The 55,401-nt window shown below is 68.8% G+C and carries 55 protein-coding genes (2 of these 55 running past the window's edge); 13 read left to right on the top strand and 42 right to left on the bottom strand.

The genetic code is table 11. The annotated features are described in order from the left end of the window. The 5 genes from rpmJ to ACSDQ9_RS06595 form a co-directional block, all read right to left on the bottom strand. Positions 1-14, bottom strand: partial view of a 50S ribosomal protein L36 gene (gene rpmJ, locus ACSDQ9_RS06615; RefSeq protein ID WP_002514836.1) — the start only. It extends 100 nt beyond the left edge of the window; only the first 14 of its 114 coding nucleotides appear in the window; its start codon is at positions 12-14; its stop codon lies off the left edge, out of view. 37 nt (positions 15-51) lie between these two features. Continuing rightward, complete coding sequence (gene infA, locus ACSDQ9_RS06610; RefSeq protein WP_435145201.1) at positions 52-273, bottom strand: translation initiation factor IF-1; 222 nt, start codon at positions 271-273, stop codon at positions 52-54. Between the two features lie 120 nt (positions 274-393). Beyond that, positions 394-1,371: an aldo/keto reductase gene (locus ACSDQ9_RS06605; RefSeq protein WP_435145198.1), complete on the bottom strand. Its 978-nt coding sequence runs from the start codon at positions 1,369-1,371 to the stop codon at positions 394-396. Between the two features lie 71 nt (positions 1,372-1,442). Then, on the bottom strand, positions 1,443-2,465 hold the full coding sequence (locus ACSDQ9_RS06600) for a neutral zinc metallopeptidase (protein ID WP_435145196.1): 1,023 nt from the start codon (positions 2,463-2,465) through the stop codon (positions 1,443-1,445). Positions 2,466-2,903: 438 nt separating this feature from the next. Next, positions 2,904-4,292 (bottom strand): neutral zinc metallopeptidase, encoded by a 1,389-nt coding sequence (locus tag ACSDQ9_RS06595; RefSeq protein ID WP_435145194.1) that lies wholly within the window; start codon positions 4,290-4,292, stop codon positions 2,904-2,906. 66 nt (positions 4,293-4,358) lie between these two features. Here ACSDQ9_RS06595 and ACSDQ9_RS06590 point away from each other — a divergent pair, with 66 nt between their 5' ends. Beyond that, the gene (locus ACSDQ9_RS06590) at positions 4,359-4,646 is read left to right on the top strand and encodes a YciI family protein (protein WP_435145191.1); all 288 of its coding nucleotides are present in this window, start codon (positions 4,359-4,361) and stop codon (positions 4,644-4,646) included. 81 nt (positions 4,647-4,727) lie between these two features. On the opposite strand, the gene ACSDQ9_RS06585 is transcribed toward ACSDQ9_RS06590, so the two are convergent. Both ACSDQ9_RS06585 and ACSDQ9_RS06580 read right to left on the bottom strand, forming a co-directional pair. Then, positions 4,728-5,105, bottom strand: coding sequence for a DUF1707 SHOCT-like domain-containing protein (locus tag ACSDQ9_RS06585; protein WP_435145189.1), 378 nt, complete (start codon positions 5,103-5,105; stop codon positions 4,728-4,730). A 75-nt stretch (positions 5,106-5,180) separates the two neighbouring features. Continuing rightward, positions 5,181-7,313 carry a prolyl oligopeptidase family serine peptidase gene (locus tag ACSDQ9_RS06580; RefSeq protein WP_435145187.1) on the bottom strand — a complete coding sequence of 711 codons (2,133 nt, stop codon included), beginning with the start codon at positions 7,311-7,313 and terminating at the stop codon, positions 5,181-5,183. 74 nt (positions 7,314-7,387) lie between these two features. On the opposite strand from ACSDQ9_RS06580, the gene ACSDQ9_RS06575 reads away from it, so the two are divergent. Beyond that, the gene (locus ACSDQ9_RS06575; protein ID WP_435145184.1) at positions 7,388-8,524 is read left to right on the top strand and encodes a GNAT family N-acetyltransferase; all 1,137 of its coding nucleotides are present in this window, start codon (positions 7,388-7,390) and stop codon (positions 8,522-8,524) included. 111 nt (positions 8,525-8,635) lie between these two features. Here ACSDQ9_RS06575 and ACSDQ9_RS06570 read toward each other — a convergent pair whose 3' ends face one another. The 4 genes from ACSDQ9_RS06570 to secY form a co-directional block, all read right to left on the bottom strand. Further along, complete coding sequence (locus ACSDQ9_RS06570) at positions 8,636-9,520, bottom strand: DUF559 domain-containing protein (protein ID WP_435145181.1); 885 nt, start codon at positions 9,518-9,520, stop codon at positions 8,636-8,638. 125 nt (positions 9,521-9,645) lie between these two features. Beyond that, on the bottom strand, positions 9,646-10,491 hold the full coding sequence (map, locus tag ACSDQ9_RS06565) for a type I methionyl aminopeptidase (protein ID WP_435145178.1): 846 nt from the start codon (positions 10,489-10,491) through the stop codon (positions 9,646-9,648). 3 nt (positions 10,492-10,494) lie between these two features. After that, positions 10,495-11,070, bottom strand: coding sequence for an adenylate kinase (locus ACSDQ9_RS06560; RefSeq protein ID WP_435145175.1), 576 nt, complete (start codon positions 11,068-11,070; stop codon positions 10,495-10,497). Next, positions 11,067-12,374, bottom strand: a complete 1,308-nt coding sequence (gene secY, locus ACSDQ9_RS06555) for a preprotein translocase subunit SecY (RefSeq protein WP_435145172.1) — start codon at positions 12,372-12,374, stop codon at positions 11,067-11,069. The genes ACSDQ9_RS06560 and secY overlap by 4 nt, the downstream gene beginning before the upstream one ends. Before the next feature lie 348 nt (positions 12,375-12,722). Here secY and ACSDQ9_RS06550 point away from each other — a divergent pair, with 348 nt between their 5' ends. The 7 genes from ACSDQ9_RS06550 to ACSDQ9_RS06520 all read left to right on the top strand — a co-directional run bounded on the left by ACSDQ9_RS06550 (position 12,723) and on the right by ACSDQ9_RS06520 (position 23,362). After that, positions 12,723-14,594 carry an ABC transporter substrate-binding protein gene (locus tag ACSDQ9_RS06550; protein WP_435145171.1) on the top strand — a complete coding sequence of 624 codons (1,872 nt, stop codon included), beginning with the start codon at positions 12,723-12,725 and terminating at the stop codon, positions 14,592-14,594. 302 nt (positions 14,595-14,896) lie between these two features. Next, entirely contained in the window at positions 14,897-16,417 is a 1,521-nt protein-coding gene (locus tag ACSDQ9_RS06545; protein ID WP_435145169.1) for an ABC transporter permease, read from the top strand. Further along, positions 16,414-17,589, top strand: a complete 1,176-nt coding sequence (locus tag ACSDQ9_RS06540; RefSeq protein ID WP_435145167.1) for an ABC transporter permease — start codon at positions 16,414-16,416, stop codon at positions 17,587-17,589. Before ACSDQ9_RS06545 ends, ACSDQ9_RS06540 begins: the two co-directional genes overlap by 4 nt. Continuing rightward, positions 17,586-19,490, top strand: a complete 1,905-nt coding sequence (locus ACSDQ9_RS06535) for an ABC transporter ATP-binding protein (protein WP_435145164.1) — start codon at positions 17,586-17,588, stop codon at positions 19,488-19,490. The genes ACSDQ9_RS06540 and ACSDQ9_RS06535 overlap by 4 nt, the downstream gene beginning before the upstream one ends. A gap of 139 nt (positions 19,491-19,629) precedes the next feature. Further along, positions 19,630-21,228 (top strand): Re/Si-specific NAD(P)(+) transhydrogenase subunit alpha, encoded by a 1,599-nt coding sequence (locus ACSDQ9_RS06530; protein WP_435145263.1) that lies wholly within the window; start codon positions 19,630-19,632, stop codon positions 21,226-21,228. Next, a complete protein-coding gene (pntB, locus tag ACSDQ9_RS06525) occupies positions 21,225-22,649 on the top strand; it encodes a Re/Si-specific NAD(P)(+) transhydrogenase subunit beta (RefSeq protein ID WP_435145161.1) in 1,425 nt (474 codons plus the stop codon). The genes ACSDQ9_RS06530 and pntB overlap by 4 nt, the downstream gene beginning before the upstream one ends. A gap of 59 nt (positions 22,650-22,708) precedes the next feature. Next, positions 22,709-23,362: an HAD family hydrolase gene (locus ACSDQ9_RS06520; RefSeq protein WP_435145158.1), complete on the top strand. Its 654-nt coding sequence runs from the start codon at positions 22,709-22,711 to the stop codon at positions 23,360-23,362. 95 nt (positions 23,363-23,457) lie between these two features. Here the strand turns inward: ACSDQ9_RS06520 and ACSDQ9_RS06515 are convergent, their stop codons facing one another. The 16 genes from ACSDQ9_RS06515 to ACSDQ9_RS06440 all read right to left on the bottom strand — a co-directional run bounded on the left by ACSDQ9_RS06515 (position 23,458) and on the right by ACSDQ9_RS06440 (position 38,195). Further along, positions 23,458-24,393, bottom strand: coding sequence for a carbohydrate ABC transporter permease (locus ACSDQ9_RS06515; RefSeq protein ID WP_435145156.1), 936 nt, complete (start codon positions 24,391-24,393; stop codon positions 23,458-23,460). Beyond that, positions 24,390-25,436 (bottom strand): carbohydrate ABC transporter permease, encoded by a 1,047-nt coding sequence (locus ACSDQ9_RS06510; protein WP_435145153.1) that lies wholly within the window; start codon positions 25,434-25,436, stop codon positions 24,390-24,392. Before ACSDQ9_RS06510 ends, ACSDQ9_RS06515 begins: the two co-directional genes overlap by 4 nt. A gap of 117 nt (positions 25,437-25,553) precedes the next feature. Beyond that, entirely contained in the window at positions 25,554-26,912 is a 1,359-nt protein-coding gene (locus ACSDQ9_RS06505; protein WP_435145150.1) for a type 2 periplasmic-binding domain-containing protein, read from the bottom strand. 382 nt (positions 26,913-27,294) lie between these two features. Then, positions 27,295-27,735, bottom strand: a complete 441-nt coding sequence (gene rplO, locus ACSDQ9_RS06500) for a 50S ribosomal protein L15 (RefSeq protein WP_435145147.1) — start codon at positions 27,733-27,735, stop codon at positions 27,295-27,297. Position 27,736: 1 nt separating this feature from the next. Next, the gene (rpmD, locus tag ACSDQ9_RS06495; RefSeq protein ID WP_022910659.1) at positions 27,737-27,919 is read right to left on the bottom strand and encodes a 50S ribosomal protein L30; all 183 of its coding nucleotides are present in this window, start codon (positions 27,917-27,919) and stop codon (positions 27,737-27,739) included. After that, on the bottom strand, positions 27,919-28,536 hold the full coding sequence (gene rpsE, locus ACSDQ9_RS06490) for a 30S ribosomal protein S5 (protein ID WP_435145144.1): 618 nt from the start codon (positions 28,534-28,536) through the stop codon (positions 27,919-27,921). Before rpsE ends, rpmD begins: the two co-directional genes overlap by 1 nt. A gap of 18 nt (positions 28,537-28,554) precedes the next feature. Continuing rightward, the gene (rplR, locus tag ACSDQ9_RS06485) at positions 28,555-28,938 is read right to left on the bottom strand and encodes a 50S ribosomal protein L18 (RefSeq protein WP_435145141.1); all 384 of its coding nucleotides are present in this window, start codon (positions 28,936-28,938) and stop codon (positions 28,555-28,557) included. A gap of 2 nt (positions 28,939-28,940) precedes the next feature. Next, positions 28,941-29,483, bottom strand: a complete 543-nt coding sequence (gene rplF / locus ACSDQ9_RS06480) for a 50S ribosomal protein L6 (RefSeq protein ID WP_435145138.1) — start codon at positions 29,481-29,483, stop codon at positions 28,941-28,943. Positions 29,484-29,513: 30 nt separating this feature from the next. After that, entirely contained in the window at positions 29,514-29,921 is a 408-nt protein-coding gene (gene rpsH / locus ACSDQ9_RS06475) for a 30S ribosomal protein S8 (protein WP_435145136.1), read from the bottom strand. A gap of 87 nt (positions 29,922-30,008) precedes the next feature. Further along, a complete protein-coding gene (locus ACSDQ9_RS06470; protein WP_435145134.1) occupies positions 30,009-30,194 on the bottom strand; it encodes a type Z 30S ribosomal protein S14 in 186 nt (61 codons plus the stop codon). Between the two features lie 14 nt (positions 30,195-30,208). Continuing rightward, complete coding sequence (rplE, locus tag ACSDQ9_RS06465) at positions 30,209-30,844, bottom strand: 50S ribosomal protein L5 (protein WP_435145131.1); 636 nt, start codon at positions 30,842-30,844, stop codon at positions 30,209-30,211. Beyond that, complete coding sequence (gene rplX, locus ACSDQ9_RS06460) at positions 30,841-31,254, bottom strand: 50S ribosomal protein L24 (RefSeq protein WP_435145128.1); 414 nt, start codon at positions 31,252-31,254, stop codon at positions 30,841-30,843. Before rplX ends, rplE begins: the two co-directional genes overlap by 4 nt. Further along, the gene (rplN, locus tag ACSDQ9_RS06455) at positions 31,255-31,623 is read right to left on the bottom strand and encodes a 50S ribosomal protein L14 (protein ID WP_435145125.1); all 369 of its coding nucleotides are present in this window, start codon (positions 31,621-31,623) and stop codon (positions 31,255-31,257) included. A gap of 199 nt (positions 31,624-31,822) precedes the next feature. Further along, on the bottom strand, positions 31,823-32,725 hold the full coding sequence (locus ACSDQ9_RS06450) for an aldose epimerase family protein (RefSeq protein WP_435145122.1): 903 nt from the start codon (positions 32,723-32,725) through the stop codon (positions 31,823-31,825). Then, positions 32,722-36,054 carry a DUF5107 domain-containing protein gene (locus tag ACSDQ9_RS06445; protein ID WP_435145120.1) on the bottom strand — a complete coding sequence of 1,111 codons (3,333 nt, stop codon included), beginning with the start codon at positions 36,052-36,054 and terminating at the stop codon, positions 32,722-32,724. Before ACSDQ9_RS06445 ends, ACSDQ9_RS06450 begins: the two co-directional genes overlap by 4 nt. After that, positions 36,051-38,195 (bottom strand): alpha-galactosidase, encoded by a 2,145-nt coding sequence (locus ACSDQ9_RS06440; RefSeq protein ID WP_435145117.1) that lies wholly within the window; start codon positions 38,193-38,195, stop codon positions 36,051-36,053. The genes ACSDQ9_RS06445 and ACSDQ9_RS06440 overlap by 4 nt, the downstream gene beginning before the upstream one ends. 161 nt (positions 38,196-38,356) lie before the next feature. Here ACSDQ9_RS06440 and ACSDQ9_RS06435 point away from each other — a divergent pair, with 161 nt between their 5' ends. Next, positions 38,357-39,253 (top strand): AraC family transcriptional regulator, encoded by an 897-nt coding sequence (locus ACSDQ9_RS06435; RefSeq protein ID WP_435145115.1) that lies wholly within the window; start codon positions 38,357-38,359, stop codon positions 39,251-39,253. Between the two features lie 354 nt (positions 39,254-39,607). Here the strand turns inward: ACSDQ9_RS06435 and ACSDQ9_RS06430 are convergent, their stop codons facing one another. From ACSDQ9_RS06430 to rpsJ, 12 genes are all read right to left on the bottom strand, one after another. Further along, on the bottom strand, positions 39,608-41,638 hold the full coding sequence (locus ACSDQ9_RS06430; RefSeq protein ID WP_435145113.1) for an NPCBM/NEW2 domain-containing protein: 2,031 nt from the start codon (positions 41,636-41,638) through the stop codon (positions 39,608-39,610). Between the two features lie 339 nt (positions 41,639-41,977). After that, positions 41,978-42,262 (bottom strand): 30S ribosomal protein S17, encoded by a 285-nt coding sequence (rpsQ, locus tag ACSDQ9_RS06425; protein WP_435145110.1) that lies wholly within the window; start codon positions 42,260-42,262, stop codon positions 41,978-41,980. Between the two features lie 5 nt (positions 42,263-42,267). Then, a complete protein-coding gene (rpmC, locus tag ACSDQ9_RS06420) occupies positions 42,268-42,504 on the bottom strand; it encodes a 50S ribosomal protein L29 (RefSeq protein ID WP_435145107.1) in 237 nt (78 codons plus the stop codon). Beyond that, complete coding sequence (gene rplP, locus ACSDQ9_RS06415; protein ID WP_435145104.1) at positions 42,504-42,923, bottom strand: 50S ribosomal protein L16; 420 nt, start codon at positions 42,921-42,923, stop codon at positions 42,504-42,506. The genes rpmC and rplP overlap by 1 nt, the downstream gene beginning before the upstream one ends. Positions 42,924-42,926: 3 nt before the next feature. Further along, positions 42,927-43,742 (bottom strand): 30S ribosomal protein S3, encoded by an 816-nt coding sequence (rpsC, locus tag ACSDQ9_RS06410; RefSeq protein ID WP_435145101.1) that lies wholly within the window; start codon positions 43,740-43,742, stop codon positions 42,927-42,929. 2 nt (positions 43,743-43,744) lie between these two features. After that, a complete protein-coding gene (gene rplV, locus ACSDQ9_RS06405) occupies positions 43,745-44,188 on the bottom strand; it encodes a 50S ribosomal protein L22 (RefSeq protein ID WP_435145099.1) in 444 nt (147 codons plus the stop codon). A 29-nt stretch (positions 44,189-44,217) separates the two neighbouring features. Beyond that, the gene (gene rpsS, locus ACSDQ9_RS06400) at positions 44,218-44,499 is read right to left on the bottom strand and encodes a 30S ribosomal protein S19 (RefSeq protein ID WP_435145098.1); all 282 of its coding nucleotides are present in this window, start codon (positions 44,497-44,499) and stop codon (positions 44,218-44,220) included. Positions 44,500-44,514: 15 nt separating this feature from the next. Then, positions 44,515-45,351, bottom strand: a complete 837-nt coding sequence (gene rplB / locus ACSDQ9_RS06395) for a 50S ribosomal protein L2 (protein WP_435145096.1) — start codon at positions 45,349-45,351, stop codon at positions 44,515-44,517. Positions 45,352-45,385: 34 nt separating this feature from the next. Continuing rightward, positions 45,386-45,694: a 50S ribosomal protein L23 gene (gene rplW / locus ACSDQ9_RS06390; protein WP_435145093.1), complete on the bottom strand. Its 309-nt coding sequence runs from the start codon at positions 45,692-45,694 to the stop codon at positions 45,386-45,388. Continuing rightward, entirely contained in the window at positions 45,691-46,620 is a 930-nt protein-coding gene (gene rplD / locus ACSDQ9_RS06385; protein WP_435145091.1) for a 50S ribosomal protein L4, sunset domain variant, read from the bottom strand. The genes rplW and rplD overlap by 4 nt, the downstream gene beginning before the upstream one ends. After that, positions 46,617-47,276: a 50S ribosomal protein L3 gene (rplC, locus tag ACSDQ9_RS06380; RefSeq protein WP_435145089.1), complete on the bottom strand. Its 660-nt coding sequence runs from the start codon at positions 47,274-47,276 to the stop codon at positions 46,617-46,619. Before rplC ends, rplD begins: the two co-directional genes overlap by 4 nt. Before the next feature lie 11 nt (positions 47,277-47,287). Beyond that, positions 47,288-47,599 carry a 30S ribosomal protein S10 gene (gene rpsJ, locus ACSDQ9_RS06375; RefSeq protein WP_020488540.1) on the bottom strand — a complete coding sequence of 104 codons (312 nt, stop codon included), beginning with the start codon at positions 47,597-47,599 and terminating at the stop codon, positions 47,288-47,290. Positions 47,600-47,970: 371 nt separating this feature from the next. On the opposite strand from rpsJ, the gene ACSDQ9_RS06370 reads away from it, so the two are divergent. The 3 genes from ACSDQ9_RS06370 (at position 47,971) to ACSDQ9_RS06360 (ending at position 52,063) form a co-directional block, all read left to right on the top strand. Then, entirely contained in the window at positions 47,971-48,846 is an 876-nt protein-coding gene (locus ACSDQ9_RS06370) for a ThuA domain-containing protein (protein ID WP_435145087.1), read from the top strand. A gap of 116 nt (positions 48,847-48,962) precedes the next feature. After that, on the top strand, positions 48,963-50,279 hold the full coding sequence (locus ACSDQ9_RS06365) for a KUP/HAK/KT family potassium transporter (RefSeq protein WP_435145085.1): 1,317 nt from the start codon (positions 48,963-48,965) through the stop codon (positions 50,277-50,279). Positions 50,280-50,344: 65 nt separating this feature from the next. Next, a complete protein-coding gene (locus ACSDQ9_RS06360) occupies positions 50,345-52,063 on the top strand; it encodes a glutamine--tRNA ligase/YqeY domain fusion protein (protein ID WP_435145082.1) in 1,719 nt (572 codons plus the stop codon). Positions 52,064-52,085: 22 nt separating this feature from the next. On the opposite strand, the gene ACSDQ9_RS06355 is transcribed toward ACSDQ9_RS06360, so the two are convergent. The 3 genes from ACSDQ9_RS06355 to ACSDQ9_RS06345 all read right to left on the bottom strand — a co-directional run. Beyond that, positions 52,086-53,735, bottom strand: a complete 1,650-nt coding sequence (locus ACSDQ9_RS06355; RefSeq protein WP_435145080.1) for a hypothetical protein — start codon at positions 53,733-53,735, stop codon at positions 52,086-52,088. After that, the gene (gene gltX / locus ACSDQ9_RS06350) at positions 53,732-55,195 is read right to left on the bottom strand and encodes a glutamate--tRNA ligase (RefSeq protein WP_435145077.1); all 1,464 of its coding nucleotides are present in this window, start codon (positions 55,193-55,195) and stop codon (positions 53,732-53,734) included. Before gltX ends, ACSDQ9_RS06355 begins: the two co-directional genes overlap by 4 nt. Positions 55,196-55,258: 63 nt before the next feature. Beyond that, positions 55,259-55,401, bottom strand: partial view of a DUF4112 domain-containing protein gene (locus tag ACSDQ9_RS06345; RefSeq protein WP_435145075.1) — the end only. Its footprint extends 340 nt past the window's final position; the window shows 143 of its 483 coding nt (coding positions 341-483); its start codon lies beyond the right edge, outside the window — the gene reads right to left on this strand; the stop codon is at positions 55,259-55,261.

The following is a 55,401-nucleotide window of genomic DNA, read 5'->3' as shown; positions in this document are numbered from 1 at the left end:
GGCTGAACCTTCATCGAGCAACTTTCTGATCGAGCTGATGGGTGGTGTCGTTCACCTGTGGCGGAAGACGATGCGGCCGCGGGTCAGATCGTAAGGAGACAGCTCCACGACGACCCGGTCAGAGGGGAGGATGCGAATGTAGTGCTGCCGCATCTTGCCGCTGATGGTCGCGAGGACCTTGTGACCATTGGCCAACTCAACGCGAAACATCGCGTTGGGCAGGGCTTCGACCACGGTTCCCTCGAGTTCGAGGGCTCCTTCTTTCTTCGCCATTGCGTCCTAATCGGTTGGTGTGCCTCACAGCGAGGGCACGGGGGTACTGCCGGTCACAGGTGACCGACGCACCACTCTACGCCCCCACCGCACACTCCCCAAATCGGGGTCGGCGAGCGGTCAGACGCAGAAGAGGGCGTCGACCTCGGCGAGGAAGGCCGGGTCGAGTTGGCGGCGCCCGGCGGCGGCGTTGGCGCGCACCTGCTCGGGGGTGGTCGCGCCGGCGATCACCGAGGCGACCCCCTGCTGCGCGAGCAGCCAGCCGATGCTGGCCTCGACCATGGGCACGTCGGCCCGTTCGCAGAGGGCGCGGTAGCTCTCCAGTCGGTCCCAGTCGAGGCCTTCGAGAATCTCCGGACGAGCCGCCAGTCGCGACCCTTCCGGGGTGTGGTCGCGGCGGTACTTGCCCGACAGCGCCCCCGAGGCGAGCGGGAAGAAGGGCAGCAACCCCAGCCCGCATTCACGCATGGCCGGCAGGTCGTCCGCCTCGATGCCGCGTTCGAGCAGGGAGTACAGGTTCTGCGCGCTCACGAAGCGGGTGAGGCCGTGTTCGGTGGCGACGCGGTCGGCCTCGCGGATCATGGCTCCCGTGAACTGCGAGCTGCCGATGAAGCGCACCTTGCCGGCCGTGACCAGCTCGTGCAGGGCGGTGAGGGTCTCGAGGATCGGGGTCTCGGGGTCGGGGGTGTGCAGCTGGTAGACGTCGATCACGTCGACGCCGAGCCGCCGCAGGGAGGCGTCACAGGCGTTGCGGATGTAGGTGGCGCCACCCTTGGGCCCCCACCCCTCCGAGCCGGGAGCGCTGGCGTGCTGGTGGCCGAACTTGGTGGCGATCACCACCTGCTCGCGGCGGCCGCCGGTGAGCACCTGGCCGATCAGTTCCTCCGAGACACCGGCGTTGTAGATGTCGGCGGTGTCAATCAGGGTGATGCCCGCGTCGATGGCCGCCCCGATCACGGCGTCGGCGCCGGCGCGGGTGGCGGTGGCCGAGTTCGGGCGGCCGAAGTTGTTGCCGCCCAACCCGACGATGCTGACCTGCGGACCCTCGCCGGTGGGCGTGGAACCGAGCGGACGAGTGGCCAATCCCTGGGCTGTCATGGGGCCAGCCTAGTCACGCGGCAAGGCTGCCGGTCGGGTGCTGTCGGGTGCCGGTCGGGTGCCGGTCGGCGTCAGCTGACCCGGCTGGCGGGCACGGTCCAGGTGTTGCAGCCACCCACCAGCACCATCGAGAAGCCGCGCCTGCCCCAGTAGTCGTTCGAGGTGGTGCTGCCGTGCTGGGCGTCCTGCGGGGTGTGGCGCAGGGAGTAGGCGATCAGGTTGTAGTCCTGCCGGGTGAAACCCCACGCCGGCGTCGTCGCCAGAATGCGGGTGCTCACGCACAGCGCCTGCAGCTCGGTGCGCCGACTGGCCTCGTCGTCGTTCATGCCCGCCTGCACCACGCGGTAGCGCGCCTCGAGAATGCCGGTGGTGGCCTGCACGTGGTGGAAGAATTCGTGCACGATCGTCTCGGCCAACCGCAGCCGCCAGCCCTCGTTAGACTCCCGGGTGACCCTGGTGTGCACGTAGATGGTGCCCGTGCCGGCGCCGCAGTAGAACGAGACCTGGGAGTTGCGCACGTTGCCGCACTCGCTGTTCACGGTGCCGTTGAAGAAGGTGACGGCCGGGCGCTCGAGGGTGTGTCCGCTGTCGGCCACCGGCTTCGTCCAGCGGGCGAGTTCGCAATCGACCAGCTTGTTGGCCAGCGCGCGGAAGGCTGGCCCCGACGGGATCGGGTCGGGCAGGCGCGGGCAGGTCGCGGTCGGGATCTTCTGGGCGTTCAGCGGGCCCTGTTGCAGGAGCCAGCCCCACGAGTCGGTCGCGGTCGGCTTCGGCAGCGGCCCCCAGTCGACCCGGGGCACCGTGGCGGGTGGGGCGTTGGTGACCGCCGGCGGCGCGGGGGTTGGCTTGGCGCTGGGCTTGTTGGTGGTGGGCTTGCTGGTGGAGGGCTGGGTCGTGACGCTGGGTTGGGTCGTGGCGCTGGGCTGGGTGGCGGTCGGGGTCGGCGCGGTCGGGTTGGGCCCGGTCGGGGTGGGTGACTCGACGGCCACCGGTCCACCGAAGCCGGCGAGGTCGTCCTTCAGCCACCCCCAACCGACGAGCGCCAGGGCCACCACGACCACCAGGGCGAGCGTGTTCGACACAACGACCAGCACGGACGATGCCTCCGGCCTGCCGGCCGACCCACGGACGGGACGCGGCGCGGCGGGGGTGACGTGACCGGGCTGCTGGTACGGCCGGGGCGGTGGAGCCGACGACCACGACGAACCGCCGGGAGGAAAGGGATTCTGCCCCGGGGGCGGCGGCCACGTGGGCTCCTGAGGCCGGTTCGCCTGCCACGGGTTCGCCTGCGGCCGGTTCGCCTGCCACGGGTTCGCCTGCGGCCGGTTCGCCTGCGGCGGGCTCGACTGCCAGGGGTTCGACTGGGGCGCGGGCGCCTGCCAAGGAGGACGCTCCTGAGGGGGAGGCCACCCACCCTGCTGGTTCGTCATGCTGCCTCCGGGGCCGGTCGATGCCCCCATGATTCCATCCGCGTCAATCCCCCACCGGGAGCGTTCGCGGGCAGCTCGTCCGGGGTTGGCGCAGGCGTCAGGTCAGGCGACACTGGCCGATCCCACCAACCAGGTGTTGCAGCCCCCCACGCGGTCCATATAGAAGCCGCGGGTGCCCCAGTAGGTGTTCGAGCGGGCGTTGCCGTGCTTGGCGTCCTGCCCGCCGGCGAACCACTTCCTCATCACGTTGTAGTCGGTTCTCGTGAACCTGAAACTGGGGGTCACCAGCAGAATGCGGGACGATACGCAGGCCGTCTGCAGCTCGGTGCGCCGGGCGAGCTCGAGCGAGTCGATCCCCTCCTGCCGCAGCAGGTTTCGTCCCTCGAACAGGCCCGAGGAGTACTGCACGTGGTGGAAGAACTCGTGCGCCATGGTCTCGGCGACCCGCAGGTGCCACCACTGGTTGGACTCCTTCAGCAGCCCGTTGTGCACGAAGATCGTCGGTGTTCCGGCCGCGCAGTAGAACGACACCTCGTAGCCCTTCACGCTGCCGCAGGCGCTCTGGGTCGACCCGTTGTAGAAGACCACCTTCGGACGCGCATAGGCCCGGTTCTGGGCCGCGAACATCGGGCGCCACCGCTGGTACTCGCACTCGAGCAGCGCTCGGGCCAGCTTCTGGAACGCCGTGCCCGAGCCGATGCTCTTCGGCACCGCGGGGCAACTGGCGGCCGGAATCGGGAAGGCGTTGAACGGGTTCTGCTGGGTCTTCACCCACCCGGGGTGCGTGGAGTGGGGCTTCGGGAGCGCCTCCCACTTCACCCCCGGCGGCACGGGACTGCCCGAGGGAACCTTCGGCGGCGGGGGCACCTTGTTGGTGGGTGGCGGGGTGGTCGGAGCGGTCGTCGGGGGGCGAGTGGCCGTCGTCGGCGGCTGCGTCGGACGAGGCGTCGTGCGCGAGTAGGTCGCGGTCACCCGGGGGCGCGTCGTGGTCGTGCTGGACGAGAGCGAGGTCATGGCGGCCGAGCACCCGACCACCACGACGGCCATCACCATGGCGACGGCCAGACAGCCGACCACCACCTTCGATCCCCCGCCGCCCGAGGTGGGCGGGCGCTGACCCAGCGGTCGTCCGTACTGGGTGACCGTGCCCGAGACGTAGGGACGAGCCCCGGCCGGGTAGGGCTGCTGCTGGGGTGTGGGGAACTGCTGCGGTGACCCCCAGGGGGTCTGGCCCGGTGGCGGCCCCCACGTGCCGGGGCGGGGTGCCTGCTGGGCACCCCAGCCGGGCTGGCCGCCCCGGTTGCTGTGGCCGCCCCACTGTGTCTGGCCCCAGGTGTGGTGGCCAGCGGGTGCCGGGCGGCGCGGGCCCCCGAACTGCGGGCCTCCGGGAGGCGGCTGCTGGGCGTGTGGCTGCTGGGGCAGGGGTCGTCCGGGCTGTTGCTGTGCGGGACGCTGCCACGGGCCCCCGCTGTTCCACCCCTGCTGTCCCATGGGGTCAAGTCTCCCAAACGTGAGGGGCACCCGAGTCGGCCGGTCGGCGCCGGTAGCCTGAGCGACATGACCATGCAGATCGTCACCTACACCTACCTCAATGCCCCCGACGCGCTCGACGAGGTGCGACCCGAGCACCGGGCCTTCCTGCGCGGGCTCGTCGACCAGGGCTCGCTCGTCGCCAGCGGACCCTTCACCGACGATGCCGCGGCCGGGGCCCTGCTGCTGGTCAACGCTGCGTCGGCCGAGGACGCCACCGCCCTGTTGGCCGACGATCCGTTCCAGCGCGAGGGTCTCGTCGTCGACATTGCCATGCGCTCATGGGACCCCGTGATCGGGGTGTTCGCCGGCTGACGCCCGGACGAGCCCCCTCCCAAAGGAGGCGCTCAGAGGAGTCGCTCAGAGGAGGCGCGGGTCAGGCGATGAGGGCGACGCTCAGAAGATGATGACGGCCAGGATCGCGAGCACCAGCGCAAGCGCCGCGATGCCGCCGCCGACCATCACCGCCATGCCCGCGCGCAACGCCGGACGAGTGGGGGTCAACTCCCCCGGCCCCGGCCGGTTGCTGCCCTGCTCCACGATCGCGGGCGAAAGATAGGTGGCCTTGACCGGCAACTTCTCGACGACCGGGAGCAGTTCGCCCAGCGTGCTCGCCGAGAAGACCCGGTCGAGCAGCGGCTGGTACTCGTCGGTGTCGATCCGACCCTCCGAGTAGGCCTCGTTGAGGCGCCGCACCAGGTCGTCGCGCTCGGCATCGTCCACGGGCAGGTTCGCCTGGCTGCGGTACTTCGACGAGATCGGAAGGTTGCTCACCCCACCAGCTTACGGGGGCCCACCACGGGAGCCAGTTGAGCTCAGCCAGTCGACCCCGCCTCAGTCGACCCCCCGTCAGTCGACCCGGGCGGCGGGCGCCGCAGTGGACGGCCCGCTGCCGTCGGGTGCCTCGAGCCCCGCGAAGTGGGCGGCCCACGCCAGCACGTCGGCCCACTCGTCGGCCTGCAGTCCCAGCGGCTTGCCGGCACCGTGACCGGTGGCCACCTCGATGCGACTCACGATCGGCGCCGAGCCCGCCTGCGCGGCCTGCAACGCGGCCGTGAACTTGTGACTGTGCGCCGGCACCACGCGGTCGTCGTGGTCGCCGGTCACCACCAGGGTCGGCGGATAGCTGGTTCCCGCCCGCACGTTGTGCAGTGGCGAGTAGGCCAGGGCCACCTCGAAGTCCTCGGCCAGGTCGGGGTTGCCGTAGTCGCTGGTCCAGCCCTTGCCCACCGTGAAGGTGTGGAAGCGCAGCAGGTCGAGCACCCCCACCTGCGGAATGCTGGCCGCCCACAGGTCGGGCCGCTGCGTCAGGGTGGCGCCGACCAGCAGACCGCCGTTGGATCGTCCGTAGTTGACCAGCTGCGAGGGCGTGGTCACTCCGGTCTCGACCAGATGCTCGCCGATGGCGATGAAGTCGTCGAAGACCCGCTGCTTGTTCGCCTTGCGGCCCCCGTCGTACCAGGCCGTGCCGTATTCCGACCCGCCGCGCAGGTTGCAGATCACCAGCACTCCCCCGGCGCGCAGCCACCCCTCCCAACCCGGACGGTGGTCGGCCAGGATCGGGATGTGGAAGCCGCCGTAGCCGTACTGCAGCGTGGGGCGCGGCTGGTCGAAGCCGAGGTCGGCGCGACTGATCAGGAAGTAGGGCACCTGGGTGCCGTCGGCGCTGGTGGCGCGACGGCGCTGCGTGGTGACCTCGATCGGCGCGAGGCCGTCGGCGGCCCCCGGCAGCACCCTCACCTCGCCGGTGGCGGCGTCGAGGCGGTGGCTCGTCCGCGGTGAGGTGACCGACGACAGGCCCAGGAAGACCTCGTCGGACTCGCGATCGGCGCTGATCGCGATCAACTGCCCGCCGGTGACGTCGACGACGCCCTGGTCGCCCTCTGCCCCCTGGTCGCGGCTGGTCAGCGAGTGGCGACGGATCACCGGCTGCGCATCCTCGAGGGTGTGGACGAGCAGGTGCCCCCGCGTCAGGGCGACGTCCTCGATGGGCCACTCCCCCTCGGGAATCACCACGGACGCCTCACCCGCGCCGAGCGGGAGGCGATCGACCCTGCCCATCGGGGCATCCTCGCTGGTGAGCACGAGCAGAGAGCCACCGTCGAGCCCGATGGGCTGGCGATAGGCGTCGCGGTTGCCGAACATCGGGACGAACGGGCCCACCTCGTGGCCGGTCACCTCGGCGGTGGTCAGGTCGCTCAACCGCTCGGTACCCATCGTCGCCACGATGACCAGCAGGTGCCGGTCGGTCGGGCCCGCGTCGGGCTCCGAGTGCAGGCCGAACCAGGCGTGCAGGTCGGGATCGCCCGTGCGCCACAGCTCGAGGTCGTCGGACCCGTCAAGCAGGTGGCGCTTGAGCACTCCCTCGCCCATCGCCTTGGTCTCGGTTCCCGAGGCATCGCCCGAATCGGGGTGGTCGATCCACAGGTAGCCCGAGGAATCGGGCAGCCACACGGGGTACGCGAACTTGCCGGTGACATCGAGCCCCTCGACAGGCTGCCAGGCCTCGAGCTCGAACAGCTTGACGGTGGCCCAGTCGGAACCGGCCTCGCTGACGGTGTGGGCGACCAGTCGGCCGTCGGGGCTGACCGAGATCGACCCGAGCGAGGTGGTGCCGTCGACCGACCAGGTGCTCGGGTCGAACAGCACCCGCGCCGAGCCGTCGAGCACCTCGTCCAACGAACGGCTGGCGATCACGGCGTCCTGCGGCTGCGAGCCGTCGTTGACGCTGCGCAGGTACCACCCCGACTGCCGGTCGGGAGTGCCGCGGCGCTCGCGCACCACGATCGAGCGCAGCAACTGGCGGAAGCCCTCCCGCTCGGGAATGCATGCGAACACCTCCTCGCACCAGGAACGTTGGGCCTGCACCCACTCCTGGGTGGCCGGGGAGTCCGGATCCTCCAACCAGCGGTAGGGGTCGGCGATCTCGTGACCGTGCAGGGTCTCGATGACATCGGTGGCGGCTGTCTGCGGTTGAGGCATGACCCCACCCTACGGACACCCACCGACAAGAAAATCGCGTGCGTGCGCGCAGCCGCGCCAGCACACTGGTGGGCATGCCCGACATGCCTGCCCCGCAGCCCTTCCACGTCGCTCTGGTCGACATCGCCGAACCCGAGCTCGGCTGCCTCGACGCCCTCCTGCGGGGTGCGGTCGAGATGGACAACCGTGCCTGGCGCGTGGTCTTCGGCCACTCCGACTTCGACTCGACCCCCGAGTCGTACCACCAGTCGCTGCGTCATCAGGACAATGCGAAGAAGCGCCTGCTGGTCGCCCTCACCGGCCCCCGCTTCGCGAGCGGCGAGGAGTCGGGGCTGCCCATCGTCCGCCCCACCGACGACCCCGGCGACGCGCGGGTGATCGGCACCTGCCTGCTGGTCCAGAGCAAGCACGACAACCAGCACGTCTTCGACGGGTTCGAGATCACGGTCGACCTAGATCACCGCCGCCAGGGCGTCGCCACGGCCATGATGGAGGCCGTGCACCAGGTGGCGCGCGACTGGGGCATCTCCACGCTGATCAGCTGGGGCACCCATGCCAACGGGGCGGGCGATCCTGACGCCCTGCATCCGAAGGAGGGCGAGTTCTCGATCAGTCGCGACGCGGCCGCCCGGTTCGCGCTCAAGCAGGGGTTCCATCTCGCCCAGTGCGAGCGGCACTCGGTGCAGACCGTGCGCGAGTCCCCCGTGCAGGTGCCGGCGGCTCCCGAGGGCTATGAGGTGCTGCAGTGGACCAACGAGACCCCCGACGACCTGCTGGCCGCGAAGGCACTGCTCAACGTGGCGATGAGTTCCGACGTTCCCAAGGGTGAGCTCGAGTTCGAGGACGAGGTGTGGACCGCGGAGCGCGTGGCTTCGCAGGAGAAGGACACCTACGAGGACTGGCTGGGGCTCACCACCGCGGCGCGGCACGTGGAGTCGGGCGAGTTGGCGGGTTACACCAACATTCGCCGCCGCCCGTCGATCGAGCAGGTCGCCTGGCAGGAGGTGACCATCGTGCTGAAGTCGCACCGTGGTCACGGGCTGGGCGAGCTCATGAAGGCCGCCAACCTCGACTACCTTCGCCGGGAATGGCCGACCACCGAGCGCGTGCACACGTGGAACGCCGGCGAGAATCGCTGGATGCTCGCCATCAACGACCGCCTTGGATACAAGGTGGCCACGGTCGGCGGGGCCTGGCAGAAGAAGATCTGACGCGGGAGGGCGGGCTCACCTGCTGGTGTGAGTTGCGACGAACGCTGCTGTCGATTGCTCTGTGGGCCGATTCTGGCTCGCTGGGGTGATCGAGCGCAGCGTTCGTCGCAGTCAGCTCCGCGCCACACCGGACGAACCCCCGCGCCGCTTCAGCAGCCGGGTCACCTGGGGCACCAGGTCGTCCAGCGTTCCCCAGGTGAACCGCAGCAGGGTCCACCCCTCGAGAGCGAGCGCGTTCTGCTTCACGCGGTCGACCACGAACGCCTGTCGCGACTGGTGATGCGTCCAGCTGTCGAGTTCCACCGCGATCCGGGCACCCCGGAAGGCGACGTCGATGACGTAGCGCTCCTGCCCGTGCCAGATGGCATGGTTGGCGATCCAGCCCGTGATGCCCGCCGCGTGCAGCCGGCGGTGCCCTTCGCGTTCCATGGCCGACCAGGGCTCGTCCCGCGACTCCTCGAGCAGGCGACGCTTGGCGAGCCGCCCCGGGCGTCCCGGCTCCGCGGCGAGGGCCCGCCTCAGTTCGTCAAGCGTGGCCCGGGAGCCGCGGAGGCACTCGTCCAACGCCTCACCCCCGAGCGACTCGGTCAGGTCCAGAGCCGTCAACGCCGGATGCGTGAGCCTGATCCCCGAGGGCAGCCGGCGTCCGTCGGACAGGCGTCGACGGGTCACCACCCACGCGTCCGGGACGACCCGCCGGCTCGTCGTCAACCAGTCGGCGCGGGCCGCGACGCCGGTGGCACTCACCTGCGGCGACAGCAGCCCCGGCCACCACGAGAGACCGGCGGCGGTCTCATGGGTGAAGACCGCGCGGGGTGACCTCGCCAGCACCGCACCGACCCGATGGTGCACCGTCTCGGGCTCGTTCGCCCGGCGGTACACCCCGGGCAGCACCCGCACCAGGTCTCCGGTTGTGGCAGCGCGAAAGATCCGGTCCCGGTGCTCGGGGTGCCGGGCCACGACCACGAGGCCCCACGGGTCGAACAACTCATCCATGTCGCCATCATGCGACGAACGCTGCTGTCGATGGCCAAATACAGCGATTCCCGGCCAAAAGTGCGATCGAGTGCAGCGTTCGTCGCACCATCGCCCTGCAGCAGGCCCGCGGACGAGCCCCAGCCTCAGTCGGCCAGCGGCCCGAAGGGAATCCCGCGCTTGGTGAGTTCGGCCTCGCCGCCGTCCTCGAGGGTCAGCACCCACACGCCGCCCGCCGTCGGGGCCACCGTGTTCTCCCAGTGCGACGCCCACGACGAGTCGCAGGTGACGATCGTCCAGTCGTCGTCGAGCTCGGTCCAGTCGCCGCCGCCGAGCGTGACCATCGGCTCGATGCAGATGGCATGCCCCTCGGCCAGCACGGGGCCGCGGCCGGCTCGTCCGTGGTTGGGAACGTCGGGGTACATGTGCATCTGTGACCCGATGCCGTGGCCGGTGATGTCGCGCAGAATGCCGTAGTCGCGCGGGTGCGACGAGGTCGAGGCCTCGACCGCGGCCGAGACGTCACCGATCCTGGCGCCCACCCGGGTGGCACCGATGCCGGCCCACATGGCCTCCTCGGTCACCCGCGACAGTTCGGCGACCTCGGGGGCCACCTCGCCGATCAGGAAGGTGCGCGCCGCATCGCCGTGCCAGCCCTCGATGATCGCCCCGAAGTCACACGAGACGATGTCGCCGTCGGTGAGCACCCGCTCACCAGGGATGCCGTGCACGACCTCCTCGTTGACCGAGATGCAGGCCACTCCCGGGAACGGCTGAATGCCCCAGTCGGCCCCGTAACCGAGAAAGTTCGAGCGCGCGCCGCGCGCGGCCAGGATCTCGCGGGCGATCGCGTCGAGCGAGCCCGTGGTCACGCCCGCCTTCGCCTCGACGGCCAGGGTGCGCAGCACCTCGTCGACGACCAGCCCGGCCCGCCGCATCAGCTTCAGCTGCTCGGGGGTCTTGCGTTCGAAGACGGGGCGCCGGAAGACCATGGCTCAGGCGCCGGCCAGCTCGTCGAGCACGCGGAAGATGCGCGCCGAGACCTCGTCGACGCTGCCCATGCCGTCGATCTCCTCGAGCAGCCCGCGCTCGCGGTAGACCGCCAGCAACGGCTCGGTCTGCTCGGTGTAGACCTGCATGCGCGTGCGGATGGTCTCCTCGTTGTCGTCGGAGCGTCCGTCGGTCTGCGCCCGGTCGAGCAGACGCGAGATCAACTCCTCGGGGTCGACCACGAGCGAGATCACGGCGTCGAGCAGGTCGTCACCCTCGGCCAGCATGCCGTCGAGCGCCTCGACCTGCGAGAGCTTGCGCGGGTAGCCATCGAGTAGCCAGCCCTTGGCGACGTCGTCGGCCTTGAGGCGGTTGGCGACGATGGCGTCGGTGATCTCGTCCGAGACCAGCTCGCCGGAGTCCATGATCTGCTTGACCTTCAGCCCGAGCTCCGAACCCGAGGCCATCTCGCCGCGGAAGATCGCGCCGGTCGAGATCGCGGGCACGCCCACGTGCTCGGCGATGCGGGTGGCCTGGGTGCCCTTGCCGGCGCCGGGGGCGCCCACGATCAGCAGTCTCACTTGAGGAATCCTTCGTAGTTGTGCTGTTGCAGCTTGCTCTCGATCTGCTTCACCGTGTCGAGGGCGACGCCGACGATGATCAGAATGCTGGTGCCGCCGAACGGCATCGACTGGGTGGCCTTCATCAGCACGAAAGCCAGCGTCGGGATCAGCGAGATGACCGCCAGGTACAGCGATCCGGGGGCGGTCAGTCGCGACAGGACGAACGCCAGGTAGTCCTCGGTCGGCTTGCCCGCGCGGATGCCGGGGATGAAGCCGCCGTACTTCTTCATGTTGTCGGAGATCTCGACGGGGTTGAACGTGATCGAGACGTAGAAGTAGCAGAACGCGATGATCAGCACGAAGAAGATCAGGTTGTAGAGCCAGTGGTCACCGCGGACGAAGTTGGCCGCGATCCACTGCGACTCGGGTCGCTCGGGGCGGAAGGTCGAGTACAGCACCGGCAGGTACAGCACCGACGAGGCGAAGATCACCGGGATGACGCCCGACTGGTTGACCTTGAGCGGGATGTAGGTCGAGGTGCCACCGACCAGCCGTCGTCCGACCATGCGCTTGGCGTACTGCACGGGAATGCGTCGCTGCGACTGCTCCACGAAGATGACCGCCAGCATGACGATCAGCGCGACGGCGATGACGGCGGCGAACATCAGCCAGCCCTGGGCGCCCGGGCGCAGGTTCTTGACGCCCCAGATCGAGGTCGGGAAGGCGGCGGCGATCTGAGTGAAGATCATCACCGACATGCCGTTGCCGATGCCGCGCTCGGTGATCAGCTCGCCCATCCACATGATCAGGCCGGTGCCGGCGGTCATGGTCAGCACCATCACCACCACGGGGAAGATGCCCTGGTCGTAGACGATGCCGTCACAACCCGGCAGCAGCTGACCCGAGACGGCCATGGTGACGAACGCGGTCGCGTTGAGCACGGCCAGCACCAGCGTCAGGTAGCGCGTGTACTGGGTGATGGTCTGCTGACCCGATGCGCCCTCCTTCTTCAGGGCCTCGAGCCGCGGCACCACCACGGTGAGCAGCTGCAGGATGATCGACGCCGTGATGTAGGGCATGATCCCGAGCGCGAAGACGGCCAGGCGCAGCAGCGCGCCACCCGAGAACAGGTTGATCAGCGAGTACAGGCCAGCCTGGGCGCCGGTCTCGGCCAACTGGCGGCACTCGTCGATGCGCGTCATGTTGACGTTCGGCACCGGCACCACCGAACCGAGTCGGAAGATGGCCAGGATGAACAGGCTGAACAGGATCCTCTTGCGAAGATCCGCCGTCCTGAACGCGTTGACGAAGGCGGAAAGCATCCGGGCCCACTCCACTCGTTGGGGTCTGCTGGTCTAGATCGTGTGACTGCTCCGCGCGGGATCGGGCACCAGACCGGATGACCTGGGCGCGCGACGATTCCGCGCATGGAGCAACGCCTTGGCAGCATACCTTCACCCCGGCCATTCCCCACATCGCCACCGCCCAGCCCCTCGCCGTGACCGGCCATTCACCTTCTGTTGCAACTGGGTAACGATCCCTCGTCCGAGGCGGCCCGGGGGTGCCGTTCGACCGCTTTGGCTACTAGCTTCACTGTCACCAACAACGACCTTGGACGACTGCCCTGCCTGCGCACGGCGCCGATCCACGGCCTCACCCTTGGAGGAACCTTGAGCAAGAAGCTCATCGGAGCCGCCGCCCTGCTGTGTGCCGCTGCGCTCACGGCAAGCGCCTGCTCCGCCCCGGAACGGAAGACGAACGACCCGAGCACGGGCGCGTCGGCCACGTCCAGCACCACTGCTTCGGGCAGCACCGGCACCGGCGGCGAGGCCACCGGCGCGCTGACCGTGCTGTGGAACCAGTACTTCTACTCGCTGAACTCGTCGACCGGCTTCGGCAACAACGTGACCAACTCGCTGATCACCTACTCGACCGGCTCGGCCGCTTGGTACTACGACAAGGACCTCGCCAAGGTGAAGGACGACTCGTTCGCCACCTACGAGAAGACCAGCGACTCCCCCCTCACGGTCAAGGAGACCCTGAAGGACACCGCCACCTGGTCGGACGGCGTCCCGGTTCAGGCCTGTGACCTGATCCTCGCCTACGGCGCGAACTCCACCCTCTTCAACACCTCCGAGGGCGAGTCGAACCCCGACACCGGCAAGGTCGACCAGAAGGGCGGCGTCTACTTCGACGCTTCGTCCGAGGCCTGGAAGCTCGTGAAGGACTTCCCCGAGATCGGTGATGACGGCAAGTCGGTCACCTACAAGTACTCGTCGGTCTACGGCGACTGGGAGTACGCGCTGTTCTCGAACGCCGCCGGCATCCCCGCCCACATCATCGGCAAGAAGGCCCTCGGCGCTGCCGACGACCAGGCCGGCTGTGACGCGGTCACCAAGGCGTTCCAGGACAAGGACAAGACCGCCCTGGCCAAGATCGCCGACATGTGGAACACCGCCTACAACTTCACGGCGATGCCCACCGACAAGGACCTGCTGGTCACCAACGGCCCCTACGTGATCAAGGACATGAAGGACAAGCAGTCCCTCACCATGACCGCGAACCCGGAGTACAAGGGCAACCGCAAGCCGAAGATCAAGGACATCACCGTCGTCTACAACGAGGATCCGACCGCTTCGGCGCAGGCCCTCAAGAACGGTGAGGTCGCTGTCATCGAGCCGCAGGCGACCGCCGACCTGCTGAAGTCGCTGCAGGGCAACGACAAGATCGAGGTGCTGCAGGGTGAGACCGCCACCTACGAGCACGTCGACCTGCAGATGAAGAACGGTGGCCCCTTCGACCCGGCCAAGTACGGCGGCGACGCCGAGAAGGCCAAGAAGGTTCGCCAGGCGTTCCTGCTGACCATCCCGCGTCAGCAGATCGTCGACACCCTGATCAAGCCGCTGAACCCCGAGGCCACCACGCGTGACTCGTTCAACGTGACCCCCGGCACCGAGGCCTACGACGCCACCGTCGCCGGCAACGGGCTCGCCGCGGCCTACGGCAAGGTCGACATCGAGAAGGCCAAGTCGCTGCTGACCGAGGCCGGTGCCTCGAACGTCAAGGTTCGCCTGATGTACGCCAAGTCGAACCCCCGCCGTCAGCAGGAGTACGCCCTGATCGCCGCTTCGGCGAAGCAGGCCGGCATCGAGGTCATCAACGCTGGTGACGACGACTGGTCGAACAAGCTCGACCAGCCCAACACCTACGATGCCTCGCTCTTCGCCTGGGCCTCGAACAACGACGCCGTCACCGGAGCTGCCGCCAACTTCGTCCCCAAGGGTCAGAACAACTACGGCAACTATGACAACGCGTCGGTCGGCACGATGTACGCCGAGATGAACAAGATGACCGACAAGGCGAAGCAGGACGAGCTGAACATCAAGATCGAGAAGCAGCTCGTGGACGACGCCTTCGGCACCGTCCTCTTCCAGCACCCCGGCATCGATGCGTACGACAAGACCAAGGTCAAGAACGTGTCGCAGATGGCCTTCGTTCCCTACTACTTCTGGAACATCTGGGAGTGGGAGCTGGTCGGCTGATTGAGCTGGGCCTGACCCACCTCTGACATGCCACGGCAGCGGGGCGCTCCCCTGGGGCGCCCCGCTGTCATGTTCCTGAAACACTTCCCTGCCACAGTGCAGTTGACCCCACCACCCGCGGACGAGGGCCCGTCACCCGCCGCGAGCCGACCCGGACCCCCGGGTGGCACTCGCGACTCGGCTTGACGGATACGCCTGCCATGGTGTGGGGTCGCTCACACGCCCTGTCCATCTGGTGGGCATGCCTCAGGCTGCCCGGTGGATGACCTCGGGGCGTCCGCGACACAAAGGACCGCTCACCGATGATTCGATTCCTCGCTCGACGCCTGCTGACGGCGCTCGGGCTGCTGTTGGTCTTGTCAGTGATGATGTACGGGCTGCTCAGCATCGCCATGGATCCCCTGGACGACCTGCGCATCTCGACCGCACTGAACAAGCAGGACCTCATCAACGGCCGCATTCGCGCCCTGCACCTGGACTGGCCCTGGTACCGGCGCTACGCGAGCTGGCTGTACAACGTCGTCCAGGGCGACTTCGGCATGGCCTGGCGCACCCAGCAGCACGTGAAGGACATCCTTCCCGGAGCCGTGAAGACGTCGGTGCAGCTGGTCTTCGCCGCCACCGTGCTCGCGCTGCTGATCGGCGTCACCATCGGCGTGATCTCGGCACTGCGCCAGTACACCAGCTTTGACTACGCGATCACGTTCGTCTCGTTCGTGCTCTACTCGCTGCCCGTCTTCTGGGTGGCCGTGCTGCTGAAGCAGTTCCTGGCCATCGGACTGAACGACTACCTCGCGAAACCTCACATCATGTGGCCACTGGCGATCGGGCTGTCCGTGCTGTCCGGCCTGTTCTGGGCCGGCGTGCTGGGCGGCAACACGCGCCGCAAGCTGATCACCTTCGCGATCGGCTTCGCCGCCGCCCTCGCCGCGCTACTGCTGATCATGGGCACCAACTGGATCAACGAGCCCCAGCTCGGCCCCCTCGGCATCGCCATCATCGGCCTGGCCGCGGCCTTCGGGTTCACCGCCCTGTTCGCCGGCATGCACAACCGTCGCGCCCTCTACTCGGCCCTGACGACGGCTGTCGTCGGTGTGGTCACCTACCTGGGCCTGCGCCAGTTCTTCGACCAGTTCGAGATCAACGACGGCATCCTCTGGGTGCTGCTGCTGATCGCCCTGGTCATCGGTGCCGCGATCGGCTTCCTGTGGGGTGGCCCCGACCGCGGTGTCTCGGTGCGCGGCGGCATGCTGGTCGCCCTGATCATGTCGGTCGCCGTCTGGATCGACCAGCTGATGTGGAACTACCCGGTGTACTTCAGCAAGCTCGGCGGTCGTCCGATCCCGACGATGAACACCAGCACCCCCAACCTCACCGGTGACTACTGGATCATGTCGATCGACAAGATCACCCACCTGGTGCTGCCCACCATCGCCCTGGTGATGATCTCGTTCGCCGGCTACGTGCGCTACGAGCGCGGCGCCATGCTCGAGGTGCTCGGTCAGGACTACATTCGCACCGCCCGGTCGAAGGGCCTTCCCGAGCGCGTCGTCATCGTGCGCCACGCCCTGCGCAACGCGCTGATGCCGCTGGCCTCGATCGTGCCGCCCGACTTCATCGCCATGATCGGTGGCGCGGTGATCACCGAGACCATCTTCGGCTGGCGCGGCATGGGTCGCATGTTCATCGACGGCCTGCGCGGCTCCGAGGCCGATCCCGTGATGATCTACGTGATGATCACCGGTGGCCTGGCGATGGTCGCGAACCTGCTGGCCGACCTGCTCTACGCCCTTCTCGACCCACGAATCCGGGTGAACGCATGACGAACAATCCCAACCTCGACGACCTCGAGAACGAGCGCGCCCAAGGCGGGCTCAGCGCCGGCACGGTGTCCGAGACCGAATCCTTCGACGAGGCCCACGGCCGCGGCGAGGGTGTCGGCGAGTCCCAGGAGGTCGCCGGCCTCTCGCAGGGCACCATCGTGTTCCGCCGGTTCATCCGGCACGCTGGCGCCCTGTTCGGCATGATCACCATCGCCCTGATCGCGCTGCTCAGCCTGATCACCATGGGCATCGGGCCGATCCCCGGCCTGTGGTGGGAACAGGACCCGCAGAACCCGCACACGCCGCAGAACGGCGGCGCCCCCACCCTGCACCTGCCCCGTTGGCTGGGCGGCGAGGGGTTCATGATCGGGCAGTACCCGTTCGGTCAGGACACCATCGGCCGCGACAACTTCGCCAACGTCATGCTGGGCATCCAGACCTCGCTGATCGTCATGGTCGTGCTGAGCGTCGTGGTGCTGATCGTGGGCACCACCATCGGTGCACTGGCCGGCTACTACCGCGGCTGGGTCGACAACGTGCTGATGCGCCTCACCGACCTGGTGATCACCCTGCCGGTCATCGTGCTGGGCGCCGTGCTGGGCCGCCTGATCACCGTGCTGCCCACCAAGTGGGGCTGGTCCGACCAGACCAAGGGCATGCTCGACCGGTGGATGCCCGTCGAGCTGGCCATCGCCCTGGGCCTGATCCTGTGGACCGGCCTGGCGCGACTCGTCCGCTCGGAGTTCCTGAGCCTGCGTGAACGCGAGTTCGTCGACTCGGCCCGCGTGGCCGGGGCGAGCGACTTCCGCATCATCACCAAGCACATCCTGCCCAACACCATGGGCGTCATCATCGTGAACGTCTCGCTGCTGATGGCCGCCTCGGTGGTGCTCGAGACCGCGCTGTCGTTCCTGGGCTTCGGCATCAGCTACCCGTCGGTCTCGCTCGGCCAGCTGATCAGCCAGAACCAGACCGCGTTCGACACCCGCCCGTGGCTGTTCTGGTGGCCCGGTGTGTTCATCGTGCTGGTGGCGCTGAGTGTCAACTTCATCGGTGACGGTCTGCGCGACGCGTTCGACCCGCGGACGAAGAAGGTGCCCAGCCAGCGGCAGATGGACAAGGCCGCCGCCAAGGCAGCCTCCGCACAGACCTCGAAGGAGGCGTCGAAGTGAACGACGACGTGAAGCACGGTGGAGCGATCGCCGACGACACCGCGACCGAGGAGCCCCGCCACGCCAAGGACGAGTTCTCGTCAGACGACTCGGCGCACGGCGAGCACGACCGCGGCACCGCGGCGTCGAGCAAGCGCTCGCGCGGCGACCGGTCGGCCGCCGCCCCGGTGAAGAAGGGCGACGTCATTCTCGACGTCAACAACCTGAGCGTGAACTTCTGGGTGAACGGCGACTGGTTCGCCGCCGCCAAGGGGCTCAACTACCAGCTGAAGGCCGGCGAGGTGCTGGCGATCGTGGGCGAGTCCGGTTCTGGCAAGACTCAGTCGTCGATGTCGCTGTTGGGTCTGCTCCCCCGCAACGGACGAGCCTCGGGCTCGGCGAAGCTGCGGGGCACCGAGCTGATCGGCATCACCCCCGAGAAGCTGCGCCGCATCCGCGGCCGCGAGATCGCGGTGATCTTCCAGGAGCCGATGACGGCGCTCAACCCGCTGTACACCGTGGGCTTCCAGATCGCGGAGACCCTGCGGGCGCACTTCGTGATGAGCCCGGCCCAGGCCAAGGAGCGGGCGCTGGAACTGATGCGCCTGGTCGAGATCCCCGAGCCGGAGCGTCGCTACGACAACTTCCCGCACCAGCTCTCGGGTGGTCAGCGTCAGCGCATCATGATCGCCCAGGCGCTGTCGTGCGAGCCGAAGCTGCTGGTCGCCGACGAGCCCACCACCGCCCTCGACGTGACGGTGCAGGCCGAGATCCTGAAGCTGATGCGCGACCTGCGCGAGCGGGTCGACGCCGGCATCATCCTGATCACCCACGACATGGGTGTGGTCGCCGACATGGCCGACAACATCATCGTGATGAAGGATGGCGCCGTCGTCGAGCACGGCTCGTCGAAGCAGATCTTCAGCGATCCGCAGCACCCCTACACCCGGCAGCTGCTGGCGTCGGTGCCGCACCTGGGCTCGATCAACGAAGAGGCGATCGAGGCCCACGAGGCGTCCGAGCTGACCACGCGCACCTTGGTGAAGGTGGGTGACAACTCCATCCCGCTGACCGAGGGTCCGGCCGACGTGACCCCCGCCCTGCTGATGGAGGACGTGGCGATCGAATACCCGAAGCAGGGGCGTCAGCCCGCCTTCCGGGCCGCGCACCACATCAACCTGCGCGTCGACCCGGGTGAGGTCGTCGGTCTGGTGGGCGAGTCGGGCTCCGGCAAGACCACCATCGGACGAGCCGCCGTCGCCCTGCTGCCGGCCGTCGAGGGCAAGCTCACCGTGGCCGGTCGCGACATCACCAAGGCCACCAACAAGGAGTTGTCGCCCTTCCGCAAGGAGGTCGGCATCGTCTTCCAAGACCCGGGTTCCTCGCTGAACCCGCGTCTGCCCGTGGGTGAGTCCATCGGCGAGCCGATGCTGCTGCACGAGGGGCTGAAGGGCCAGGCGCTGTCGAAGCGCGTGGAAGCACTGCTCGACAGCGTGCAGCTGCCCCGCGCCATGCGCAACCGCTACCCGCACGAGCTGTCGGGTGGCCAGCGCCAGCGCATCGGCATCGCCCGTGCGCTCGCGCTGCAGCCGAAGCTGCTGATCGCGGACGAGCCGACCTCGGCCCTCGACGTGTCGGTGCAGGCCACCGTGCTGAAGCTGTTCCAGGACCTGCAGGCGCAGTACGGCTTCGCCTGCCTGTTCATCAGCCACGACCTCGCCGTGGTCGAGATGCTCTCCAAGCGCATCGCCGTGATGCGCCACGGGCATCTCGTTGAGGTGGGGCCGACGGCCGAGATCGTCCGTCGTCCGCAGCACGAGTACACCCAGCGCCTGCTGGCCGCGGTGCCCGTGCCCGACCCCGACGAGCAGCGCAAGCGGCGCGAGCTGCGCGACCAGATTCTGGCCGACCGGGTCAGCTGACCACCGTCAGCTGCACGGCCTGCTGAGATCGTTCAGCACAACGGGCCGTCTCCCCACCTGGGGAGGCGGCCCGTTCGTCACCCCCCTCCCCCGCCGCCGATCCCCTCCCCACTAGGGTCGGGGGGTGAGGAGGCAGTCCATGCTGATCGGCATTCCGCGCGAGGTGCGACCCGCGCAGACCCGGGTGTCCGCGACCCCCACCACCACCACGGCCCTGCAGAAGCTCGGCCACGAGGTCGTCGTCGAACGGGGTGCTGGCAGCAGCGCGGCCTTCCCCGATGCCGCCTACGAGGCCGCGGGTGCCCGGCTGGCCGATGCCGCCACCGTCTGGGCCGCCGACGTGGTCTTCTCGGTCGACCCGCCCACCGCCGAGCAGGTGACCATGCTGCGGCCGGGAGCGGTGCTGGTGTCGTCGCTGGATCCGGCCGGACGACCCGACCTCGTCCGGGCCCTGGCCGAGCGGGGCGTGACGGCGATGTCGCTCGACGCGGTGCCGCGCATCTCGCGCGCCCAGTCGCTGGACGTGCTCTCGTCGATGGCGAACCTGGCGGGTTACCGGGCGGTCATCGAGGCGGCCGAGCAGTTCGGCGGCGTGTTCACGGGTCAGGTGACCGCGGCGGGCAAGGTGCCGCCCGCGAATGTCTTCGTGGTCGGGGCAGGCGTGGCCGGGCTGGCGGCGATCGGCACGGCCGGCTCGCTGGGGGCGCGGGTGCGGGCCTTCGACGTGCGCCCCGAGGTGGCCGAGCAGATCGAGTCGATGGGCGCGGACTTCGTCCTGGTCGATGCGGTCGACTCCGAGGTCTCGGCCGACGGGTACGCCCGGGAGATGAGCGCCGACCAGGCGGCCGTGGCAGCCCGCATGTACGCCGCCGAGTCGGCGCGAGCCGACATCGTGATCACCACCGCGCAGGTGCGCGGGAAGGCGGCCCCGGTGCTGCTCACCGACGAGATGCTGGCGGCGATGCGACCGGGCAGCGTGGTGGTCGACCTGGCGGCCTCGACGGGGGGCAACACCTCGCGCACCCGCGCCGACGAGGTGGTCGTCACCGACAACCAGGTGACCATCGTCGGCATCACCGACCTCGCGGCCAGGCTGCCGCGGCAGGCCTCCGAGCTGGTCGGCACCAACCTCGTCAACCTGATGAAACTGCTCACCCCCGCCAAGGACGGCGCTCTCGTCGTCGACCTGGACGACCCCGTGCTGCGGTCGATGACCGTCTGCCACGCGGACGAGGTGCTGTGGCCGCCGCCACCGGTGCAGGTGTCGGCCGCCCCCAGCGTGCCCTCCAGCCCAGCGGTGGCCGCGTCCCCACCTCTCGACCCGGCCGAGGTGGTGAGCCGCCGACGGCGGCGCACGCTCTACGGCGCTGGGCTGCTGCTGGTGGTGTTCGCGCTGGTCGGCTCGTTCTCGCCGGTGGGGCTGCTCGGCCACTGGATGGTGCTGATGCTGGCCGTCGTCTGCGGGTTCTACGTGATCTCGAACGTCTCCCACGCGCTGCACACCCCGCTGATGGCCGAGACCAATGCCATCTCGGGCATCATCATGGTCGGCGCCCTGCTGCAGGTGGGGTCGTCGACCTGGGCCGTGACGATCGTGGCCATGGCGGCCATCCTGCTGGCCTCGATCAACGTCGCTGGCGGGTTCATCGTCACCCGCAAGATGCTGAACATGTTCCGCGCGGGGCACGCCTCGAGTCCGGTGGTCGAGCCACGTGCGGCCAAGGAGGTCGCGAAGTGACCTCGCAGTCGCTGGTGCAGACGGCGTTCATCATTGCCGCGCTGCTGTTCATCCTGGCCTTGGCGGGGCTGAGTCGCCACGAGACGGCCAAGCTGGGCAACCTCGCCGGCATGACCGGCATGACCCTGGCCGGGGTGGCCACGGTCGCGTTCGCGCTGACCCACTCCGAGCGTGGGTGGGTGCTCACGTTCGTGCTGCTGGCGGTGCCCATGCTGGTCGGGTCGGCCATCGGGTTGTGGCTGGCCCTGCGGGTGCAGATGACCGGCATGCCGCAGCTGATCGCGCTGCTGCACTCGTTCGTGGGTCTGGCGGCCGTGCTGGTCGGCTTCGGCTCGTTCCTGGACGCACCGGCGGCTGGTGCGGGCGCGTCCGGTGGGGGCGGCACCGACCTCGCGCACCTCATCGAGGTCGGCGTGGGCGTGCTGATCGGCGCCTACACCTTCACCGGCTCGATCGTCGCCTTCGGGAAACTCTCGGGGCGGCTGTCGGGCCGTCCGCTGATGCTGCCCGCGCGCACCTGGTTGAACCTCGCTGCGTTCGTGCTGGCCATCGCCGCCATCGCCTGGCTGGCCGTGGCCCCTCACGGGCTCGGGCTCGTCCCACTCGTGTTGGTGACCCTGCTGGGGTTCGCGCTCGGCTGGCACATGGTGGCCTCCATCGGCGGGGGCGACATGCCCGTGGTGGTCTCGATGCTCAACTCCTGGTCGGGGTGGGCGGCCGCCGCGGCCGGATTCATGCTCGGCAACGACCTGCTGATCGTCACGGGAGCGCTGGTGGGGTCATCCGGTGCGATCCTCAGCTACCTGATGTGCAAGGCGATGAACCGCTCGTTCGTGTCGGTCATCCTGGGTGGGTTCGGTGAGGGTGCCCCCGTGGCGGCGGACGACCGCGACTACGGCGAGCATCGGGAGGTGTCGGCCGCCGACGTGGCCGCCCTGCTGCGGGACGCCGAGTCGGTGGTGATCACCCCCGGGTACGGCATGGCGGTGGCGCAGGCGCAGTACCCCGTGGCGGAGCTCACCCGGCAACTGCAGGCGCGCGGGGTGAGGGTGCGTTTCGGCATCCATCCCGTGGCCGGGCGACTGCCCGGGCACATGAACGTGCTGCTCGCCGAGGCGAAGGTGCCCTACGACATCGTGCTCGAGATGGACGAGATCAATGACGACCTGCCCGAGACCGACGTGGTGCTGGTGATCGGCGCCAACGACACGGTCAACCCGGCGGCGTTGGACGAGCCGGACTCCCCCATCGCCGGCATGCCGGTGCTGGAGGTGTGGAAGGCCGAGACCGTGGTGGTGTTCAAACGCTCGATGAACGCCGGATACGCCGGGGTGCAGAACCCGCTGTTCTTCCGCGAGAACACGGTGATGTTGTTCGGCGACGCCAAAGACCGGGTGACCGACATCACGGCGGCACTCTGACTGCCGCCGGGGCTCGGCCTGCCCCCAGGGTCGGCGAGGGCACTCGATAGGCTCCGGACGTGCCGACCTTCTACGTTGACCTCGACAACACCCTCGCCGACCGCAACGCGGCCTTCCGTGGCTGGGCGGTGGACTACCTCGCCGAGCGCGGCGCCGACCCGGGGCTGATCGACGCCATGGTGGCCGCCGACCGCGAGGGCCTGGGCCGCAAGCAGGACACGATTGACGACATCACCGCCCTGCTCGATCTGGACGAGGCCACCTCGGCCGGTGTGCTGGCCGCCTTCCGGGCCGGGATCGTCGAACGGCTGGGGCTGGTCGAGGGCGCCGAGCGCGCGCTGCGCCGCCTCCGCGATGCCGGGTGGCCCATCGTGATCGTCTCGAACGGCACGGCCCAGCAGCAGACCGCCAAGATCGAGCGTCTGGGCCTCGCACCGTTGGTCGACGCCTGGGTGATCAGTGGGGCCGAGGGCGTCGAGAAGCCCGACCCCGCCCTCTTCCGGATCGCCGCGGAGCGGGTCGGTCGTCCGTTGTCGTCGGACGACTGGATGGTGGGCGACTCGGCCGAGTCCGACGTGGCGGGTGCCCGCGCCGCCGGCATCGGGCAGATCTGGTTCGGGCGCGGTCGCTCCTGGACCTCCACGGTGGAGCCGCCCACCGCGATCGCGCGCGACTGGGACGAGGTCGTCGCCACCGTGCTGGGCGCTTCCTGAGCGGTGTGACGCGCGCTTTCGATGGGGGACGACAACGGGGGCCGCACTCGTGATGAGTGCGGCCCCCGTTGTCGTCCGGAGGGTGGATCCCCCGATCAGGTCTTCGAACCCGAGAGCGCGATGCCCTCGACGATCTGACGCTGAGCGAAGATGAACACGATCAGCAGGGGCAGCGCCGACAGGGTCGCCGCAGCCATGATGCCGGTCCAGTTCGACGAGTAGGCACCCTTGAACTGGTTGACCACCAGCGGCAGGGTGAACTTGTCGGAATCGTTCAGGAAGATCAACGGGTAGAAGAAGTTGTTCCACTGCCCCAGGAACGTGAAGATGCCGAGCGCCACCATGGGCGACTTCAACAGCGGCAGGATCATCTGGGTGAAGATGCGGAACCGGGACGCCCCGTCGATCTGGGCCGCCTCCTCCAACTCCACGGGGATGCCACGCACGTACTGACGCAGCAGGAACACCCCGAAGGCGTTGAACAGGATGGGCGGGATGATCAGCGGCAGGTGCGTGTTCACCCACTTGAGCTCACCCATGATGATGAACAGCGGGATGATGGTCAGCTGGGCCGGCACCATCATGGTGGCCAGGAACAGCATGAACCAGAAGCCCCGGCCGAAGAAGCGGATGCGGGCGAACGCATACGCGGCCATGGCGCTGGTGAGCAGCGTGCCCACCGTGACCAGCGAGGCGATGTAGAAGCTGTTCCAGAACGCCAGCGGGAAGCCGGAGTTCCACCACTGCCCACCGGCCGAGGCCTGCTCGAAGGCGGCGGAGTAATTGTCCCACTTCCAGTTCCACGGCATGCCCTTGGGCAGCAGCTTCGGCGGCTGCTCGAAGATCTCGTCGAGCGGCTTGACCGACGAGAACAGCATCCACAGGAAGGGCAGCGCCATGAAGACGCTGGCGACGGCCATGATGATCTGGATGATCCAGAGGGCGGGGTTCTTCCAGGCTCGGCTGAGTCGACGGGCCTGGACGGGCCGGTCGCTGGGAGTCTGGGTTCGGGTCTCGACTGCGGTACTCATTCTGTGTAGAACACCCACTTCTTCTGAGCGATCAGCTGCAGGCCGGTGAGGATCAGCAGCGAGATGAACAAGAGCAGCGCCAACGCGGCACCGACGCCGAAGTTGAACTCACGGAAGGCCACCTGCACGATCTCGTACACGATCGTGCGGCCGTAGGCCGGGGCGGTCGTGTCGAAGAACACGTAGATGTAGTCGAACACCTGGAACGAGCCGATGATCGAGGTGATCGACAGGAACAGGATGGTCGGCGAGATCAGCGGCAGGGTGATGCGGAACATCTTCTGCAGCTCCGAGGCGCCGTCGATCGAGGCCGCCTCGTACATCGACGCCGGCACGTTCTCGAGACCGGCCATGAACATGACCACCTGGTAACCCAGGCCCTGCCAGACCGACACCAGCACGACGGCCGGAATCACGAAGGTCGGGTCGTTCAGCCAGTCGGGCGGTGCCGACCAGCCGATCTTGCGCAGGCCGGCGGTCAGGGGCGAGATCTCGGGGTTCAGCAGCCACAGCCACACCACCGAGACCGCCACGGTGGCGGTCACCTGCGGGGCGAAGAAGGCCGTGCGGTAGACGTTCTTCATCGGGCCCGTGCGCTGCAGCAGCAGGCCGAAGATGAACGCCGAGATCATCAGGGTGGGCACCTGCAGGGCCGTGAACCACAGGGTGTTCAGGGCCGACTTGCGGTACTGCTCGTTCTGGAAGACGGTCACGAAGTTGTCGAGGCCGACCCACGTGCGGTTGCCGAACCCGTCCCACTTCATGAAGGCCAGGACGATGGCGAACACCAGCGGGCCGATCATGAAGGCCAACAGGCCCACCAGTTGCGGCGCCATGAAGGCGTAGCCATGAATGTTGTCGCGCATGCGGCGCTTGCGCAGCGCCCTGCGGTGGGTCTCGTCGGCCGACTGCTCCACGCGTTGCTGCAGGTCAGAACCTGAGCCGCCGGGCTTCGTGATCGTCGCGACGGTCTCGGTCACCGCGTCCGCGGCCGCGGGCTGCACACCCTCGACCTCGCCGTTCGGTTGGGGACGTTCCGTCATCGCAACGCACCTCCTTCTGTTGTGTCAGGCGTGACACTACTGGGGACGAGGAACCCCTCGCCCCCAGTAGGTCACATTTCTCGGCTCGTGGTCATCAACACCACGAACGGCGTCGGATCATTCCTTGCCGGTGTTGATGTAGCTGGTCAGCTTCTTGCCGAAGTCTGCAGCCGACACCTTGGCCTTGATCCACTTGTCGACGACGGTGCCGAGGTTCGAAGCCACGACCGCGTTGTTGGCGATCTTCAGCGGGATGGCGTAGCCCTTGGCGGCCAGCTCGTTGAAGGTCTTCGCGTGAGCGGGCAGCGGCGGGTTGTCCTCCTCCACCAGGGTCTCGAGGCCCTTCACGGCCGGCACGGCGTTGCCGCCACCCGACAGACGAGCCTTCTCACCCTCGACACCGCAGTAGATCGCGGTGAAGGCCTTGGCCAGATCGACGTTCTTCGCCTTGGCGTTGACGCCCATGGCCGCCACGTACACGACGGTCGGCAGGATCTCGTTGCCGGCCATGGTCGGGTAGGGAGCGATGTCGTAGTTGAACTTCAGTTCCTTGAGGTTCGGCAGGATCCAGCGGCCGTAAGGGATGGTCGCGAGCTGCTTGGCGTAGAACAGGGCGTCGACGCCCTGGCCCTTGGGCAGCGAACCACCGTAGGTCATGGTGCCCTTGCCGAGGTGACCCCACATCCACTCCAGCGCCTTCATGCAGGCGTCGTCCTGGTCGATCTGGGCGTCGCCGTTGTCGGCGAAGGGCTTGCCACCGAAGGTGGTCATCCACGACAGCCAGTGGCCGTAGCCCGACTCGAGCACGTGGGCCTTCTTGCCCTTGGCCGTCACCTTGGTGAACAGCTCGTCGACGGCGGCCTGGTCCCACTTGCCGTCCTCGAAGCGCTTCGCGGGATCGTCACCGAAACCGACCTCATCCAGCAGGTCCTTGTTGAACCAGAAGGTGGCCGGGTTGCAGTCCACGGTCACGCCGTAGTACTTGCCGTCACCCTTGGGCTGGCACCAGTCCATCAGGTTGGTGAGGTGCTGGTCGAACTTCGAACGCGAGGCGTCCGACTTCATGTACTCGCCGATCTCGACGATGGCGTTGTTCTCGACGAGCTTGGCCATCATGTTGTCACCGACGTAGAAGACGTCAGGGGCCGAGTTGCCGACGAGCTGGGTCTGGATCTTCGAGGCGTAGTCGCCCGAGACCACCTGGAACTTCACGTCGGTGCCGTACTTCTGCTTGAAGCTCGCGGCGTACTCGTTGAAGCGCTTGGCCTCGCCCGGGTTGGCCCAGGAGCCCCAGCTGATCGAGCCACCGAAGTTGTTGCCCTCGGCCTTCATGTAGTCGGCGGTCTTGTCACCGCTACCGCCGGTGCTGCCTCCACCCGGGCCAGCGCCCGAGCCGCCGCCACAGGCGGTGAGAGCGACCGCCGAGATGCCGGCGGCGGAAGCACCCAACAGGGTGCGTCGGTTGAGAGTGGTCATCGATGTCCCTCCACAGAACTGTCCGAAGCGCCTTCGCCACGGATTGGGTCAAACGTAGCGTCGACAAGCCGGCGCGCCACCATCAGCACGCCCATTGTGTCCCAGTCGTGACCTTCAGGTTCAGGCGGTGTCACCCCGCTAACCGACGGATTCTGCACACACTGCAGCGGCGGATCTCCCCACCCCCGCTGATCGAGTAGGAGCGAGGAACGAGCGACGTGTCGAGATCACCACCCGACACCCACCCACGGTCTCGACACAGACGCTTCGCTCGCTACTCGACCAACGGAGACTCCTGACCGGGGACGGGAGCCGGCGGGCAGGAACGCAACAACGGCGGCCCCTCCGCAGAGGAACCGCCGTTGTCGACGTCGAGTGAGGATCAGAGCTCGGTGGCGGTGCCGCCAGCGGCCTCGATCTTCTGCTTGGCCGATGCCGAGAAGGCATCAACCGAGACGTTCAGCTTGACGCTCAGGTCGCCGTTGCCGAGCACCTTGACCAGGTGTCCAGCGCGCACGGCGCCCTTCTCGACCAGGGCCTCGACGGTCACGTCGCCACCCGAGGGGAAGAGCTCGCCCAGCTTGGCCAGGTTCACGACCTGATACTCCACGCGGAACGGGTTCTTGAAGCCCTTGAGCTTCGGCATGCGCATGTGCAGCGGCATCTGGCCACCCTCGAAGTACTCGGGGGTGTTCTTGCGAGCGCCGGTGCCCTTGGTACCGCGACCGGCGGTCTTGCCCTTGGAGCCCTCACCACGACCCACGCGGGTCTTGGCGGTCTTGGCGCCCGGGGCGGGGCGCAGGTGATGAACCTTCAACGCCATGTCATTCCACCTCTTCCACGACGACCAGGTGAGCGACGGACTTGACCATCCCGCGGATCTCGGGACGGTCCTCCTTCACCACCACGTCGCCAATTCGCTTGAGACCGAGCGTGCGCAGGGTCTCGCGCTGGTTCTGCTTGCGGTTCACGCCAGACTTGGTCTGGGTCACCTTGAGCCGTGCCATCAGTGAGTCACCTCCGCCTTGGCCGCCTTCAGCAGAGCTGCGGGGGCCACGTCCTCGACGGCCTTGCCACGGCGCTTGGCCACGGCCTCGGGCGTCTCGAGTTCCTTGAGCGCCGCAACGGTGGCGTGCACCACGTTGATGGCGTTCGCCGAACCGAGCGACTTGGCGAGCACGTCGTGCACGCCGGCGCACTCCAGCACGGCGCGGGCCGAGCCACCGGCGATGACGCCGGTACCCGGGGAAGCCGGGCGCAGCATGACCACGCCGGCCGCCTTCTCGCCCTGCACGGGGTGCGGGATGGTGCGCTGGATCAGCGGCACCTGGAAGAAGTGCTTCTTGGCCTCCTCGACACCCTTGGCGATCGCCGCGGGCACCTCCTTGGCCTTGCCGTAGCCGACACCCACGGTGCCTTCGCCATCGCCGACCACCACGAGGGCGGTGAAGCTGAAGCGACGGCCACCCTGCACGACCTTCGCCACACGGTTGATGGCGACGACGCGCTCCAGGTACTGGCTCTTCTCTTCACGCTGCTGCTGGCCGCCACGACGGTCGTCCCGGCCGCGACGCTGCTGCTGCTCACCAGCTGCGCCGCCACCGCGGCGCTGAGTTCCACTCATCGCTGTTCCTTTCGTCCGTCAGAGTCCCAGACCGGCTTCGCGCGCTGCATCAGCGAGCGCCGCGATCCGACCGTGGTACTTGTTGCCAGCGCGGTCCATGACCACGTTCTCGACACCGGCAGCCTTGGCGCGCTCAGCGATCAGCTGACCCACCTTGGCGGCCTTCGCCGACTTGTCTCCGGTCACCTGGCGCAGGTCGGCCTCCATGGTGGAGGCGCTGGCCAGGGTGCGACCATCGACGTCGTCGATGACCTGCGCACCGATGTGGCGCGCAGAGCGGGTCACGACCAGGCGGGGACGCTCGTGCGACCCGTAGATCTTCTTGCGGCCACGAGCCTGACGACGCAGACGCGAGGCAGCGCGGCTCGCCATTCCCTTGCGGGGACCAAACGAGAGAGCCATGATCACTTACCAGCCTTTCCGACCTTGCGGCGCACGTGCTCGCCGGCGTAACGCACGCCCTTGCCCTTGTAGGGCTCGGGCTTGCGGATCTTGCGGATGTTGGCCGCAACCTCACCGACGACCTGCTTGTCGATGCCCTGCACCGAGAACTTGGTGTTGTTCTCGACGACGAACGTGATGCCCTCGGGGGCATCGACGATCACCGGGTGCGAGAAGCCGAGCGCGAACTCGAGCTGCTTGGGGCCCTTCGAGATCACGCGGTAACCCACGCCGACGATCTCGAGCTTCTTCTCGTAGCCCTCGGTGACACCGGTGACCATGTTGTTCACCAGGGTCCGGGTCAGGCCATGGAGCGACTTCGACAGCCGCTCGTCGTTGGGACGAGCGACCTCGATCTGGCCCTCGTCATTCTTTCCGATCGTGATCGGCTGGGCGACGACGTGGTTCAGGGTTCCCTTGGGACCCTTCACCTCGACGGCCTGGCCATCAATGCTCACCTCGACACCGGACGGAACGGTGATCGGGAGCCTGCCAATACGCGACATTGTTTTCTTCTCCTCCTCAGACTCGTCCGGTCACCACACGAAGGCGAGGACTTCGCCGCCCACGGACTTCTCGTGTGCCTGTCGATCGGTCAGCAGGCCCTGCGAGGTCGAGATGATGGCCACGCCGAGTCCACCGAGCACCTTGGGAAGGTTGCCCGACTTGGCGTAGACCCGCAGACCGGGCTTGCTGATGCGACGCACGCCAGCGATGGAACGCTGACGGGTGTCGCCGTACTTGAGGGTCAGGGTCAGCGTCTTGCCGACCTCACCCTCGGTGGGATCCTCGACTGCGAAGTCAGCGATGTAACCCTCGGCCTTCAGGATCTCGGCGATACCCACCTTGATCTTCGAGCTGGGCATGCTGGTCGTGTCGTGGTACGCCTGATTGGCGTTGCGCAGACGCGTCAGCATGTCTGCGATGGGATCAGTCATGGTCATGGCTGTTCAGCCTCTTTCTCGCCCCGGTTTCACACGTCCGCACTCGGACGAGGACCTGTGGCGCTCAGATGTGGAAGGTGGGGTCACTCACCAGGAGGACTTGATGACGCCGGGGAGTTCCCCACGGTGCGCGAGCTCGCGGACGCATACGCGGCACAGCCCGAACTTGCGGAAGACGGCCTTGGGCCGTCCACACTTGGTGCAACGGGTGTACGCACGCACGGCGAACTTGGGCTTGCGCGACTGCTTGACCTTCAGAGCGGTCTTTGCCATGTCAGTACCTCAGCTCACTTCTTCTTCTTGGAGTAGAAGGCCTTGCCGCGCTTGGGGCCGGTCTTCTTGGGGTCGTCAACTTCCTTGAAGGGGAAGCCGAGGTGCTTGAGCAGCGCACGACCCTCGGCATCGGTCTTCGCCGTGGTGACGAAGGTGATGTCCATGCCGCGGGTGCGGTCGATCTTGTCCTGGTCGATCTCGAGGAACATGACCTGCTCGTTGAGACCGAAGGTGAAGTTGCCCTGACCATCGAACTGGTTGGAGTTCAGGCCGCGGAAGTCGCGGATGCGGGGCAGAGCCAGCGACAGCAGCCGGTCGGCGAACTCCCACATGCGGTCGCCGCGCAGCGTGACGTGGCAGCCGATGGGCTGGCCCTCACGCAGCTTGAACTGGGCGATCGACTTGCGGGCCTTGGTGACCTGGGGCTTCTGACCGGTGATGGCGGTCAGGTCCTTGATGGCACCGTCCATGATCTTCGAGTCGCGAGCGGCCTCACCGACACCCATGTTCACCACGATCTTGGTCAGACCGGGGATCTGCATGACGTTGGGGTACTCGAACTCCTGGTGAAGAGCGGGCGCGATGGTCTCGCGGTACTTCTTCTTCAGGCGGGGCAGCTCGCGGGTGGCCTGAGCGGTCTCGGTGGTCACTTGCCGGCCTCCTTCTTCGCGGTCTTGGCGGGCTTGTCAGCCTTGGCCGACTCTTCCTTCTTCAGGTAGCGCACCGAGCGGAAAGTGGTGTACTCCGAGCCGTCTGCACGACGCTTGGTCACCTCTTCGCGCTTGTAGCCGACGCGCGAGACCTGGGCATCGGCACCGGAGCCGACGACCAGCTGCACGTTCGAGACGTGGATCGGTGCCTCGGACGAGATGATCCCGCCCTTGGTCTGCTGACCCGACGCGGTGGCCTGGTCGCGCAGGTGGCGCTTGACGATGTTCACGCCCTGCACGGTGACGCGCTGACGCTCGATGTCGACGGCGATGATCTCGCCGATGGTGCCGCGGTCCTTGCCGGCGATGACCTTGACGCGGTCACCCTTCTTCACGTGGAGCGACTTCATTCAGATCACCTCCGGGGCCAGCGAGACGATGCGCATGAACTTCTTCTCGCGCAGCTCACGGGCGACGGGGCCGAAGATACGGGTGCCGCGGGGCTCCCCGTCGTTCTTCAGGATGACCGCCGCGTTCTCGTCGAACTTGATGTAGGAGCCGTCGACGCGACGGGCTTCCTTGACGGTGCGGACGATGACGGCCTTGACCACATCGCCCTTCTTGACGTTGCCGCCGGGGATCGCGTCCTTGACGCTGCACACGATGGTGTCCCCCAGGCCGGCGTAACGGCGCTTCGACCCACCGAGAACACGGATGCACAAGAGTTCCTTGGCACCAGTGTTGTCGGCGACCTTCAGCCGCGACTCCTGCTGGATCATTGATGCTCCTCTGCCCGACCGGTTCCCATGGCTGGGCCTGTCCGGACTCGTGGTGAACCCCCTGGATTTTGCCAGGAGGCATCCCGCACGCGAACGTGTGGGAGTTGCCAAACTCCAGGAAAGGTCCCCGTCGGGGGTGAACCCGAGGGCACAGACCTGGACACAACCGCTCAAGCGTATCCCAGGCCGACGCTGCGACCTAATCGCGGACGAGGCCTCCGGCCAGCTCGAGATCCACCCACCAACGCAGCGGTGCCGCCCCGGTCAACCGCGGCACACCGGGGCCGGTGGCCCCGTCCGTCGAGGCGGTGGCGGGTTCGATGGCGACCACCGGGGTGTCGGCGTATTCCGCCGGGTCGAACCACAGGGCACAGCCGGTCGCCGCCCCTCCCCAACGCAGGGTGAGGGAGCGGTCGTCCGCGGTCTGCAGGGTCACCTGCGGCGAGGCCTGAGAGTCCTGGTCATGGCGCCCCAGGTACCCGGGGTGCCCCAGATGCTCGGGATCGACCGCCCACGCCTTCCAGGCCTGGGCGCCGGAACGCGCCGCCGGCGGAGGCTGGCCGGTCCACGGGTGCCGCACTCCCCTGCCGGGATGGGTCTCGACCACCTCGGTCAGGCCCGGCACCACCACCCGCTCGGGGGCCACGAACTGCGGATGGGCGGCCCACAGGAACGGCAGCTCCTGGGCACCCCCCAGCCCGGTGTCCGCGAGCAGGGTCGCCTCGTAGTCGAACCGGAAGCCCTGCGGGGTCGCCGTGATCACCCGGCGCAGCGCGAACCCCAGGTCTGGGTCAGACACCTCGGCGACCAGGGTGTCAGCCTGCCGGACAACCAACCAGGGGCGATGCCACAGGCTGCCGTGGTCGGGCAGCAGCCGGCCGTCGGGCAGGGTGACGGGGTCGATGGTGGGGGCACACTCGTCCCACCCGCCCATCTCGGCGTCGACGAAGCTTGCCTCGGCTTCGCGCCCAGGCCGGCACGGGGCCAGCCACTCGAAACCCCTCGCGTCGGTCAGCGAGGTGATCTTCGCGCCGCGCTCGGGCCACACCGTGAGCGCGCCCGCTGGCCCGGTCAGTGTGGGCCATGGGATGCCGGCCGTCACGCGGTGCGCTCGCTCAGCCACAGCAGCAGGTGGTGCGGCACGCGCCGGCGCGCCTCGGCCAGTGCCGGGCCGCTCGTGACGCCGGCCAGCAGTTCGAGCTGGGCCCGCAGCACGGCCACCTGGTCGTCGCGGTCGGCGTTGGGGTGCCGCACGAACAGCAGCAGTTGCGGCAGTGAGGTCGCGAAGTGGTCGATGCGTGCCTCGGTCGCCGCCAGCTGGTCGGTGAACCTGGTGAGGTCGGCGACCAGCGCGTCCGCCGCGTCGTGCTCGCCGAGGCGCCGCAGCGCCACCACCTGGAAGAAGGTGAGGTCGGAGTGCTCGGTGGTCGCCATCTCGCGGAAGTCGCCGGACGACTCCGCCGCCCGCCGCCACGCCGCCCTCGCCTCGGCGTCGCGCTCGGCGTCCCCGAGCGCGAGCAACAGGTGGGCGTGGTTGGCCAGCAGGTGCCGGTCCTCCCCCAGCGAGGCGGGCGGACGAAGGGCCGCCCCAACGTGGGCCGGGGCCTCGTCCGGGTGCGCCAGGGCGGCGGCCAGCTGGGCGGCCTCCCAGGTGGCGAGCGTCTGCCCCTCCCCGCCCTCCCAGGGCTGGAAGTGGCGGGCCGTCATGGCGTTGATGGCCTGGTCGGCCCGTCCGGTGAGCACCAGCAGCCCGGCGTGGCGGGCGGCCAGGTCGTGGCGGCGGGTGACCACCTCGGGCTGGCGGTCGAGCCGGGCCAACCGCTCGGCCGGGTCGTCGCCGCGCAGCTGGGCCAACTGGTCGAGTTCCGAGAGCAGTTTGGGATCGTCCGGCGCCAGCTCGCGGGCCCGCTCGTACCAGGTCCAGGCGGCCTCGACGTCGTGGTGGTGGTTGTGCGCGACCAGCCCCAGGCAGCGGGCGACGACGGCGCTCGGGTGCAGGTTCCAGCTGCGCTGCCAGGCGCGTTCGGCCTCGTCGGGGCGGCGCCAGTGCATCAGCCAACTGCCCAGCAGGGCGGGAGCGAGCCAGCCCTCGGGGTCGGCCTCGGCGGCCCAGCGCAGCACCGCGACGTCGTCGTGGTCGATCGCCAGCGCCCACCGCGCGTCGGCCGAGCGGGCGTCGACGAGCGCCTGGCGAACCGCGTCGTCGTCGGCACCCGACCGGGCGAGGACGAAGGCCCGGTGGTGCGCCACCAGCGCCGCGGCGCCGGTCATGCCCTCGACGGGCGCGGCCTGCTCGGCGGCGGCCAGGGCGGCGAGGGCGTCGGCCCAGGATCCGCAGCGCTCGAACTCCTTGGCCACGTCGAGCCAGGTCAGCGGGTCGGCCAGCGTGCCGCCCGCGAGCACCCTGGCCCACGCGTCCAGCGGGTCGAGTTCGCGGGTGCCGGCCAGCAGCGCGGCGGCGTCCTCGTCCAACCCCAACCTCCGCAGGGCGACGACGGCAAGATTGCGGGCCTCGAGGTGCTGGGGCAGCGTCTCGACGAGCGTCAGCAGCCGCTCGGCCGCCGTCTCGTTCTCACCGCGGAGCAGTTCGATGCGGGCCAGGGCCATCTGGGCGGGAGCCCACCAGTGACCGTCCCAGCCGGCGCGCGCGAGGATCGCCCACGCCTCATCGAGCCGGCCCTGCCGGGCCAGCGTGAGGCCCAACAGGTAGTGCGCCTCGGCGTCGCGCGGGTTGAGGTTGAGCGCGTTGGTGCGGGTGACGGCGGCGCGCAGGTAGGTCTCGGCGGCTGCAAAGTCGGCGGCGCGGAACCGGCGGAGGCCCATGCCGGTGTTGCAGCGCACGTCGCCCGGGTCGCGGCGCAGTGCCTCGAGCCACCAGGTCTCGGGCGAGCGGGTCGCGTGCCGGTACTGCTCCAGGTGCGAGCCGATGAACCACAGTTCGTCGTTGCTCGCGACCTCGTCCGCTGGGCGAGGTTCGACGGCGGGCGGGGGCACCGTGAAGCCGTCGGAGGCGTGGTCTGCCTCGCCGACCGGACGAACGCTGAGCACGCGTCGTCCCTCGCTGACCACCCGGGCCTCGACGGCACCGGCGACCGGCAGGGCGACCTCGCGGAGCACCGGCGCGGAGGCCGCCAGCTCACCCAGGGGCAGGGTCTCGACGACCTCGCCGTCGACCAGCACCTCGACGGCGCAGTCCGCGAGCCGACGGGTGGCCTGCACCCCGACGCGGGCGACGTTCCCCTCGACCACCAGGCTGGCGGCGGCATCGGGATTGGCCTGCTGCACGGTGCCCAGCTCACCGATCGGGTACCAGAGCTGGCTGAAGGTCTTGGTCTCCCCCGGCTGCAGGAAGGTGAAGTCCGGTTGGTTGTTGGTGTAGACGCCGGCCATCAGCTCGACGTAGTGGCCGCCGTCGTCGGTGAGCGCCCGATCCCAGGCGTGACCGAACTCGTGATCGCCCCACGTCCACTGCTTCTTGCCGGGCGAGACCTCGCGGCTGGCCCAGTGCACGAAACCGGCGCGCCGGGCGTGGTCGTAGCCGCCGAAGTACTCATCGGCGGTGTCGAGCACCATGTAGCTGGTGGGCACCGGAATGTTGCGGTACCAGTCGAGCCGGTCGGCGTCGGGGTGCTCGGGTGTCACCCGGGCCGGGTAGTCGACCCCGTAGTAGGGGCGGTCGGCCCTCGGGAAACCGGTGGTGGCGCGGTTGGCGTGATCGGCCACGAAGCGCACGTCGTTGGGGAAGAACGACTGGTAGTGCTCGTCGACGCGGGCGGCCACGTTGGCCCACCACAGGAAGGTCTGGGTGATGTCGGTGCGGTTGTGCAGCCGGGCCAACACCTCGATCACGGCGCGATCGGGGTACAGCCTGATGCCGTGCATGCCCTTCATGCGGGTGAGCGGGTCGTGGTCGGAGCACCAGACGGTGACCGAACCGTCGCCGCCGTGCTCGACCTCGACCTCGACCGGCAGGTAGGTGGCCGGACGATGGTGCTGCGGCCAGTTGAACTCGACTCCACCGGCGATCCAGGGGCCGGCCAGCCCCACCAGGGCGGGCTTGATCACGTCTTGCCGGTGGAAGAAGTCGTGGTCGCGCACCCGGTCGTAGCCGATGTGGATGCGCCCGCCGAGTTCGGGCAGCACCACCAGCCGCAGCCAGTCGTTCTCGAGGTGCACGGCCCGCCACGCGTGCGGCACGGCCTCGGCGGCGATCGACTCATAGAGCGGCATCGGGTAGACCGCCCCGGACGAGCCCTGGTAGACGCGGTTGCCGAGGAACTCGGGGTGCGCCGAGGGGCTGTCGGGGTGGTAGGTCGGGAGCGTCAGCGGCTGCTCCCAGACGGCCACCCGGTCGGCGGCCAGGTCGTCCGGTCGAGTCGGCAGGCCGACAGGGTCGTGGGGGGTGGCGACGTGGGGGGCATGGGTGGTCATCGGACGATCTCCAGGTGGATCAGCAGGCCGGTGTCGGGGTTGAGGCGCGGGCCCTCGAGGCCGATCTCGGCCAGCGCGCGACCGGTGGTGGTGAAGGGTGCCTGCAGCCAGGCGGGTTCCGCGGGGGTCGGCGCGGTCATCGGTACGGCCTCGACGCGGTAGCGGGCATCGGGGTCGAGGCCCTCGACCCGCCAGCGTTCGGGCGGCCAGGTCGCGGGACGATGCAGCACGAGGTAGCTGAACAGCGCCTCGGAACGGTCGGCGGCCACCACCCCGCGGACGGCGATGGCGGGGTCGCTGTCGAGGTGCACGACGCGGCCGTCCCCTTCCGCGCCCCCGTGCAGCAGGTCGCGGTACCGCAGGTGCACGCCGATCCAGTGGCCGAGCTCGTCGAGGTCGGACTGGGGCAGGCGTTCGAGGGGGGCCTCCACCCCGAAATGCCCGCCCAGCGCGAGCAGTCCGCGCAGGTCGCGGGAGGGGGATCGTCCGGTGATGTGGTCGGGCGAGGCGCCCAGGTGGGTGCCGATCACCTCGGGCGGCAACAGCAGCTCGGTGACCGCCAGGATGTGGCTGCGCTCGTGGGGGTCGTTGATGTCGCTGGGCCACATGCGTGTGGCGATCTGCATGATGCCCAGGTCGGCGCGGCCTCCGCCCGACGAGCACGACTCGATCTGCAGCCCGGGGTGGCGCTCGATCAGGTCGCGCATCAGCTGGCGGGCCGCCAGGGTTTGGGCGCGCACGGCCGCTCGTCCGTCGGCTTGGTGGCCGGCGTCGAGCAGGTAGCGGTTGTGGTCCCACTTGAGGGCGTCGACGCCCACCTCCGCGATCACTCCCGAGATCTGCTCGAGCACGTGGGCGTAGGCCTCGGGGTGGGTGAGGTCGAGCACGTGCTGGTGGCGGCTGGGCAGACCGGGGCCGTGGCCGGCGTCGAACAGCCACTCGGGGTGGGTGCGCGCCAGCTCGGAGTCGAGGTTGACCATTTCGGGCTCGACCCACAGGCCGAACTCCAGGCCCAGGTCGTGCACGAGGTCGGCCAGCGGCTTCATGCCGTGGGGGAACTTGGCGGGGTCGATCGTCCAGTCACCCAGCGACGAGGTGTCGTCGCGCCGCCCGGTGAACCAGCCGTCGTCGACCACCAGCCGCTCGACGCCCAGGCTCGCGGCGCGGCGGGCGCACTCGGCCAGGGTGTCGGGGTCGACGTCGAAGTAGACCGCCTCCCACGAGTTCCAGGTGACGGGGCGGGTGGCCGCCCGCTGATTCGGCCACGACCGGACGAGGGCATGGAACCGCGCGGCCATGGCGTCGGTGCCGGCCCCGTGGCTGCCGAACAGCGTGGGCGAGGTGTAGCTCTCGCCGGGAGCGAGCACGACCTCGCCGGGCAGCAGCAGTTCACCGGCCGACAGGGTGCGGGTGTCGTAGGGGGTGCGGGTGGCGACGGCCACCTGCGAGCCCGACCAACCGAGATGGATGCCCCAGACCTCGCCCCGGCGGTGGCCGAAGTCGTCGCTGCCGGCGATGGTCACCCACGGGCTCTCGAAGCCGGGCTTGCCACCGCGGGACTCGCGCACCCAGTGGCCGACCTGGAACTCGCGCCGCTGCGGGGTGCGCTCCTGGGCCCAGCGTCCGGTGACGTCGAACAGGGTGCGGGCGCGGTGCGGCACGGGCAGGTGCAGCTCGAGCGCGGTCAGCTCGTAGGGGGTGTCGCCGGTGTTGGTCAGGCGTGCGTCCGTGGTGAGCACTCCCCCGGCCACCAAGGCGAGGGTGACCGACAGTTCAAGTCCGCTCGTTTCGTCGACGGCGGTCACGGTGAGCGCGTGCTCGTCGAGCCGGTGCTCCCGGTGGCTGAAGCTCGGCGCCCACGCCGTGTGGTCAGCGCGGCGGCCGGCGATGGCGGGCCGCTCGACCCAGCCGTCCGTGAGCTGGGGCAGCACGCTGACCGGCTGGGGTGCGTGCACCTCGGAGTCGCCGATGGTGGCGGTGGTCTGGGTCACGATGGCCTCGAGGTCGTCCGCGGTGAGGTCGCCCAGGTCGGCGCCCCAGTGCAGGATGCGCGGCAGGCCTCGTCCGAGCTGCACGACGACCGACACCCCCTCTCGACGGAGCTGGACGAGGGTGGGGTCTGCGGTCGCCGGAGTGGTCACCGCACCACTGTGCCGCGGGGCGGGGTCGCCCACCATGACTCGATTCACGCAGCTGATGGATGTTTCCACGACGTGACGGGCCGAGTGCGCGCTCACCCTTCCCTGAACATGGACAGTTCTGGCAGAGTCTGACCATTCGCTCGGACCAAGAGGAGGCGATCATGGACGAGGACGACTTCCCCGAGGGTTTCCCGGGCGAGCGACTGCGGGTGCTGCCGCGCCCCGTGGTCGACCAGGCACGGCAGCGGGCGCTGACCGCGCCGCTGCTGGTGACCGATGCCGGCTTCTTCCCGCATGCCCGCCATCACTCCAAGTCGCGCCGCTCGTGCGCCGAGCACATCATCATCCTGTGCACCCAGGGCGCGGGCGAGCTCACGCTCGACGGGGTCACCCACGGCGTGCGCTCGGGCGAGGTGCTGGTCATCCCGGCGGGCCGCCCGCACCGCTACCACGCCGACCCGGACGACCCCTGGACCATCTGGTGGATCCACGTCACCGGCAGCCGAGCCGATGCCCTGGTGGCGGCGATGCGGGCGACCGCCCAGCAACCGGTCTTCCGGATCGCCGAGGTGACCCGGGCCAGCACGCTGATCGACTCGATCCTGCGGCGCATGGAAACCGACGAGACCATGACCTCGCTGGTCGCGGCCTCGGGGGCGGCCTGGCATCTGCTGACGGCACTGATCGCCGACGGTCGTCCGCTCACCCGAACCGGCGGCCGTCAGGACCCCGTCGCCGAGGTGATCCAGCACATCCAGACCAATGTGTCGGCCCATCTGGCGGTGCCGGAGCTGGCTGCGCTGGCCGGCTGGTCGACCTCGCACTTCTCGGCGATGTTCCGCAAGGCCACGGGGTTCGGTCCGCTGGAATACCAGACGCGGCTGCGCATGAGCACGGCGCGCACCCTGCTCGACACCACCGACCGCACGGTGGCCAGCATCGCCACCGAGGTCGGCTACCCCGACAGCCTCTACTTCTCGCGGCAGTTCCGCCGCATCCACCGCGTGAGCCCCTCGCAGTACCGGGCCCGCGAACAGCCGCCTGCCGAACCTGACTGACCGCCACCGGTCTCGCTCACGACCGGGGGGTTGTGTCCACGCGCGGGGTCATGTCCGTCGAGGGGTCATCCGGATCGGGCGTGACGATGATGCGGCTCCCTCGTTGGGCGCCCAGTTGGAAAATGAGGTGTACCACTGCACCCCTGAGCGCTCACCACGATGCTCACGGTCGCGAGCAGAGCCGTGGCCGCCCCAAGTCGATCGCGTGTCGCCATGATGCATCTCACCACGGCGCCCGGCGCGGCGTCATCGGCCACTCGCCAGAACTCGGTTCCAGTTGGCCCCAGGGGCCCGAAGAGGCCACCTGGGGACAACCAGAACCGAGTTCTGGTTCTCAGGGACTGAGCGGCCCCCTCAGGAGCAGGTGACCGTCGGCTCCAACCAGTCGGCTCGGTCGTTGTAACCGCCGTCACCGGCATCGGTGACCACGAACCGCAGGTCGGCCACTCCGCTGACGTCGAGGTCGAACGGGTGCACCTGGTCGCGCACGACCAGACCGCTCGACCACAGCACGCGGCCGTCACCGATCACCTGGAACTCGGCGGTGGCGCCGCTGGGGTCGAACTTCACCGCGTCATCGATGGCGGCCGCACCAGTGAGCCGCTGGCACGATCCGCCCAGGAACCAGCGGATCTCCGACGGGGTGGCGATGCCGATGCCGGTGGCGTACTCGGTGCCGTTGACCAGCAGCGGCGTCCACCCACCGACGGAGCGGTCGACGGTCGGGTCCATCCACCCCGACGTGGCACTGATCCACGGGTGATGGCTGAGCACGACCGTGCCGCTCGGGGCGGGCGGCGCCACCGTCACCGTCACCTGCAGCCGATCGAGCACGCGTCCCTGACTGGTCAGCTCGAGTTCGACCACCGACGACCCCAGCGGGGCCCCGTCGGCGATGGCCAGGGTGACGGTTGCTCGTCCGGTCCGGCGCGGGGTGACCACCTCGGGCACGGTCGACGAGGCGAGTGTGATGCCCTCGGGGGTGCGCACCGTGAGGGCGAGCTCATCGGCGGCCTGCGGCGCATCGTTGACCAGCGCCACAGGCAGCTCGACGGTGCCGCCGGCCTCGGCGAGCACGGCGTCGGCCGAGAGCACCACCCGGGGTGCGACGCTGCCCGACGCCTCGGGGGCAACCCGCAGCACGGTGGCCCCGTGGGCGGGCACGGTCGCGCGCAGGGTGCCCGCCGACCGGGTGAGCGTGTCGGTGAAGACGTCGCGCACGGTCAGCTTGCCCTTGATCCCGACCGCCGATCCGGTGGTCGAGACCTCGGCGGTGTCGCTCGAACGGTTCAGCAGCAGCACGGCCTTCGATCCGTCGGCCAACGGGCGCACCCAGGTCTCGGTCGCGCCGGCGGCACCCACGCGGGTGGCCTGTCGTCCGAGGCGGTCGTGCTGGATGGCCATCAGGTCGGGATCGGTGAGCGCGGCCACGCTGGCCGGGCTGAGGGTCGACACCTTGCTGGCGATCACCAGCGGCGCCGCCGACATCACCCACAGCGACAACTGCGTGCGGAACTCCGTGTCGGTCATGCCCAGCTGCGGCCCGAGGTAGTCCGGATCGTTCCAGTGGCCCGGGCCGGCGGCCTCGGGATGCGCGGCGTTGGCGTCGAAGTTGCGCAGCACGTCGGAGAACTTGATCTGCCCGACGAAGCCGACGTCGGTGTAGGTGCGCCACGACTCGGCGATGGCCGGCGCGTACTCCCACGTGCGGGTCGCCTGCCACTCCTCGGGCGTGCCGCCACCCCACTCCCCCGTGACCGGGTTGCACAGGTTGACGATCATCGGACGACCCGAGGCGTTGTTCTTCAGCGCCTGGGCCATGGCGGTCATCGCCGGCTCGGGGTCGAGCTTGGCGCCGAACCCGCACAGGAAGTCGACCTTGACGGCGTCGAAGCCCCAGGCGGCGAAGGTGTCGGCATCGGTCTGCTGGTGCCCGCCGGAGCCGAGCCCGCAGTACCGGGAGTCGTAGGGGCCAGCATCGGTGTAGATGCCGGCCTTCAGCCCGAGGGCGTGCAGCTGCTCGGTGAGCCAGGCCATGCCGTGGGGGAAGCGATCGGGATCGGCCCGCAGCAGCCCGTCGTCACCGCGGGGCGCGGGCGCCTGCCAGCCGCCGTCAAGCCAGACGATGTCGTAGCCGGCATCGGCCAAGCCGGTCGAGACCAGAGAGCGGGCCTGCTCGAGCACGGAGGTCTCGTCGAAGTCTCCGCCGAGGCCGTAGTAGGTGTTCCAGCCCTGGTACGGGGTGGGGCTGAGCTCGGGTTGGGTCGTCGAGGCGCGGGCCACGATCGGCGCCGTGACCAGCCCGAGCAGAGTCATGGTGACGGCCGCGACCAGGGCGACCAGACGGGTGACGGGCGTCGTCCGTCGTTGGCGGGGTGAGGTCATGGGGGGTTCCTTTCCACGTCGGTGTGGGTGCTCCCCGAATCTAGGCAGCGGCTCTGGGGGCCGACCACTGACAGACCGACGACGCCCCCGGACGATCCCCCGCCGCCCGCCGTCCTCCCCCGCCCACCCCCTCAGCCCCGCCCACCCCCGCACCCCGCAGGCCTACAAACTTCTCCACGCAGGCTTGGATGACCCCCCGTGAGAGCCAGTGAGGTGAGCCACGGTGTAGACGTTGGTAACCATGCGCCGGGCAACGCAACACGGCCCGCCCCCGAAGGGACGGGCCGTGTGCAGAACTGTCGGACGAGAGCCCGAGCAGGCCACCTGGTCAGACCAGGATCACTTGGCCTTCTCGACGATCTCGAGCAGACGCCAGCGCTTGGTGGCGCTCAAGGGACGGGTCTCCATGACGCGCACGCGGTCGCCGATGCCGGCTTCGTTGTTCTCGTCGTGGGCCTTCAGCTTGAGGGTCTTGTTCATGACCTTGCCGTACAGGGCGTGGGTGACACGCTCCTCGATGGCGACGACGACGGTCTTGTCCATCTTGTCGGACACGACGATGCCCTCGCGCACCTTGCGGAAGCTCTCGCGAGCCTCGGTGTTCTCAGCGGTCTTGTCAGTCATCTGAATCAGGCCTTCTTCTCAGCGTCGGGGTCAGCGACGATGCCCAGGTTGCGCTCCTGGAGCACGGTGTAGATGCGGGCGATGTCCTTGCGGACCTCACGCAGACGGCCGTGCGACTCGAGCTGGCCGGTGGCCGACTGGAAGCGCAGACCGAACAGCTCTTCCTTCAGCTCACGGACCTTGCTGTTCAGTTCTTCACGGCTCAGGCCGCGCAGATCTGCAGCCGAGGTGGTCTTCGGCATCAGAGTTCACCTGCTTCCCGCTTGATGAAGCGAGCCTTGAAAGGCAGCTTGTGGATGGCCAGACGCATGGCCTCGCGGGCCACGTCCTCCGACACGCCGGAGAGCTCGAAGAGCACCCGGCCCGGCTTGATGTTGGCAACCCACCACTCGGGCGAACCCTTGCCGGAACCCATGCGGGTCTCGGCGGGCTTCTTGGTCAGCGGGCGGTCGGGGTAGACGTTGATCCACACCTTTCCACCACGCTTGATGTGGCGGGTCATGGCGATACGAGCGGCCTCGATCTGACGGTTGGTCAGGTAGGACGACTCCAGCGCCTGGATGCCGAACTCACCGAAGGCGAGCTTGGTGGCACCCTTGGCAGCACCGTCGCGATGCGGGTGGTGCTGCTTGCGGTACTTCACGCGACGAGGAATCAGCATGGATCAGGCTCCTGCGTTCTCGGTGGTGGCAGCCGCCTGGGGCGCAGCGCCCTCGGCAGCCTCGGCGCGGCGGCGTCCGCCACGCTCGGGACGATCGGTGCGGCCCTCGCCGCGGGCCGGACGACGACCCGGACGCTGGCGACCACCCTGGCCCGCGTTGCGCTCCTGCCGCTGGCGGGCGCGCTCCTCACGGGTTCCGGTGACCTCACCCTTGTAGATCCACACCTTGACACCGATGCGACCGAAGGTGGTGCGGGCCTCGTAGAAGCCGTAGTCGATGTCGGCGCGCAGGGTGTGCAGCGGCACCTGGCCGTCGCGGTAACCCTCGGAGCGGCTCATCTCGGCGCCGCCCAGACGGCCGGAGCACTTGATGCGGATGCCCTTGGCGCCCGACCGCATGGCGGTCTGCTGAGCCTTGCGCATCGCGCGGCGGAAGGCCACGCGGGCGCCGAGCTGCTCGGCGACACCCTGGGCGACCAGCTGGGCATCGATCTCGGGGTTCTTGACCTCGAGGATGTTCAGCTGGATCTGCTTGCCGGTGAGCTTCTCGAGCTCGCCACGGACGCGCTCCGCCTCGGCGCCGTTGCGGCCGATGACGATGCCCGGACGAGCGGCGTGCAGGAAGATGCTGATCCGCTCGGAACGGCGCTCGATCTCGATGGACGAGATGCCCGCACGCTCCAAGGTCTTCACCAGGAAGGCGCGAATCTTGACGTCCTCGGCCACGAACTCCGCGTAGTTCTTCTCGGAGTACCAGCGGGTGGTGTGGTCGGTGCTCGTCCCGAGACGGAAGCCCGTGGGATGGATCTTCTGGCCCATGCTCAGGCCTCCTTCTCGGTCTGGGTGGTCTTGGCCGACTTCTTGCGGGCAGGAGCGGCTTCACCCTTGGGCTCGACGACCACGGTGATGTGGGCGGCGCGCTTCAGGATGCGGCTCGCGGAACCCTTCGCACGAGCGCGGATGCGACGCATGGTCACACCCTCGTCGACGAAGGCCTGCGAGACGAACAGCTGCTCGGCGCGGAGCGCCTCGGTCTGCTCAGCATTGGCGACGGCCGAGGCCAGCACCTTGTAGACGGGCTCCGAAGCCGCCTGCGGGGCGAACTTCAGGGTCACCAGGGCATCCTGAACCGGCATGCCGCGGACGAGGTCGACGACGCGACGAACCTTGGTCGGGCTCATCCGGACGTGACGCGCGATGGCGTACGAACCCGGACGATCACCGAGCAGGGCAGCGCGACGGCTCGGTCGATCTGTGTTGCTCATAAAAGTGTCAGTTCCTTGTCTCGCGTCAATCAGCGCCGGCGCGACTTCTTGTCGTCCTTGATGTGACCCTTGAACGTGCGGGTCGGGGCGAACTCACCGAGCTTGTGCCCGATCATCGCCTCGGTCACGAACACCGGGACATGCTTGCGACCGTCGTGCACGCCGATGGTGTGTCCCAGCATGTCCGGGATGATCATCGAACGACGTGACCAGGTCTTGATGAGGTTCTTGGTGCCCTTGTCGTTCTGGGCATCGACCTTCTTGGCCAGATGCTCGTCGACGAAGGGGCCCTTCTTGAGGCTGCGTGGCATGAATCAGGCTCCTTCTCAGCGCTTCTTGCCGGACTTGCGACGACGGACGATGAGCTTGCTCGACGCCTTGTTCTTGTCGCGGGTGCGACCCTCGGGCTTGCCCCAGGGCGACACGGGATGACGACCACCGGAGGTGCGGCCCTCGCCACCACCGTGGGGGTGGTCAATCGGGTTCATGACCACACCGCGGACGGTCGGGCGAACGCCCTTCCAGCGGCTGCGGCCGGCCTTGCCCCAGTTGATGTTGGACTGCTCGGCGTTGCCGACGGCACCGACGGTCGCGCGGCAGCGCACGTCGACCATGCGCATTTCGCCCGAAGGCATGCGCAGGGTGGCGTACTTGCCCTCGCGAGCGACCAGCTGGATCGAGGCACCGGCCGAACGGCCGAGCTTCGCGCCACCACCGGGACGCATCTCCACCGCGTGCACCGTGGTGCCGACGGGGATGTTGCGCAGCGGCAGGTTGTTGCCGGGCTTGATGTCAGCGCCCTCGCCGGCGACGACCGGCGTGCCCTGGGACAGACCCTGGGGAGCGATGATGTAGCGCTTCTCGCCGTCGGCGTAGTGCAGCAGCGCGATGCGGGCGGTGCGGTTGGGGTCGTACTCGATGTGAGCGACTTTGGCCGGCACGCCGTCCTTGTCGTAACGCTTGAAGTCGATGATGCGGTACGCCTGCTTGTGGCCGCCACCGATGTGACGCGTGGTGATGCGTCCGGTGTTGTTGCGGCCACCCGTCTTCGGCTTGGGGGCCAGCAGCGACTTCTCCGGCGTGGTGCGAGTCAGTTCGACGAAGTCCGAGACGCTCGAGCCGCGACGGCCCGGCGTGGTCGGCTTGTACTTACGAATACCCATGAGGTTGTCGTTCCTTTACTCAGCGTTGGTCCGGTCAGGAGACCGGGCCTCCGAAGATGTCGATCCGCTGCCCGTCGGCGACCGTCACGATGGCGCGCTTGGTGTCGGGGCGCTTGCCCAGACCGAAGCGGGTGCGACGGGTCTTGCCCTGGCGGTTGATGGTGTTGACCGAGGTGACCTTGACGTCGAAGATCTTCTCGACGGCGATCTTGATCTCGGTCTTGTTGGCGGTGGGAGCGACGAGGAACGTGTACTTGTTCTCGTCGAGCAGCCCGTAGCTCTTCTCGCTCACCACGGGTGCCAGCAGCACGTCGCGGTGGTCCTTGATCTTGAAGTCGTTCACTTCTCGGTCTCCTCGTCGTCAGCGCCCTCGTCGCCGGTGGCCGACACGAAGCCGGCAGCCTGGGCGGCCTCGACGCTGTTGAACCACACCTCAGCCTTGGTGCGGCTGTACCAGGGCGACTCAGGGGTGTGGAACTTCATCGAGTCCGCGTTGCCCTTGATGTCGTAGCCGGCCGGGGGCTCGGCACCCTCGTAGGAACCCTCACCGTAGGACGAGGTGGCCTCGTCGGCGGCGGGCTCGTCCGAGACGGCGGCCAGCGGCTGGATCGAAGCCGCAGCGGCCTCGGTCTCGGTGGCGACGGCCTTGACGCTCTTGCCCTTGGCCGGCCCGGCGACGAAGACGTCGAGAGCGGCCTTGGTGAAGACGGTGGCCTCGGCGACCAGCACGTCGTAGGCGTTGAGCTGGTCAACGGCCAGCACGTGCACCTCGGCGACGTTGCGCAGCGACAGCCAGGCCACGTCGTCGTCACGGTGCAGCACGACCAGCAGCTTGCCAGCGTCGCCCACCTGGGCCAGCGAGGCCAGGGCCTGCTTGGTCGAGGGGGTCTCGCCGGTGACGATCTGGTCGAGCACGAAGATCTTGCCGTCGCGGGCACGATCCGACAGCGCGCCACGGAGGGCGGCCTGGATCATCTTCTTGGGGGTGCGCTGGGCGTAGCCGTGAGGCTGCGGCCCGTGCACGATGCCACCACCGGTCCACTGGGGAGCGCGGCGCGAACCCTGACGGGCGCGGCCGGTGCCCTTCTGGCGCCACGGCTTGGCTCCACCACCGCGAACCTCGCCGCGGGTCTTGGTGGAGTGGGTGCCCTGGCGGGCGGCGGCCTGCTGAGCCACCACGACCTGGTGGATCAGCGGAACGTTGGTCTGGACGTCGAAGTACTCCGCGGGGAGCTCGGCCGAGGTTGCGGCCTTGACGGTCTCACTCATGCGACATCGCCCTTCTTGGCAGCGCTGCGCACGACGACCAGCGATCCCTTGTTGCCGGGGATGGCCCCACGGACGAGGATCAGGCCGCGCTCAGCGTCGACAGCGTGGATGGACAGGTTCTGCACGGTCACCTTGTCGTTGCCCATGCGGCCAGCCATGCGGAGGCCCTTGAACACGCGACCGGGGGTGGCGCAGCCACCGATGGAACCGGGCGAACGGTGCTTGCGGTGCACACCGTGCGAGGCGCGCAGACCCTTGAAGCCGTGGCGCTTCATGACACCAGCGGTGCCCTTGCCCTTGGAGACGCCGGTGACGTCGACGACCTCGGCGGCCTCGAAGGTCTCAGCGGTCAGCTCCTGGCCGAGCGAGTACTCGGAGGCATCGGTGGTGCGCAGCTCGACGAGGTGCTTGCGGGGGGTCGCCTTGGCCGCATCGAAGTGGCCGGCGACGGGCTTGGTGACGTGCTTGGCCTTCAGGGCACCGAACCCGAGCTGGACGGCCGAGTAGCCGTCGGTGTCGGGGGTGCGCACCTGGGTGACCACACAGGGACCAGCCTGGATCACGGTGACGGGCACGAGGCGGTTGTTCTCGTCCCAGAGCTGGGTCATGCCGAGCTTGGTGCCGAGCAGACCCTTGATCTTGCGTTCAGTAGTCATCAGTCACAACCTCACGGAAGCTTGATCTCGATGTCGACACCAGCCGGCAGGTCGAGACGCATCAGCGAGTCGACGGTCTTCGGCGTGGGGTCGAGGATGTCGATCAGCCGCTTGTGCGTGCGCATCTCGAAGTGCTCGCGGCTGTCCTTGTACTTGTGGGGAGAACGAATCACACAGAACACGTTCTTCTCGGTCGGCAGCGGCACCGGCCCGGCGACCTTGGCACCAGTACGGGTCACGGTGTCGACGATCTTCTTCGCCGACGAGTCGATCACCTCGTGGTCATAGGCCCGGAGCCTGATGCGGATCTTTTGTCCCGCCACAGTTGGTTCCTTCTCTCGTCCTGCTCAATCCGGTCTTCCGGCTTTCGCGTTCCGGCTTGTCACCGGCATGTTCCCTCCGACCCACGCGGTCGGGCGTGTCGCATCATTTCCCACAGCACAACATCCACTTTTCGATTGAAGTGCGCCCTGGGACGGACCCGCCGTCTGCGTGAGCTGGGAGACCTCGTCGACCTGGCCGGGACCGGACTCGTCCGGTCGCACCACGGCACGACACGCCTCTCCTGCTCGGAGCAACCTGACTAGTCTCGCACGGACGGGCGCTCGCGCCAAATCCGGGTCGAGACCCCGACACCGCCGGGCCACCGGCTCTAGGCTGGGTGGACGACACCTGTTCGAGATAGAGGACTTGCATGACTGAGAAGGCACCCATCCGGGTCACCGTGTGGGGAGAGAACTACCACGAGCGGCACGACGAGAGCGTGCAGAAGCTCTACCCCGAGGGCATGCACGGCGCCATCGCGTCGGGGCTCTCGAAGGCCCTGGGCGAGGCGGTCCAGGTGCGCTGGGTGACGATGGACATGGACGAGCACGGCCTCACCGACGAGGTTCTCGCCGAGACCGACGTGCTCACCTGGTGGGGTCACTGGGTGCACCAGAACGTGGACGACGCCATCGTCGAGCGCGTCAAGCAGCAGGTGCTGGCCGGCATGGGGCTGATCGTGCTGCACTCGGGCCACCACTCGAAGATCTTCCGCACGCTGATGGGCACGACCTGCAACCTGCGCTGGCGCGGCGGGGCGAACCGTGAGCACGTGTGGACGGTCAACCCGACCCACCCGATCGCCCAGGGCGTGCCCAACCCGCTGGTGCTGCCCAGCCACGAGATGTACGGGGAGTTCTTCGACATCCCGACCCCGGACGACCTGATCTTCATCTCGGCGTTCGACGGCGGCGAGGCGTTCCGCGGCGGCTGCACCTTCCGGCGCGGACACGGGAAGATCTTCTACTTCTCCCCCGGCGACCAGGAGTACCCGATCTACCACGACACCGACGTCCTGCGCGTGATCGCGAACGCCGTCGAGTGGGTGGCCCCGGCCCTGCCCCAGCGCGCGGCCCCTGAGGTGACCTGGAAGAAGGGCAAGGGGTACGCCGACCAGCAGCAGGAGGGCTCGCTCGACGACGCCCTCGCGATGGCGGAGCGTCACGGCCTCGAGGTGCTCGAGCACACCGATCGCCGGGTGAAGCTCAAGGGTGCGGGCGGCTTCGTCACCTCGGTGGAGCTCTGACCGGCCCACTCGGCTGAGGTCGTCGGCTGAGGTCGTCGGCCCCGACCGATCCAGAACGGCTCCCTGGTGGGGAATGTTGTCGAGAATGACGACATCTCCCGCTGGGGAGCCGTTTTGTGTCGCTCGGGGCGGCCGCCTGCCCCCCTCGGACGAGACCCGCGTTCATCGCCCTCGGCGCGGTGGTGCTGACCATCACCGGCGCCGAGGCCCTCTATGCCGACATGGGCCACTTCGGCGTCGGGGCCATTCGCACCGCCTGGTTCGTGGTGGTCTTCCCCAGCCTGCTGCTGCACTACCTGGGGCAGGGGGCGATGATCCTCACCGATCCGCGCACCGTCGACAACCCGTTCTTTCACCTCGCCCCGCACTGGGCGCGCATCCCGCTGGTGGTGCTGGCGACGGCCGCCACCGTGATCGCCTCGCAGGCCGTCATCTCGGGCGCCTTCTCCGTCTCCCAGCAGGCCACCCGGCTGCAGCTGCTCCCCCGCCTGAACGTGCACCACACCTCGAAGGACGAGGGCGGCCAGATCTACATCGGCTCGATCAACTGGATGCTCTACCTGGGCGTGCTGCTGCTGATCCTGGTCTTCGGCAGCTCGGCCAAGCTGGCCACCGCCTACGGGCTGGCGGTCACCGGCACCCTCATCCTGACCACCTGCCTGTTCCTCTTCCTGGCCCGCCACGTGTGGCACTGGCCCGCCTGGAAGATGCTGCTGACCACCATCGTGGTGGGCGGCATCGAGGTGCTTTTCTTCGCGGCCAACCTCACCAAGATCGCCTCTGGCGGCTGGCTGCCGCTGGTGATCGCGGCGTCGCTGGTGACGATCATGACCACGTGGCGCTGGGGGTCCCAACTGGTCGGCGAGCGGCGCGCCGCCATGGAGGGAACACTCGAGGAGTTCGTCGACCACCTGCGCACCGCCCAGGTGCCGCGGGTGCCGGGGGTGGCCGTCTTCCCCCATCCCGACAAGCACACCACCCCGCTGGCGCTGCTGCACAACGCCCGCTGGAACGGGGTGGTGCACGAGCGGGTCGTGGTGGTGACGGTGGTCACCGAGATGGTGCCCCACATCCACCACGTCGACCGGGCCTCGGTCGACGACCTCGGCGACCCGGCCGACGGCATCGTCCACGTCACCTACCGGGTGGGCTTCAACGACACCCAGGACGTGCCGCGCGCGCTGCACTGGGCGATGCAGCCCCAGGACGACCCCAGTCGTGGCCACGGGTCGTCCGAACTCACCGGGATCGACCTCGACCAGTGCCGCTACTTCATGTCGGTGGTGCGACTGCAGCACGCCGGCCCGTGGCGACTGCGTGACTGGCGCACCCACCTGTTCATGTGGCTGGTGGCGAGCTCGGCCAACCGGGCCTCGGTGTTCCACCTGCCGCCCGACCGGACGGTCGTGATGGGCGCCCAGATCGAGCTGTGAGGACGACCCCGGCCCGCTCCCCCGACGGTCGGGAGCAGGCCGGGCGCACCGATAGACTCCCGCCCATGAGTGGCGCCTCGGACTTCATCCACGACCAGGTGGAACGTGACCTCGCAGCGGGACTGAACGGCGGCAGGGTGCAGACCCGGTTCCCACCCGAGCCCAACGGCTACCTGCACATCGGGCACGCGAAGGCGATCACCCAGGACTTCTCGATCGCCGAGGACTTCGGCGGCATCTGCAACGTGCGCTTCGACGACACCAACCCCGACACCGAAGAGACGGAGTTCGTCGACGGCATTCTGCGCGACATCGAGTGGTTGGGCTTTCACCCCGAGAACGTGCTGTTCGCCTCGGACTACTTCGAGCAGTTGTACGAGTGGGCCCATCACCTGATCGAGCAGGGGCTGGCCTACGTCGACGAGCAGGACGGCGAGACCATCTCGGCCCAGCGCGGCGGATTCGGCAAGCCGGGCATCGAGAGCCCCTTCCGCGATCGTCCGGCGGCCGAGTCGGCCGACCTGCTCACCCGCATGCGCGCGGGTGAGTTCGCCGACGGAGCGATGTGCCTGCGGGCCAAGATCGACATGCAGTCCGACAACATGTGGCTGCGCGACCCGGTGCTCTACCGCATCCGTCGCGGTCACCACCACCGCACCCGCGACGCCTGGGTGATCTACCCCACCTACGACTGGGCGCACGGCCAGTCCGACGCCATCGAGGGGGTCACGCACTCCATCTGCACCATGGAGTTCGACTCCCATCGTCCGCTCTACAACTGGTGCCTCGACAACCTGCCGCTGCCCGGCGACCAGCCCAAGCAGTACGAGTTCGCGCGCCTGGAGTTCACCCACATCGTGACCTCGAAGCGACGCCTGAAGAAGTTGGTGGAAGACGGCGTCGTCGACGGCTGGGACGACCCCCGCATGCCCACCCTGGCGGGGCTGCGCCGGCGCGGCTACCCGGCCTCGGCGATCGTCTCGTTCTGTCGCGACATCGGCACGGCGCGGACGAACTCCCGGCACGCCATCGAGGCGCTCGAGGCCGTGGTGCGCCGCACCCTCAACGCCACCGCCCAGCGGCGGATGGTGGTGACCAAGCCGCTCCGACTCACCCTCACCAACTGGCCGACCGACGAGCACGGCCAGCCGGTGGTGGAGTACTTCGACCTCACCAACAACCCCGAGAACTCCGACGACGGGGTGCGCTCGGTCGCGTTCACCGGCCAGCTGGTGATCGAGTCGGACGACTTCGCCGAGGTGCCGCCGCCGAAGTTCTTCCGGCTCTCCCCCGGCAAGGAGGTGCGCCTGCGGGGTGCCTACCTGGTCACCGCCACCGACGTGGTCAAGGATGCCGACGGGAACGTCGTCGAGGTGCTCGCCACCTACGACCCCGCCACCCGCGGCGGCGACGCGCCCGACGGACGCAAGGTGAAGTCGACCATGCACTGGGTCTCGGTTCCGCACGCGGTGCCGGTGCGCTCGGCGCTCTACGACCGGTTGTTCACCGCCGAGGTGCCGGGGGCCGCCACGGGCGAACCGCTGGACGACCTCAACACCGAGGCACGCACCTGGCTCGAGGGCGGGCTCGGCGAGGCCGCACTCGCCGACGTCGAACCCGGTCAGGTGGTGCAGTTCGAGCGCCTCGGCTACTTCGCCCGCGACCTCGACGCGCCCGTGTTGACCGAAGGGGCGGACACGGAGGGGGCTGACCAGCCGATGGTCTTCCACCGCACCGTGGGCCTGCGGGACGAATGGGCCGCCCTGCAGAAGCGCCAAGGCTGAGGCCGACGGGTCGTCCGCCGGCTCACTTCGGCACGAACACCACGGGCGTCGACTCGGGCAACCCGTAGAACTGCAGGATGCGGCGGAGACCGAACGGACGATCGCCCGGGAAGTCGCCCGAGTACAGGGGTTCGGGCAGCGCCCGCGGGAAGACCAGCTCGTCGGCCCGTCCGGCCTGCAGGTCGGTCAGTTGACGCTCGACCCCTTGCCAGACGGCGATGTTGCGGTCGACCGCCGCGACCAGCGCCGGGGCTGCCTGGGCGGCAGGTCCGACGGCCACCGCCACCACCAGTGCGGCGACGATGCTCACGGGTGAGGTCACCGGGTGCGGGGTCAGTGTCACCGCCGCGAGGGCGATCTGGGTGGCGGCCACGAGCGTCAGCAGCAACCCGAGGTACATGGTTCGTCCGCCGGGGGTGCCCATCACCACCGCCATCACCGTCGGCCCCAGGGCCACCCCGAGCATCGGCAACAGGGGGCGGGTGGGTCCGGTGTCGCGCACCAGCAGACACACCACGCCCAGGGCCACCAGCAACACGGCCGCGCAGACGAGCACCAGCGTTCCGGTGGGAGTGGTGAGCAGTTCGACGGTGGGCAGCCCCCGCTGACCGGCCCGGTGGTAGCCGCTGTCGTCGGTGCTCAGCCACGCCCCGGCCTGCCACTGGGTGGCCAGCCTTGAGGTGGCCACGGCGATCGTCGCCGAGCCCAGCAGCAGGGTGGCCAGGGCAGCCGTCAGCAACCGCGGGTGGCGCCCCGCGCGAATGCCCGCGGCGGCCAGGGCGGCCACCGCCAGCACCAGGGCCGCGAACACCAGCGGTTGGTGGGCGAGATTCTGGGTGAGGGAGTAGGCGATGTAGGCGCGGGTCTTCTCGGCCGTCGAGAACACCCCACCGGGAACCGGGAACGGGGTGCCGAGCCGTCGACTGCGCGCCCACAGCCCACCGGCCGAGAACCGTGCCAGCGAGAAGCCCAGCACCACCACCAGCGCCAGCACCCACGACACCCGCCACTGACGGCGGCGGGTGACCAGCGCCAGACCCACGCAACACCCGGCCATGGCCGTCGCCAACAGTTCGTGGTGCAGCCCCGCGAAACAGGCCAGCACCACCGCCGCCGGCCACCGCCACCATCCGCTACCGCGCTCACGCAGGCCCCACAGCAGGCGCACGGCGACCAGCGCCAGCACCGCCCCCAGCACGTAGCCCACGTTGGCCGACATGAACATCACCACGGTGCCGTTGAGCGTCGGATCGACCGCCAGCACCGTGAACGGCACGGCGATCGCCGCCAGCAGGGCGGTCAGCTCCAGCACCCGCCTCAACTGTCCCTCGGGGGCGGCGCTCACGGTGAGCATCAGCACCCGCCAGATCGCCCAGCTCAGGCCGACCCCGAACAGGGCCATCGCCGGCCCGACGAGCGGCGAGACCGACATCAGCAGCTGCATCACGATGTCGGCGGTTCGTCCGTTGCGTCGGGCGACGTCGGCGACCACCCAGTGCGGCAGCTGCGACCAGTCGATGCGCCCGAAGGGGGTGTCGCTGCGGGTGGCGAAGTGCAGGTCGTCATAGCCCCAGATGGGGCGGCGCCACACGTAGAGCCAGTAGGCGGCCAGCCCGAGCCACAGCAGGCTCGACCACCGCCCCACCCGGGCCCAGGCGGCGCGCACGGTCATGCCGAGAGCGTGTCGAGCAAAGCCCTCAGTCGGCGCAGCGACTCGGGTCGACCGAGAATCTGCATCGACTCGAACAGCGGCGGGCTCACCTTCTGCCCGGTGAGCGCCACCCGCACGGGCCCGAAGGCGACCTTCGGCTTGATGCCGAGCCCCTCGACCAGCGCTTCGCGCAGGGTCGCCTGGATCGCCTCGTGGTTCCAGTCGGCGAGCCCCTCAAGCGCCGTCACCGCGGACGAGAGCACTTCGACCGCATTCTCGGGCAGGGTGGCGCGGGCCTCGTCGGTCACCTCGACGGTGTCGGCGAGCAGGAACTCGATGGCGGGCAGGGCGTCGCCGAGCAGGGTCATGCGGGGCTGCACCAGCTCGACGGACTGCTCGAGCACCGACCGGTGCTCGTCCGACAGTTCGCGGCCGCGGGCCGACTCGAAGGCGACGATGCGGGCCGTGAGCTCGGCGGGGCTGAGGGCGCGCAGGTAGTGGCCATTCAGCCAGTCCATCTTCTTGAGGTCGAAGACGGCGCCGGCCGGGTTGATGCGCGCCCAGTCGAAGTGCTCGATGAACTGCTGCAGCGACTGCACGTCGTCGCCCTCGTTCACCGGCGGGTGGCCGAGCAGCATCAGGAAGTTGAGCAGCGCCTCGGGCAGGTAGCCCTGGTCGCGGAACCACACCAGCTTCGCCCACGGGCTCTTGCGCTTGCCGAGCTTGGAGCGGTCGGTGTTGCGAATCAGCGGCGTGTGGGCGAAGGCCGGCACCGGCCAGCCGAGCCACTGGTGCAGCAGGATGTGCTTGGGGGTCGAGCTGATCCACTCCTGACCGCGAACCGTGTGGGTGATGCCCATCAGGTGGTCGTCGACGACCACGGCCAGGTGGTAGGTCGGAAATCCGTCGGCCTTCAGGATCACCTGGTCGTCGGGGCGGGGTGCCGACAGCCGTCCGCCGATCAGGTCGTCGAACTCCAGCGGCACGTCGTCGGGAATCAGCATGCGCACGACCGGGTTCGGCTGGAACCCGGGCAGCTGTGCGCGCTCCTCGGCCGTCTTGCCGTGGCAGAGGCGGTCGTAGCCGGTGGTCGACTGCTTGCTGGCCTGCTGGCTCTCGCGCAACTCGGCCAACCGCTCGGGGGTGCACCAGCACAGGTAGGCGTGACCGTCGGCGATCAGTTGGTCGACGAACGGACGATAGGTCTCGAGCCGCTCGCTCTGCCGATAGGGGGCGTAGGGTCCGCCGACCTCGGGCGACTCGTCGGGATCGAGCCCGAGCCAGGCCAGCGAGTCGTGGATCTGCTGCTCGGAACCCTCGACATAGCGGGCGCGGTCGGTGTCTTCGATGCGCAGCACGAACTGGCCGCCGGTCTTGCGTGCCCAGGCGTAGTCGAAGAGGGCCTGGTAGGCGGTGCCGACGTGGGGATCACCGGTCGGTGAGGGGGCGACGCGGGTGCGGGCGGGGGTGAGGTCAGTCATGGTGGCATCAGCCTACCGAGAGCGGCTGCGGACGCGTCAGCCCAGCGCGCCGTCAGCGAGCCGTCAACCCAGGGAGGCCAGCCAGTGCAGGATCGCCCAGATGGTCACCGCTGCCAGCGCCAGCAGACCCAGGATCACCACGACGGTCATGGTGATGGCGGTCACCAGGTAGACCGCGCTCGAGCGGGCCGTGCGCTGCTCGTCGA

The organism is Aestuariimicrobium soli, assembly GCF_051192575.1.
Lineage (GTDB): Bacteria > Actinomycetota > Actinomycetes > Propionibacteriales > Propionibacteriaceae > Aestuariimicrobium > Aestuariimicrobium soli.
The sequence above is the reverse complement of the archived record's forward strand: the minus strand, read 5'-3'. Positions and strand labels throughout refer to the sequence as shown.

What these genes read in the sequence shown, in the direction of transcription:
- rplP (WP_435145104.1), bottom strand. Translation starts at nt 42,923, where the DNA reads ATGCTGATTCCTCGTCGCGTGAAGTACCGCAAGCAGCACCACCCGCAT.
- ACSDQ9_RS06545 (WP_435145169.1), top strand. Translation starts at nt 14,897, where the DNA reads ATGATTCGATTCCTCGCTCGACGCCTGCTGACGGCGCTCGGGCTGCTG.
- ACSDQ9_RS06355 (WP_435145080.1), bottom strand. Translation starts at nt 53,735, where the DNA reads ATGACCGTGCGCGCCGCCTGGGCCCGGGTGGGGCGGTGGTCGAGCCTG.
- ACSDQ9_RS06430 (WP_435145113.1), bottom strand. Translation starts at nt 41,638, where the DNA reads ATGACCTCACCCCGCCAACGACGGACGACGCCCGTCACCCGTCTGGTC.
- rpsC (WP_435145101.1), bottom strand. Translation starts at nt 43,742, where the DNA reads ATGGGCCAGAAGATCCATCCCACGGGCTTCCGTCTCGGGACGAGCACC.
- rpsQ (WP_435145110.1), bottom strand. Translation starts at nt 42,262, where the DNA reads ATGACTGACAAGACCGCTGAGAACACCGAGGCTCGCGAGAGCTTCCGC.
- rplR (WP_435145141.1), bottom strand. Translation starts at nt 28,938, where the DNA reads ATGGCTCTCTCGTTTGGTCCCCGCAAGGGAATGGCGAGCCGCGCTGCC.
- ACSDQ9_RS06515 (WP_435145156.1), bottom strand. Translation starts at nt 24,393, where the DNA reads ATGAGTACCGCAGTCGAGACCCGAACCCAGACTCCCAGCGACCGGCCC.
- ACSDQ9_RS06505 (WP_435145150.1), bottom strand. Translation starts at nt 26,912, where the DNA reads ATGACCACTCTCAACCGACGCACCCTGTTGGGTGCTTCCGCCGCCGGC.
- rpsE (WP_435145144.1), bottom strand. Translation starts at nt 28,536, where the DNA reads ATGAGTGGAACTCAGCGCCGCGGTGGCGGCGCAGCTGGTGAGCAGCAG.
- ACSDQ9_RS06580 (WP_435145187.1), bottom strand. Translation starts at nt 7,313, where the DNA reads ATGCCTCAACCGCAGACAGCCGCCACCGATGTCATCGAGACCCTGCAC.
- rplF (WP_435145138.1), bottom strand. Translation starts at nt 29,483, where the DNA reads ATGTCGCGTATTGGCAGGCTCCCGATCACCGTTCCGTCCGGTGTCGAG.
- rplN (WP_435145125.1), bottom strand. Translation starts at nt 31,623, where the DNA reads ATGATCCAGCAGGAGTCGCGGCTGAAGGTCGCCGACAACACTGGTGCC.
- ACSDQ9_RS06595 (WP_435145194.1), bottom strand. Translation starts at nt 4,292, where the DNA reads ATGGGACAGCAGGGGTGGAACAGCGGGGGCCCGTGGCAGCGTCCCGCA.
- infA (WP_435145201.1), bottom strand. Translation starts at nt 273, where the DNA reads ATGGCGAAGAAAGAAGGAGCCCTCGAACTCGAGGGAACCGTGGTCGAA.
- rplV (WP_435145099.1), bottom strand. Translation starts at nt 44,188, where the DNA reads ATGAGCAACACAGATCGACCGAGCCGTCGCGCTGCCCTGCTCGGTGAT.
- rplX (WP_435145128.1), bottom strand. Translation starts at nt 31,254, where the DNA reads ATGAAGTCGCTCCACGTGAAGAAGGGTGACCGCGTCAAGGTCATCGCC.
- ACSDQ9_RS06530 (WP_435145263.1), top strand. Translation starts at nt 19,630, where the DNA reads ATGCTGATCGGCATTCCGCGCGAGGTGCGACCCGCGCAGACCCGGGTG.
- secY (WP_435145172.1), bottom strand. Translation starts at nt 12,374, where the DNA reads ATGCTTTCCGCCTTCGTCAACGCGTTCAGGACGGCGGATCTTCGCAAG.
- ACSDQ9_RS06510 (WP_435145153.1), bottom strand. Translation starts at nt 25,436, where the DNA reads ATGACGGAACGTCCCCAACCGAACGGCGAGGTCGAGGGTGTGCAGCCC.
- ACSDQ9_RS06570 (WP_435145181.1), bottom strand. Translation starts at nt 9,520, where the DNA reads ATGGATGAGTTGTTCGACCCGTGGGGCCTCGTGGTCGTGGCCCGGCAC.
- rpsS (WP_435145098.1), bottom strand. Translation starts at nt 44,499, where the DNA reads ATGCCACGCAGCCTCAAGAAGGGCCCCTTCGTCGACGAGCATCTGGCC.
- map (WP_435145178.1), bottom strand. Translation starts at nt 10,491, where the DNA reads ATGGTCTTCCGGCGCCCCGTCTTCGAACGCAAGACCCCCGAGCAGCTG.
- rplO (WP_435145147.1), bottom strand. Translation starts at nt 27,735, where the DNA reads ATGGCGTTGAAGGTTCATCACCTGCGCCCCGCCCCGGGCGCCAAGACC.
- ACSDQ9_RS06540 (WP_435145167.1), top strand. Translation starts at nt 16,414, where the DNA reads ATGACGAACAATCCCAACCTCGACGACCTCGAGAACGAGCGCGCCCAA.
- rpmC (WP_435145107.1), bottom strand. Translation starts at nt 42,504, where the DNA reads ATGCCGAAGACCACCTCGGCTGCAGATCTGCGCGGCCTGAGCCGTGAA.
- ACSDQ9_RS06360 (WP_435145082.1), top strand. Translation starts at nt 50,345, where the DNA reads ATGAGTGGCGCCTCGGACTTCATCCACGACCAGGTGGAACGTGACCTC.
- rplC (WP_435145089.1), bottom strand. Translation starts at nt 47,276, where the DNA reads ATGACTACTGAACGCAAGATCAAGGGTCTGCTCGGCACCAAGCTCGGC.
- ACSDQ9_RS06605 (WP_435145198.1), bottom strand. Translation starts at nt 1,371, where the DNA reads ATGACAGCCCAGGGATTGGCCACTCGTCCGCTCGGTTCCACGCCCACC.
- ACSDQ9_RS06590 (WP_435145191.1), top strand. Translation starts at nt 4,359, where the DNA reads ATGACCATGCAGATCGTCACCTACACCTACCTCAATGCCCCCGACGCG.
- ACSDQ9_RS06435 (WP_435145115.1), top strand. Translation starts at nt 38,357, where the DNA reads ATGGACGAGGACGACTTCCCCGAGGGTTTCCCGGGCGAGCGACTGCGG.
- ACSDQ9_RS06445 (WP_435145120.1), bottom strand. Translation starts at nt 36,054, where the DNA reads ATGACCACCCATGCCCCCCACGTCGCCACCCCCCACGACCCTGTCGGC.
- ACSDQ9_RS06470 (WP_435145134.1), bottom strand. Translation starts at nt 30,194, where the DNA reads ATGGCAAAGACCGCTCTGAAGGTCAAGCAGTCGCGCAAGCCCAAGTTC.
- ACSDQ9_RS06575 (WP_435145184.1), top strand. Translation starts at nt 7,388, where the DNA reads ATGCCCGACATGCCTGCCCCGCAGCCCTTCCACGTCGCTCTGGTCGAC.
- rpsH (WP_435145136.1), bottom strand. Translation starts at nt 29,921, where the DNA reads ATGACCATGACTGATCCCATCGCAGACATGCTGACGCGTCTGCGCAAC.
- rplD (WP_435145091.1), bottom strand. Translation starts at nt 46,620, where the DNA reads ATGAGTGAGACCGTCAAGGCCGCAACCTCGGCCGAGCTCCCCGCGGAG.
- gltX (WP_435145077.1), bottom strand. Translation starts at nt 55,195, where the DNA reads ATGACTGACCTCACCCCCGCCCGCACCCGCGTCGCCCCCTCACCGACC.
- rpmD (WP_022910659.1), bottom strand. Translation starts at nt 27,919, where the DNA reads ATGGCACGGCTCAAGGTGACCCAGACCAAGTCTGGCGTGAACCGCAAG.
- rplB (WP_435145096.1), bottom strand. Translation starts at nt 45,351, where the DNA reads ATGGGTATTCGTAAGTACAAGCCGACCACGCCGGGCCGTCGCGGCTCG.
- ACSDQ9_RS06370 (WP_435145087.1), top strand. Translation starts at nt 47,971, where the DNA reads ATGACTGAGAAGGCACCCATCCGGGTCACCGTGTGGGGAGAGAACTAC.